The following is a 55,995-nucleotide window of genomic DNA, read 5'->3' as shown; positions in this document are numbered from 1 at the left end:
GCAGGCCACGCTGGGCACGCTCCCCGCCCGGCCGTCGGTCACTCCGACGATCGCCCTGACGGTCACCGCGACGGTCACTCCGTGAAACCGATGTCCTGGTAGCGCAGGTCGTAGAAGCCGCGGGCGCCGATGTTGGCGAGGGTGGTGCGGGCGGCCACGCTTTGTGGGCGCTGGTAGAGCGGCAGCACGTTGACGGCCTGCCAGATCAGTCGGTCGGCGGCGTTGGCGTGGGCGCGGGCGTCGGCGGGGTCGAGGGCGCTCGTCGCCTTGCGCATGGCGGCGTCGATCTCCTCGCTGCCGATGCGGCCGAGGTTGGCGTTCCACTGCTTGTCGCCGCCGGCGGCGTTGGCGTACTGGCCGAAACCGCTGGTCACCGGGAACGGGCTGCCGACATAGGAGAACGGCGCCAGGTCGAATTTGCCGGGGATGATGTAGTCGGTGAAGAACTCGTCGCTCGGCACCGTCTGGATCGTCACCTTGACACCGATCTGCTGGAGCATTCGCTGGGTCAGCTGGCCTTCGGACTTGGCGAGTTGCAGTCCCGCGGGGATCACGAAGCGGAGCTTGAGCTCCTTGCCGTCCTTGACGCGGACGTCGCCCTTCTTGACCCAGCCCGCCTGGTCCAGCAGCCTCTCGGCCTTGGCCGGGTCGTAGCCGCCGAGATCGCCCGCGCCGTCGCGGTAGCCGATCTGGGTGTTCATGAAGAAGTGGTTGTTGAGCACCGTCGTCGGATAGTCCAGGCCCTGCAGGTCGAACTGGGCGAGCGCCTGGCGGTTGATGCCCACCGCGAGGGCCCGGCGCACCCGCGCGTCGGACAGCGCCGGGCTCTCGCCGTTCAGGGTGAGCTGACGGTAGTCGGGGCCGGCCGCCTGGCGCACGACCACGCCCGTGGCGGTCTTCACGCGCTGGTGGTCGGCGACCGCCGGGCCGATGTCGGCCACGTCGAGTTCGCCGGCGACGAAGGCGCTGACCAGCCGGCGGCCATCGAGCCCCCGGTAGACGATCTGGTCGAGCCGGGCCTCATCGCCCCACCAGGCGTTGTCGCGCACGATCGTGACCGACTTGGCGGCGCGGTCGAACCTGGCGAACTTGAACGGCCCGGCCGTCACCGGGATCGCGTTCAGCCAGCCGTTGTTGAAGGCGTCGGGGCTGGTGTTGGTCGAGCTGGGGTACAGCGGGGTGAACAGCGAACGCCAGTCGCCGAACGGCGCGGCGAAGGTGATGACCACCTCATGGTCGTCCTTCCCGCGCTCGATTTTCGCGATGTCGGCGTAGCCGGCGGTCGATGCGGCGCGGTAGTTGGTGTTCCTGCCGTTCATCGCCTGCCACTGGGCCTGGTAGTCGTGCCAGGTGATGGGCCTGCCGTCGGACCACCTGGCCTTGGGGTTGAGGGTCAGCGTGACGACCTGCCGCGGGTTGGTCTCGGTGACCTCGGCGTCGGTCACGTAGTCGGGGTTGTGGGTGACCTCGCCGCGCTGGTCGGACACGAACGGCCGCGGCATCAGCGCGCTGATCACCTTCTCCACCATGGAGAGGTGCCCGTCCACATGGTTCTGGTTCCACTGGGTCGGGAACTCGCTCAGCCCCCACCGCAGGGTGCCGCCCTCCCGGACCTTGTCGCGGGAGGTGGGGTTGATGTCGTAGGCCGTCAGACCGTCCGTCGAGCCGGACTCCGCGGTCTCCTCGCCGCCGCTCCCGGCTCCACAGCCCGTCAGGGCCGTCGCGGCGAGGGTGAGGGCCACCAGGAACGCCCGGGACGCCGGGCGGGCCCCCGAGCGCCGACCGGCCCGGCCCGGTCGGGCGAATATCTGCGCGTGCATAGGACTGTGAGCCTTTCTCGACAGGTGGACAGACTCCAATCCTGCTACACACTGTCATTGACTGACCACCAAGAGTCCGGATCCGGGGGATGTGTCGCTTCGTTCCCGCGTGTCCTTCGGGGGCACGGCCTGATGTGTCGTTACTTGGGGCCGCCTGGTTGACTCCGGGTCACGATGGGGATCATCTCAGTGCGCCGCCTTCGCCGAGGCAGGCGGCCGGGGCGAGGGCGATCGGCTCCATCCACATCCACCATCGCATGACCTTTATCACCCTGTATTACCTTGTATCACCCTGTAACGCCGTATATCACTCGCATAGCCCTGCCGAGATGAACCGCCCGCGGGAAGTGGAGGACGCGCGGTGAACGTGCCGGAACTGCGCTCCTGGGTGAGCGGCCATCGCGCCGAGATGCTCGACGATCTGGCCACCTTCGTCGGCATCGAGACGCCCTCCACCGACCGCGGCCTGCTCGAGGCGGGCCTCGACTGGCTCGACGGCTTCCTCCGTGCGCGCCTCGGCGCCCCTTCGGCCAGCCGTACGGTGGCGGGCGGCGACCACGGCGACGTCCGCCTCAACGACTACGCGGAGCGCGGTCCGGGCGCAGGTCCGGGCGGTGGTTCAGGCGATGGTCCGGGCGATGACCCGGGTACGGCCCGGCCGGTGCTGCTGATGTGCCACTACGACACGGTCTGGCCGGCCGGGACGCTGGCGGGCTGGCCCTTCCGCGTGGACGGGGACCTCGCCACCGGGCCGGGCGTGTTCGACATGAAGGCGGGGCTGGTGCAGGCGGTGTGGGCGCTGCGGGCCCTGGACGCCACCGGGCTCGCCCGGCCCCCGGTACGGCTGCTGCTCAACGGCGACGAGGAGCTGGGCAGCCCGTTCTCCCGGCCGGTGATCGAACGTGAGGCGCGGTCGGCCTCGTGCGCGCTGGTCTTCGAGGCGAGCGCGAACGGCGCGCTGAAGACCGAGCGCAAGGGCGTCGGCGTGTTCGGCCTGGAGTTCACGGGCGTGGAGGCGCACTCCGGCCTCGATCCGGAGAAGGGCGCGAGCGCCGTGGACGAATTGGCCCGAGCGGTCCTCGCCCTGCACCGGCTCACCGACCTGCCCGCCGGGACCAGCGTCAACGTCGGGACCGTGACGGGCGGCACCCGCGCGAACGTGGTCGCCGGCTCGGCGCGGGCGGTGGTGGACATCCGGGTGAGCACCTCGCAGGAGGCCGCCCGCGTCGACGCCGCCCTGGCCGCGCTGCGCCCGCACAACTCCCGTGTGGCCCTGCGCGTCACCGGCGGCTGGAACCGCCCGGTCATGGAGCGCGGCCCGGCGACGGCCCGCCTGTTCGCCCTCGCCCGCGACCTCGCCGCCCAGATGGGCGTCGATCTGCGCGAGTGCTCAGTGGGCGGCGCGAGCGACGGCAACTTCGCCGCCGCCACGGGCACCCCCGTCCTGGACGGGTTCGGCGCGGTCGGCGACGGCGCGCACTCCCGTCGTGAGCACATCAGCGTCGAGGGCATGATCGAGCGCACCGCCCTCGCCGCCGCCCTCATCCACTCCCTGACGGACCCGCCTCCGCTCCCCGGCCCGTCCCGCCGCCCTCCGGCGGTGGGGCACCGAGCCCCGCCACCGCCGCCTTTCCCGCGCCCGTCCCGATGACCCAACCCAATGAGCCGACCCGGTGACCCAACCCGATAAGGCTCAGCGTCCGGCCAGCTCCTCCACGGCCGCCCGTACGTCCTCGCTGGTGATCGTGGTGAGCTCGGCCGGGGTGGCGGTGCCCTCGCCTGCGGCGAGGCGGACGTCGCGGCGGAGGGCGGCGCGTTCGAACAGGGAACGGGCGAAGCGGCCGTTGCCGAGGCCGTCGATGAGGCCCTCGGCGCAGACCCAGGCGAAGACCTCGGCGAGGTCCTGGCGGGCCTGCTCGTCGAAGCGGTCGCCGGAGCGTTCGGCGAGGAGCTCGGCGATGCGGGCGAGTTCGGCCGGGGAGTAGGAGGGGAACGCGATGCGCTGGTTGAAGCGGGAGGCGAGGCCGGGGTTGGTGGCGAGGAAGCGGTCCATCTCGCGCTCGTAGCCGGCCAGGATGATGACCAGGCGGTCGCGGTCGTCCTCAGCGCGCTTGAGCAGCGTCTGGACGGCCTCGGCGCCGAACGCGTCGCCCCCGGTGTACCCGCTGTTGATCAGGCTGTAGGCCTCGTCGATGAACAGCACGCCGCCGAGCGCACGGTCCACCAGCTCGTTGGTCTTGATCGCGGTGGCGCCGAGGTGCTGCCCGACCAGGTCGGCGCGCTGGGCCTCGACCACGTCGGGCCGGGCCAGCAGGCCGAGCGCGGCGAAGATGCGGCCGACGATGCGGGCGACGGTGGTCTTGCCGGTGCCCGGCGGGCCGGCGAACACGAAATGCCGCATCTGGGTCTGCACGGGCAGGCCCTGCTCCTCGCGCATGCGGGCCACGCGGAGCTGGGCGGTGATCGCGCGCACCTGCCGTTTGACCGGCTCCAGGCCCGCCATGCGGTCCAGGTCGGCGAGCGCCTCCTCCAGCGAGGGGGTCTCCTGGTAGCCGCGGAACCGCGCGGTGATCTCCTCGAATGCCTTGGCGACGTCGGCGGCCGTGGTCGTCACCAGGTCCTCGCGGGTGGGGGTGCCGCCCGCGCTGACCACCCGCACGTCGCGGGCCTGGGCCGCGGCCTCGACCAGGGAGCGGACGAAGCGGGCGTTGCCGAGCTCGTCCACGATGCCGCGCCGGTGCACGTCCTCGTAGCGGGCCAGCAGCAGCGGGCGGGCGTCGGGGGCCAGCGTGTCGCCGCGCCTGGCCTGCACGACCTCGGTGATGCTCAGCAGTTCCTCGGGCGAGTACGTGGGGAAGCGCACCCGGGTGGAGAAGCGGGACGACAGGCCGGGGTTGGAGGCGAGGAAGGACGACATCTCCTTCTCGTAGCCGGCCAGGATGATGATCAGCCGCTCACGGTCGTCCTCGGCGCGCTTGAGCAGCGTCTGCACCGCCTCCGCGCCGAACCGGTCGGGCTGCCCGTCCCCGGAGTTGATCAGCGCGTACGCCTCGTCGATGAACAGCACGCCGCCGAGCGCCCGGTTGATCAGCTCGTTGGTCTTGATCGCGGTGGCGCCGAGGAACTCGCCGACCAGGTCGGCGCGCTGGGCCTCGACCACGTACGGGGTCTCCAGCAGCCCGAACGCGTAGAAGATCTTGGCGAGGGTGCGCGCCACCGACGTCTTGCCGGTGCCGGGCGGGCCGACGAAGACGAAGTGCCGCATCGGCGGCTCGGTGGTGTAGCCGGCCTCGGCGCGCAGCCGGGACGCCTCGATCGAGGCGGCGATCGAGCGGACCTGCTCCTTGACCGGCGCCAGGCCGATCATGCCCTCCAACTCGGCGAGTGCCTCCTCGACGGAGATCGGCGGCGGCGCGGCGGGCTCGTGCGGGCCGCTGGGGCCCGGGGGGCGCTGCGGGGCCTGGTCCCGGCCGCGCGCCCGGATCGGCTGGTGCTGCTGGGCCGCCATCACCGCGCGCACCTCGCGCGCCTTGGTGAACCTGTACGCTAAGGCGATGGCGGCCATGCCGTACGAGCCCCACAGGGCCACCACGGCGGGCAGCAGCTCGAACCCCGCGGCGGCCGTGAGGATCGCGCCGGGGAGCAGGGCGAGCAGCGTGGTCGCCCACGGCGGCACCCAGCGGATCAGATGGGCCAGCCCGCCCGCCGCCGCGCCGAGGAACAGCAACGTCAGCAGCGTCGGGGGCTGGTTCAGCGGCCCCACCAGCGCGAGCACCAGCAGCATCCAGCCGAACACCACCAGCACGGTCGCCGCGCCGCGCGGGAACCGCATCGCCAGCGCGGCGAACGACAGCAGCAGCACGGTGTACAGGAGGGTGCTGAGCAACGACCAGCCGAGGACGATGCCCAGGCCGAGCGCCACGACCAGCACCCCCACGTGGATCGCCCGCCTGGCGAAAGGCGAAATCCTAAAATAATGGAACCGAACCTGCTCGAACAGGTTCCGTGCCATGGCTCGCCCCGCCGGCCGGGTCCTGTCGGAGTCCCGCATCACGCCTCCCCGGTCGTTCCCCGGTTATACCGCAACCGCCCGGTTCCTAGGCGTCCCGCGCCGAACGTGTTGGGGATATCGGCGGGCGCGAGGGGAACGCGATACCGGCCGGATGCCGGTCATACGCGAGGTCGTATCGGAAACGGCCCTGGTAAACGCGCATGAATGGCGGGGGACGTCGTCTCCTCGCGGCGGGGATATCGGCGACGACATATGCCGGTCACCGTGTGCCGACGATGGGCGGCGATAGGCGCGGATGAGGGCGGAACGACGCGACGGCGTAGGCGGAGGGCCCGGCGAATGCGCGACGGACGCGCCCGCACCGGATCGCCGGGGATTCACCCGAGCTCGCCGAGGTCCACCGGGGGTTCGCCGGGGTTCGCCCGGTCCACTAGGGTTCGCCGAGTCCGCTGAGGTGCGCCGGGTTCGTCAGGGCTCACCGGGGTGCGCAAAGGGTCGCCGGGGTCAGCGGCGGGTGGCGGCGCGGGCCTGGTGGCGGCCGGGGTACTCGCCGACGATCACCTGTTTTGGGGTGACGCGGAGGACGTCGTCGTCGAAGTCGCCGAGGGCGACGCCGCGTACCTCGGCCCAGAAGCGGCGGTTCACCGGGTCGGCGACGAAGACGGCGACCCTCGGATCGCGGTCGGCGGCCTCCCAGGCCTCGTCGGCGACGATCAGGCTCAGTTCGCCGGAGGCGGCCACCGAGGTGATCGCGCCGACGGCGAGGGCGCGCGGGCCGCCCTCGTCGGCGTACGCCAGGACCACCCCCCGGGAGAAGGTGAACGCGCGCCGTACCCGCTCGTCCAGTTCGGGTGAGGGCCCGGCGTCCTCGGGGACGTGCCGGCCGCCCGGCTCGTAGAGGGTCAGCGACGCCCGGGTGGCGCCCGGGGCGCCGCGCCACCAGGCCGCGGCGACGCGCGCGGTGAAGGCCAGCGCGGCGACCGCCAGCGCTCCGGCCGCCGGCCAGGACGCCGCCCGCGCCACATCGGCGGCGAGACCGGAGGCGTCCGGGCCGGGCGCGCCGAACAGGGCCACGACGCCCGCGAGGGCCGAGAAGGCGGCGGCGAGGAGGATCGCGGCCAGGGCGATCATCAGGGCGCGGTCGGCCGCGGCGACCGCCCGGCCGTACGGGCCGCAGCGGGCGCGGACGTAGGCGAGGGCGGCGAGGACGAGGAGGGCGGCGAGTCCGGCGCGGGGGTCGCCGGTCACGGCCGTGGCCGCCACGGGCAGGAGCGCGAGGGACCACAGGCGGCCGGTGACGGCCCAGAGGGTGACGCCGGCGCCGCGGCGGGCGGCCCGTACCCCGGACGCGGCGGCGAACTCGGACAGCGCGGCCACCGGGCGGCCGCGCCACGTCTCCACCAGGACGCGCAGGACGGCCATGGCGACGCCGTTGAACAGCGCCAGGCCGAGCAGCGCCGCCCACAGCACGCCGTCGAACTCGCCGCCGACGGCGATCGCGGCCGGGTAGGCGAGGACGAGCATGACGGTGACCGACACCGACATGCTCAGCCACAGGTCCCGTCCCAGCATCGCGGGCAGGTACGGCCACGCGGTCACGCGCCGGGCCTGGCGGACGGTCAGCGCCACCACCGGCAGCAGCAGCGCCGCGCCCGCCAGCCGGGCCTCCTGGCGCAGGCCGGTCGCGACGGCCAGCAGCGTGACGCCGCCGACCGCGATCGCCAGCAGCAGCCGGACCTGCCGCGACCAGGACGCCAGGGCCTGGCGGGTCCGGCCGGTCTCGCGGGGGTCGATCGGCCAGGCCGGATCGTGGTGGTTGCGCGGCCGCTCCCAGCGCAGCAGGGTGAGGCCGAGGTTGACGTGGGCGGCGGCGTGGCCGGGGTCGCGGCGCAGCGCCGTACGGTAGGCCCGTGCCGCCTGCTCGTGGTCGCCCCTGAGCAGGCTCAGGTCTCCGATGAGCACGTGCGGACCCGGCCGCTCGGGGGCGAAGCGGGCCGCGTGCCCGGCCTGGATCCACGCGTCCCGCCAGCCCTGGGGGGTACGGCGCAGCGAGGCGGCGAGCCGCAGTCGCGCGGCCCAGGAGCCGGGTGCGAGCCGGACGGCGTCCTGGGCCGCGGCGACCGCCTCGGAATCGCGGCCGAGGCGTTCGAGGGCGAGGCTGGCCAGGCGGTGGCTCCAGTCGCCGCCGGGATCGAGGCCCATCGCCTGGCGGGCGGCGTCGAGGGCCGCCTCGGGCTGGTCCCGCGCGAGGCGTGCGGCGGCCACCGCGCACCAGGCCCGCGGATCGGTGCGGTCGCGCGGGGGCGGTACGAAAGAGTGTTCTCCCGGCGGATCCGACCCCTCGTCATCGCTCCCCACGACCGCCATGCTCGGTTAGAGATCACCTTTTGCCTAGGCGGGGGTACACACCTCTATCTCTCTAGGGACCTTTCCCGATGCGAATTCCGAGGTCAGTGCGTGGATTGTCGCCTTTGCGGCTTCCCGGCAGGGCCGCCGTGCCGAGGGCCCGCGCCGCCGCGCGTCTCCGCGCGACCCGTTGGGCCGCCCGTGGCCGCCCGCGTACGGATACGGACGAATAACCAGGGACAACATAAAACCATCCACGCTCGCCGCCTTCGGCCCAGCACAATGGCCTTCATCACCGGGCCTCATCCCCTGCGTGGACGGCCCGGTGCCAGGTGACCGGAATCGACGGCCGCCGCGCGACGGGCGCACGGTGAGCGGCCCGCCGGTGACGGCCGGGTGACGATGACGCGGGCACGCCCGCTTACAGGTATTCGCGGCCCTGCCCGGGGCAGATGACTGGGCAATCCAGGCCGACGGAATCAGAATGGGGAAACGTGCGACGAATACTCACCGATGTCGCCACCCTCGGGGCGCGAATCGGGGTCGGCGGGATCTTCTTCGCCAACGGCTGGGACAAGCTGGAGGCGGGGCTCAACGCCACCACCGAGCAGTTCGCCCAGCAGGGAGCGCCGCTGCCCAACGTGTGGGCCGCCCTGTCGATGCTGATCGAACTGCTCGGAGGGGCGATGCTGATCGCCGGCTTCGCCGTGCCGGTCTGCGGGATCCTGCTGTTCGTCGAGGCGCTGGCGGTCTTCGTCGTGGCGAGCGGCGAGCAGGGGCGGCCGCTCACAGGCGGTGACACCAATCTGATCGTCGCGCTGGGCGCGGCGACGATCCTGCTCGCCGTCGTCGGGGCGGGCCGCGTGTCGGTCGACCACATGGTGGTCATCAAGCGCAGGGAGACCTACGACGCCCCCGAACTGGACCCCGACGCGGAGGCGGACGCGATGCTCGCCGCCCTTCGCGAGCCGCGCCGGTCGCAGGGCGCACCGGGAGCCCACTCGCCCGGGTCCGCCGCCGCGTCCGGTACCGACCCGGCGACCGCTCCCGGCAGCGCCTCGGGGTCTGCTGCGGGGCTCAAGGCCACGGCGCGGCGGCGTGATGCCGAGGAGAAGAGCGCCCCCGCCGAGCCCGCCGCAGCATCCGCCCCCGCCGACGGCGGTGGCGGCGCGGCCTCCTCCGCCGCCGCCGAGAGCGCGCCGAAGGCCCGCAAGCCCCGGCAACGCCGTACCGACACCGGCTCCGACACCACCACCGCGAGCCCGAGCGAGGCCCCCGCAGCAACGGAGAAAGGCGACAAACTGGTGGCCGGGCGGCGGGAAGGCACCACCGGCTGAGGCCGCGTGGCCTGTCCCCTTCCGCCTCGGACGGTCAGGCGTGTTGGAGGACGAGACCGCGGGCGCGCTCGGCGGCGGCCGCGTGGGCCTGCTCGATGGAGCGGCGCCGGTGGTCGCGGAAGTCGGCCAGGGCCGGGACCGTCTCGGCGAGGGTCATCTCGACGATGATGACGTGCAGGTCGAGGCCGAGGCAGTCGGCGAGGACGGTGCGCAGGTACGGCTCGGCGAAGTCCCAGCCCTCGCGCGGGGTGCCGGGCGCGTAGGAGCCGCCGCGCACGGCGATCAGGGTGGCCGGGCGGCCGTGCAGAGGGCTTTCCTCGGGGGTGCCGCCCTGCGTGCGGCCGGGGATGAGGATCTGGTCGATCCACGCCTTGAAGGCGGACGGGATCGAGTAGTTGTACATCGGGACCGCGAACAGGTAGGCGTCGGCCGACAGCAGTTCGCCGATCAGTTCCTCCTGCAGGAACGCGGCCACGGCCTGCTCCGCGCTGTGCTCCGCGGGATCGACGCCACGCGCGCTGACGCCGTCTCGGGTCAGGTGCGGAACGGGGCGCGCGGCGAGATCCCGGTGGACGACCTCGCCCGTCCACGCCTCGCGGAAGGAGGCGGCGACGGCACGGGAGACCGACTCCTCGGGGCGGACGGACGCGTCGATGTGCAGCAGGCGAGGCATGAGAGTCCTCCATGGTACGAATTGCTCAAGACGAACAAATCGTCTGCTAGCAAGACTGTCTGCTATCGAAGTCGTTTGTCAACCCGATCATCCGTACGACGGGGTACGATTAGGGGGTGAGCAATGCAACGGCTAATGGGCTGCCACCGGGGCTGGAGTCCGACTTCGGCTGGCTGCTCGGCCAGCTGTTCCATGCGCACGTCTCGGCGGTGAAGGACATCGTCGCCGACGTCCCGGGGGGTCACCGCGGCTACCTGGCGCTTTCCGCCGCCGCGCACCAGACCGCGCGCAACCAGATCGAGATGTCACGTCAGCTCGGGTGCGACCGGACCGTGATGGTCTACCTCATCGACGACCTGGTGAAACAGGGCCTCGTCGAACGCCGTCCCGACCCGCTCGACCGGCGCAACCGGCTCATCGTCGCCACCGACAAGGGGCTCGAACGGCTCGCCGAGGTGAACCAGGCGATCGCGGGCATGGAGCGGCGCCTGCTCAGCGCCTTGGAGCCGGCCGAGCAGGAGGCGCTGCGCGACATGATGAAGCGCGTCGTGGCCCACTGCCTGGGCCACGACGCCGGGTCCGGCGCGGAGGCGTGCGTCACCGTCGCCTCGGCGCTCGACGAGGCGCCGACGTGCTGACGGCCTTCGGGCCGTTCCGGGCGGAGGACCGCACGCGAAACGGCCGCGTCCGTGCGGACGGGCGGCCCGCTCCCGCCGTGAACCGGATTGGACCGGACCGGCGACGGCGGGGCGGACGCCGGGGAGCCGCTACAGCCCGTTCGCCGCGATCAGGTCGCGGTACCAGTGGGCGCTGTCCTTGAGGATGCGGCGCTGGGTGTCGTAGTCGACGCGGACCAGGCCGAAGCGCTTGTGGTAGCCGTGGGCCCACTCGAAGTTGTCCAACAGGGACCAGACGAAGTAGCCGCGCAGGTCCGCACCCTGGCCGATCGCGGCGTGCGCGGCGCGGACGTGGCCGTCGAGGAAGGCGACGCGGTCGGCGTCGCGCACCCGGCCGTCCTCGTCCACCTTGTCGTCGTAGGCCGCGCCGTTCTCGGTGATCATCAGCGGGGTGCCGGGGTATTCGCGCGAGAGCCGTACCAGGAGGGACTCCAGGCATTCGGGGTGCACGCCCCAGCCCATCTCGGTCACCGGGCCCTCGGGCGGCACGATCGCGATGCCCTCGGTGCCGGGGTGCTCGGCGTCGCCGGGCGCGCCGGGCTCGGCCCGGACGTGTTTGGGCGAGTAGTAGTTCACGCCCAGCACGTCGATCGGCTGGTTGATCGTCGGGAGGTCGTCGAGGTTCACGTCGGTGAAGCGGCGCAGGTGGGCGAGCACGTCGTCGGGGTACGCGCCGCGCAGCAGCGGATCCAGGAAGATCCGGTTGGCGAGGCCGTCCATGAGGCGGGCGGGCTCCGGGTCGCCGAGCATCGGCGCGAGGTTGAGCGTGATCGAGATCGACCCGGCCCCGGCGGCGCGCAGCGCGGAGACGGCCAGGCCGTGGGCGAGCATGAGGTGGTGGGCGGCGGTGAAGGCGGCGGCGTGGTCGCGTACGCCGGGCGCGTGCCGTCCCGAACCGTAGCCGACGAACGCCGACACCCACGGCTCGTTCAGCGTGGTCCAGGTGGCGATCCGGTCGCCCAGCCGGGCGTGCGCCCCGGCGGCGTACTCGGCGAACCGGTACGCGGTGTCCCGGTTGGTCCAGCCGCCCGCGTCCTGCAGCGATTGCGGCAGGTCCCAGTGGTAGAGGGTGGCCACGGGGGCGATGCCGGCCTCGAGCAGGGCGTCCACCAACCGGTCGTAGAAGTCGAAGCCGGGGGTGCCGAAGCGCGGCCAGGCGATGGAGAACCGGTAGGCCTTGAGCCCCAGGTCGGCCATGATCTGCACGTCCTCGGCGTACCGGTGGTAGTGGTCGCAGGCCACGTCGCCGGTGTGCCCGTCACGCACCTTTCCTGGAGTGTGGGAGAAGGTGTCCCAGATGGACGGCACCCGGCCGTCCTCGCTGGCGGCGCCCTCGATCTGGTACGACGCGGTGGCGGCCCCCCACAGGAAGCCTTCGGGGAAAGTGATCACTCAGCGCTCCTCGCGACGGTGTTCATGGGGTCGTGGGATGGGGAGGGCGGGTTCGGGCGGGCCACGGGAGGGGGTTCCCGCGCACCGGCGTGTGGCGCCGCGGATCACCGAATCGGCGGCAGTCGTCACGCCGCCGCCCGCGCGGTGCGGCCCGTACGGCGAGCCGATGCCCACACGGCCGACGCCATAGGCGCGGAGTTCGTCCGTTGTCCGCCGGGAAAATGGGAGCGCTCCCAAAGGGACGCGGAGGAATCACCCACGAGCGGACCGTCCTTCGTGCCGAACGCGCAGACCGGGAAAAGCGAACGCGAGGGATACGGGGGTACAGGGCACGGTGGACCGGTCCGGCGGGTGACCTGACCTCACCCGTCGGACCGGCACTATCAACAATGTCGGTAACACCCCGGAAATGGCAAGCCAACGATGCATGCTCGTGGCCCCGGGTGTGCCGAAGCCCCGGCTCAGACGCGGGTCTCGACCCGGTCGACGATCGCGGTGGCGCCCTCCTCGCGGGCGCAGTGGGCGCAGCAGTACCAGTGGCCGTCGGCCTCGACGCCGTGGCCGACGATGCGGCAGCCGCAGTGCTCGCAGTTCGGGGCCATCCGGTGCATCGCGCATTCGAAGCTGTCAAAGACGTGCACCTGGCCTTGGGCGTGCACCTCGAAGCTCATGTCGTAGTCGTTGCCGCAGACTTCGCAGCGTGCCATCCGTTCCCCCGGTTCATCGAGTCGGTCGCGGACACCGGGCCGGTGTCCCCCAGGCGGCACGTACCCAGGGGACGGGCATGCACACCGCGGCGTGCGGGCACCGGGGTCGGATCATCGCCGATCGCGGCCCGGTGCCCGGGTTGTGACGGGGTTCGCCGCTCGGGGCTCAGCGAGCGTCCGGCTCGGCGAGGAGGACGACCGTCACGCCGCCCGGCGGCACGTTCGCCTCGCCTCGGCAGGGCGTGCCGGTGAGGACGTCGACGCCGGTGACGCCGGGCACGGTGACCGGGGCGTCGGCGTGGTTGATCAGGAAGAGGTGGTCGCCGCGCCGTACCCGCTCCAGGGTGTCGGGGAGATCGCGGGGACGGGCGACGCCCGCGGCGTCGAGGGCGGCGGTGAGGGGGGCGCGCAGGTCGCCGGGGGCGGTGGCGAGGTACCAGGCGACGCCGGAGCCGAGGTCGTGGCGGGTGAGGGCCGGGTGGCCGGCGTCGGGGCCGTCCGCGAAGCGGCCGATCGCGCGGGCGCCCGCGAGCCGTACGCGCTCGGACCAGACCCGGCCGCGGTCGCCGTCGGCGAAGGAGCCGCCCGTGGGGAAGTCGCCGGTGAGGGACCCGACGGTGAGGGACCCGCCCGTGAGAGACACGGTCTCGTCCTTGCGCAGGGGGTGGAACTCCTCGATGGTGAGGCCGAGGACCTCGCGCAGCGCCCCCGGGTACGGCCCGGCGTGCACGCTGTCGTTCTGGTCCACGATGCCGGAGAAGTACGAGACGAACAGGTGGCCGCCGGACTCGACGTACCGGTGCAGGTTCTTGGCCCCCGCCTCGGTGAGCAGGTACAGCATCGGCGCCACCACCAGCCGATATCCCGAAATATCGGAAGTGGGGTGGACGAAATCGACGGTGACGTGCTCGCGCCACAACGCCTCGTAAAAGGCGTCCATGCGCTCCCGGAACACCAGGTCCACCGACGGACGCCACTCCAAATCGAGCGCCCAGGCCGACTCCCAGTCCCACACCAGCGCCACCTGCGCCTCGACCGCGCTCCCCCGCACCCCGGCGAGCCGGGCCAGGTCGGCCCCGAGGGCGACCACGTCGCGCCAGCTCTGCGCGTCGGTGCCGCCGTGCGGGACCATCGCCGAGTGGAACTTCTCCGCGCCGAAGCGGGAGGCGCGCCACTGGAAGAACAGCACCGAGTCCGAGCCGCGGGCGACGTGCGCGAGGCTGTTGCGGCGCATCTCGCCGGGGCGTTTGGCGATGTTGCGCGGCTGCCAGTTGACCGCGCCGACCGAGTGCTCCATCAGCATCCAGGGGCGTCCGCCGCCGAGCGAGCGGCTCAAATCGGCGGACATGGCCAGGTCGATGTGGTTGTCGGGGCGCTCGGCCTCCAGGTAGTGATCGTTGGCGATCACGTCCACCTCGGCCGCCCACGTCCAGTAGTCCATGGACGCGCAGTTGGTGACCATGAAGTTGGTGGTGATCGGCAGCTCCGGCGTGGCCGCGCGCAGCGCGTCGCGCTGCAGGCGGAAGCAGGCCAGGTGCTCGTCGGAGGTGAAGCGGGCGAAGTCGAGGCGCTGGGCCGGGTTGACGGTGGTGTGGCTGGCGCGGGGGGCGTCGATCTCCGCCCAGTCTCCGTAGCGCTGGCCCCAGAACGTGGTGCCCCACGCCTCGTTCAACGCCGACAGATCCCGATATTTCCGGATCAGCCACTCGCGGAAGGCGGCCACGCTGTTGTCGCAGTAGCACTCGCCGAGCGGCGCGCCGTACTCGTTGTGCACGTGCCACATCACCACCGCGGGATGGTCGCGGTAGTGCTCGCCGAGCGCGCGGGCGAGCGCGACGGTGGCGTCCCGGTACTCCGGCGAGCTGGGGCACGCGGTCTGCCGCGACCCGGTGCCGACGCGCATGCCGGTGCGGGTGACCGGCACCGAGGAGGGGTGGCGGCGGGCGAACCACGCGGGCGGGGTCGCCGTCGGCGTGCCCATGTCCACCGCGATGCCGGCCGCGTGCAGCCGGTCGACGATCTCGTCCAGCCAGCCGAAGTCGTACGCGCCCGGCGTGGGCTCCATCAGCACCCAGGAGAAGATCCCGACGCTGACCAGGTTGACCCCGGCCTCGCGCATCAGGCGCACGTCCTCCTCGTGCACCTCGCGCGGCCACTGCTCGGGGTTGTAGTCGCCGCCGTACGCGAGGCCTCCGGGAAGCGCGGGAAAGCGCGGACGCATGCATGCCCCCTGTCGATGGTCTGTGAACGTGCACAGTAATCGACGGACCGATGCCTGAAAAGATTGCACGGCCAGAAGCAGGAAGTTAACGACAGTGCAACAAACACTTGACGCCCATCTCCGGCCGCCCCACTCTGTGAACGTTCACAGACATTACCCTCTCCCCGTTCGGACTCCCACCCGTGGAGGCAAGAATGCGCACCAGGCGCTTCTCCGCCGTGGCGGCGGCGTTGCTCACCGCCGTCCTCGCCGCAGGCTGCGGCGGATCGGGCTCCGAGGCCCCCCAACAGGCCCCCCAATCCGCCGCAAGCTCGGCCCCGGCCGCGAGCGGGCCGGTCAAGCTGACGTACTGGACCTGGGTCCCCAACATGGACAAGATCGTCGCGGTGTGGAACAAGGCCCACCCCGACATCCAGGTCACCGTCAGCAAACAGGCGGGCGGGGACGACGCCTCCGCCAAGTTCCTCACCGCGGCCAAGGCCGGGAACCCGCCCGACCTCGTTCAGGCCGAGTACCAGCACCTGCCGTCCTTCGTCGCGGCCGACGCGGTCGCCGACCTGTCGCAGTACGCGGGACAGGCGAAGGCGGAGTTCAGCGAGGGCCTGTGGAATCTGGTCACCCTCGGCACCGACGCCGTGTACGGCATCCCGCAGGACAGCGGCCCGATGATGCTCTACTACCGGGCCGACCTGTTCGACAAGTACGGCATCGCGGTGCCCAAGACCTGGGACGAATACGCCCAGGCGGCGCGGACCGTACGCAAGAAGGACCCCAAGGTCTACCTCGGCACGTTCTCCAGCAAGGACCCCGGATCGTTCGCCGGGCTCGCCCAGCAGGCGGGCGCGCAGTGGTGGTCGATCAGCGGGGAGTCGTGGAAGGTCGCCATCAACGACCCCGCCACCGTCAAGGTCGCCGACTACTGGGGCGGGCTGGTCAAGGAGGGCGTCATCGACGACATGCCCTACTTCACCCCCGAATGGAACAAGGCCCTCAACGACGGCACGCTGCTGACCTGGCCGTCGGCCGTCTGGGGCCCCGGCGTACTTGAGGCGAACGCGCCCAAGGGCAAGGGCAAGTGGGCGATCGCCCCGCTGCCGCAGTGGAGCGCGGGGGAGAACGTCAGCGGCTTCTGGGGCGGCTCGTCCACCGCCGTCGCCGCCGCCTCCACACACCAGGCGCAGGCCGCGCAGTTCGCCACCTGGCTCAACACCGACCCCGAGGCGCTGGCGCTGCTGGTCAAGGAGGGCGCCATCTACCCGGCGTCCACCAAGGGCCAGGGCGTGCTCACCGAGGCGCCGGCCTACTTCTCCGGCCAGCAGGACTTCTGGCAGCAGGCCAACCGGATCGCCGCCACCGCCCGCGGCTTCACCTTCGGGCCGAACGTCCTGGTGACCTACGACGCGTTCAAGAACGCCTTCGACAAGGCCCTGCAGAACAAGTCCACCTTCGCCGACGCGGTCAAGGCCATGCAGGACGCGACGGTCGCCGACATGCAGAAGTCCGGCTTCCAACTGGCCCAGTGACGCCGCCGTGACGACGAAGAAGGGCGCCCGCGCCGCCCGCGCGGGCGCCGCCCCCTACCTGTTCCTCGCCCCGGCGATGGTGCTGTTCGCGCTGTTTCTGGCGCTGCCCATCGGCTACACGGTCTACCTCAGCCTGCGCCGCACCCGGGTCAGCGGCCTCGGCCTCGGCCGGGGCTCCCGGCGCGAGGTCTTCGCCGGGCTCGACAACTACGCCGCGGCGGTCGGCGACGCCGAGCTGTGGGCGGGCTGGCTGCGCGTGCTCGGCTACGGCGCGATGGTGCTGGCGGTGATGCTGGGCCTCGCCCTGCTGTTCGCGCTCATGCTCGACACCGCCCACGTGCGGCTCGCGCGCTTCTCCCGCATCGCCATCTTCCTGCCGTACGCGGTCCCCGGCGTGGCCGCCACCCTGCTGTGGGGCTTCCTCTACCTGCCGAGCCTGAGCCCGTTCCAGGGGGTGCTGTCGGCGTTCGGCGGCGAGGCGAACCTGCTCGGCGCGGGGACCGTCGTCTACTCGATGGCGAACGTGGCCGTGTGGGGTGGCGTCGGCTTCAACATGCTCGTGCTCTACACGACCCTGCGGGCCGTGCCGCGCGAGTACTACGAGGCGGCCCGCATCGACGGCGCGAGCGAGCTGCAGATCGCGCTCTGGGTGAAGATCCCGATCCTCACCCCGGCGATCATCCTGACCACGGTGTTCTCGATCATCGCGACGATCCAGGTGTTCACCGAGCCGACCGCGTTGCGCCCGCTGACCAACACGATCAGCTCGACGTGGAGCCCGCTGATGAAGGTGTACCGGGACGCGTTCGTCGTCGGCGACATCTACGCGGCGGCGGCGACCTCGATCGTGATCGCGGCGATCGCCCTGGTGGTGTCGTTCGGATTCCTGCGGGTCGTGAAGAACCGCGCGTTCGGGGAGGGCTAGATGTCCACCGGTGTGCTTCCGGCCCGGACGGCCGGTCCCGCCGCCCGGCACGTGCGGCGGGGCCCCGGCGTCGCGTTGCGCGGGGCCGTACCGACCGGGATCCTGCTGCTCGGGGCGCTCTACTGCCTGTTCCCGGTGAGCTGGGTGCTGATCGCGGCCACCAAGACGCCGGGCGAGCTGTTCTCCACCGCCACCCTGCGGCTCGGAACAGGGTTGTGGTCGAACATCGCCGACCTGTTCGCCTACCGCGAGGGCGTGTTCCTGCTGTGGCTGCTCAACACGTTCCTGTACGCCGGGGCCGGGGCGGCGCTGTCGGCCGCGGTGTCGGCGATGGCCGGGTACGCGCTGGCCAAGTACCGCTTCCGCGGCCGGAACCTCGCCTTCAACCTGCTGATCGGCGGCATCCTGGTGCCGGCCGTGGTGCTGGCCGTCCCGCAGTACCTGCTGATGTCGCGGGCGGGCCTGGCCGACACGTACTGGTCGGTGCTGCTGCCGCAGATCCTCAGCCCGTACGGCATCTACCTGGCCCGCATCTACACCGGCGCGGCCGTGCCGGACTCGCTGCTGGAGGCGGCGCGCATCGACGGCGCCGGGCACTGGATGATCTTCTCCCGGGTGGCGCTGCCGCTCATGGTGCCGGGCCTGGTGACGATCTTCCTGTTCCAGTTCGTAGCGATCTGGAACAACTTCCTGCTACCGTTCATCATGCTCGGCGACGACCGCGCGTTCCCGCTCACCGTCGGCCTGTACACGCTGCTGGCGGCGGGCGCGAACCAGCCGTCGCTGTTCAACCTGATCCTCACCGGGGCGATGCTGTCGATCATCCCGCTGGTCGCGTTGTTCCTCACCATGCAGCGGTACTGGCGCACCGACCTGTCCAGCGGCGCGGTCAAGACCTGACCGTGTCAAGCCAGCGCCCGCGTCAAGCCAGCGCCCCGGTCAACCTAGGGCCCGTGTCAAGCTAGTGTCCGTGCAGAGACGACGCCCCACCATCCACGACGTGGCCGCCGCCGCCGGGGTGTCCCGCGGCACCGTGTCCCGCCTGCTCAACGGGGACCGGTACGTGAGCACCTCGGCGCGGGTGGCGATCGAGCGGGCGATCGCGGAGACCGGGTACGTGGTCAACCGCAACGCCCGCAGCCTCGTCACCCGGCGTACCGGGTCGGTCGTCATGGTGCTGTCGGAGCCGCAGGAGAAGCTCTTCGAGGACCCGAACTTCTCGGTGCTGCTGCGCACCGCGATCCACCGCCTCGCCGAGCGCGACGTCTCGCTCGTGATGATGATCGCCGCCGACGACAGCGACCGCGACCGCGTGGTCCGCTACGTGCGCGGCGGCCACGCCGACGGCGTGCTGCTCGTCTCCACGCACGCCGGGGACCCGCTCCCCGACCGGCTGCGGGAGATCAACGTCCCCGCCGCCGCGCAGGGGGCGGTCCTCGGCCGCGAGTCCGTCATCCCGTACGCCGCCGCCGACGACCGCGAAGGCGCCCGCCAGATGACCCGCTACCTCGTCGAGTCCGGCCGCAGGCGCATCGCCACGATCACCGGCCCGCTCGACACCCCTGGCGGCGTGCTGCGCCTGGAGGGCTTCTGCGACGTCCTCGGCCGCAAGGCCACCAAGAAGCTCATCGAGCACGGCGACTACACCCAGCTCGGCGGCGAGAGCGCCATGGCCCGCCTGCTGCAGCGCGCCCCGGACATCGACGCCGTCTTCGTCGGCTCCGACCTGATGGCCGCCGGCGCCCTCTCCGCGCTGCGCGCCGCGGGCCGCCGCGTCCCCGACGACGTCGCGGTGGGCGGCTTCGACGACTCCGCCGTCGCCCTGACCACCCATCCCCCGCTCACCACGATCCGCCAGCCCCTCGCCCAGGTGGCCGAGCAGACCGTCCGCCTGCTGCTCGAACTCATCGACGGCGCCCGCCCCGCCCACCCGGTCATCCTGCCCACCGAGCTCGTCATCCGGGACTCCGCCTGACCGTTCCCTGGACCCGGCCCGCCGCCCGGCCGCATGACCAACCGCACGGGCGGCCGAGTACGGCTAGCCGCCGAACAGCTCGGCGGCCAGGGCGCGGTAGCCGGGGAGCGGGTCCGCGCCGGGCTGGGTGAGCACCTGGACGGCCACGTGGTCGGCCCCGGCGGACAGGTGCTCGCCGACGCGGGCGCGTACGGCGGCCGGGGAGCCGTGCGCGATCAGCGCGTCCACGAGGCGGTCGCTGCCCTCGCCGGCGAGGTCGTCCTCGCCGAAGCCCATGCGCCGGAAGTTCGCCACGTAGTTCGCCACGCCCTTGTAGAAGTTCAGCGACCGGCGGGCGAGGGCGCGGGCTTGGGCGGGGTTCTCGTCCAGGATGACCTTCTGCTCGGGGGCGAGCAGCGGGCCCGGGCCGATGAGCTCGCGGGCCGTGCGGGTGTGCTCGGGGGTGGTGAAGTAGGGGTGGGCCCCGGCGGAGCGGGCGGCGGACAGTTGCAGGACCCGGGGGCCGAGGGCCGCCAGCGCCCGCTGGTCCGGGGGCACGCCCTCGGAGTCGAGGGCGTCCAGGTAGCTCTCGAGCGCGCTGTACGGCCGCACGTACTGCTCGCCGATCTGCTCGCGGTGCCCGGCGCCGATGCCGAGGATGAAACGGCCCGGATGGGCGGCGTCGATCCGCCGGAAGGAGGCGCCGACGGTGGCCGGGTCGTCCTTCCAGATGTTGACGATGCCGGTGGCGACGGTCACCTTCGACGTGGCGTTCAGCAGCCTGTCAACGATCTTCAAATCGCCGTCCGGCGAGCCGCCGACCCACAGCGTGCCGTACCCCAGCTCCTCCAGGGACGCCGCCAGCTCCGGCGTGTAGTCGCCGAAGCGCAGCCACACCCCGACCTCGCCCACACTCGGCCTCGTCATCGTCCGGCACCTCCGGGTCGTCCTCGTCGATCAAGCCGTTCCTCAACCGTAGCGCTCTTGTTCCCAAGAGCGCCGAGCGCCCCATTCCTTCCCGCGCCGACGAAGGGAAAACGGCGACCCTGCTCCCTACCCAGCTCCCGACCCTGCTGTCGAACCGGCTCCCGAACCGGCTCACTGACCAGGGCAAACCTCCTCGTACGGCACGCCGGGCAGATCGCGTTCCCACTCGGCCTCGGTGAGCGATCGGCCCGCCCGGGCACACAGGTCGCCGACGAGGCGGTCGGGACTCACCGGGATCGAGTGCAGGACGCCGCCCTCCTGCGTGAGCCGCAGGGCCGACCCGTCGGAGGTGAAGGCGGCCGAGGTGTAGTTATCGCCACCGACGATCGTCCGGCCGAGCTGGCGGGGAATGTCGCCGGACATATCCCACAGTTGCACTGTTTGGTCGTAGATCGTGACGGCCCGGTCCCCCTTCGGGGAGAACGCCGCCGAGTCGAACCCGCCGATGCCGTGGACGCGGTGCATCGGGCCGAGCCGGCGACCCTCGACGACGTCCCAGAACGCCACCCGTCCCACCGCGTCGCCGATGACGGCGACCCGGCCGTTCGGGCTGAAGGCGATTTGGGCGATCGGGTTGCGCAGCCCGCCGGAGCCGAGGGCCGGGCCGGTCTCCTTGCCGTCGTCGAGCCTGCGCAGCCGGTTGGACACGGTGTCGAGAAGCGCGAGCGTACGCGTCGCCGGATTGATGACGGCGTCCACCTGCCGGCCGACCGGGATCGTCGTCAGCCACCGGCGCGTGCGCATGTCCCACACGCGCATGTCCTCGCCGGTCGCCCCCAGCGGCCCGTCCGGGGCCGCGGTGCCGACCGCGAGCGTCGTATCGTCCGGGCTCAGGGCGACCGAGACGACGACCCGCCCTTCCGGCATCGGGATGTCCTTGACCCGCTTCAGGGTGGTGACGTCCCACACCCGCACCGACGTCGCCACCCCGGCGAGGCCGTCCGCGATCGCGAGCAGCCGCCGTCCGAAGGACGCCATCGGCACGCCGGCCTCCTTGCTCAGCCGCAGCGGCCCGCCGACCGGACGCCGGGTGGCGAAGTCCCACAGCCGCACGTCGTCCTTGTCCTGCGTGCCGGTCTCCCGGTTGATCAGCAACAGCCGTCCGTCGGGGCTGATCCGCGCCGGATCGTCGGCCGGCAGCGAGGTGGGGGCGAGCAGGTCGGTGAGGTCGAGGTCGATGACGTTGCCGTCGGAGAGCACCCGCAGCGTCCGCCCGTCGAAGGCGGCCTCCTCGGCGGCCACCTCGTAGTCGAGCAGCGTTTTCCCGTCGGAGACGCGGATCACCGACAGGTGGCTCACGTGTCCCGCCGCGAGGAGACGACCGTCGGGGCTGAGCCACATCTGACCGCCCTGCACGTCGTCCCCCTTCGCGAAGTACGGTCCCGAGACGGTCCGGCCGGTGCGTACGTCGACAATGCTGACCTGCGAGGCGTTCAGGCAGACGAGGCCCGCGTCCGCGTTGAAGGCCGCGGACCTGGCGTCCTGTTCGCAGGCGCTCGGGAGGTGCGATCGCTCGACCTCGGCCCCGCCCGGCAGCCGATACAGGGCGAAGCGCCCGCTCGTGTCGACGGTGGCGAGCAGGTCGCCGTCGGGGGATGCGGCGGCGTCCAGCGTCGCGGGCAGCGAGGCGACCTGTTGGCCGGTACGGGTGTCCCACACGATGCCGGACTGGCCCTCGGACGACAGCACGTACCACTCCCCCGCGTACCGCAGGCCGTGGAACAGCTCCTCCGCGGGCAGCGGCCGCTCCCTGCCCGTGAAGTGGCCCGTGCGCAGGTCCCACAGGCGCAGCCGCCCCCCGCCCGCGACGGCGAGGTACCGGCCGCTCGGGCTGATCACGGCGTCGAGCAGGCGCGCCCCGTCGAGGCTCAGGCCGTCCCAGCCGCCGACGCGGCGGCCGGTGCGCGCGTCGTACACGCGCACGCCGGTGGTGGACACGCTGATGAATCTGCGGCCGTCCTTGCTGAGCAGCCGCCGGGTCTCGCCGCTGGTCTGCGGATCGGCGAACACCCGGCTCTCGCGCGCCGCCCACGCGTCGATCAGGCCGCCGAAGGCGGCGCCCTCCGGGTCCAGCCGCCAGGCCGCCACGTTGAGCAGCGCCGCCCGCACGGGATCGGCCGGGCGCAGCGTGTCCGCCTCGGCCACGAGGTTCTCCGCCAGGGCCACGTCCCGCTGCCGGGCGAGCTGGCCGCTCTGGTAGACGGTGACGCCGCCGGCGGCGAGGGCGATCACGAGCAGGACCGCCAGCACGATCGTGATCGTGCGGCGGCGCCGTACGCGGTGGCGGGTGGCCGCGTTGCAGGCGTCCAGGAAGTCGCGTTCGAGCGGGTTGAGGGTGAGGTGGCGGCGACCGGTGGCGGCCCAGCGCAGCGCGTTCTCCAGCCGCGTGCCTTGGAAGACGTCGCTCTCCCGGCGGCCCTGGGCGTCCCAGTGCCGGGCGGCGGAGCGGATCCCGGTGTGGACGGGCAGCCCCTCCTGCTCGTCGAGCACCCAGGCGCGCAGCCGCGGCCAGGCGTGCAGCAGCGCCGGACGGCCGAGCACGAGCTCGCGCCCGCGCTCGCCGTCGCGCCAGTGCACCATGTAGCGGAAGACCTCCAGGATGCGGCGCAGCGCCTCCTGCTCCCGCTCGGTGCGGCCCGCGAACAGCTCGTCGGCGGGCAGCGACCGCAGCGCGACCTCGCCCTCGTCGCCGACGGTCATCATGCGCAGGAACACGTCCGGCACCATGGCGCGCTGCTGCTGGTCGAGCAGGCCGTAGGCGTCCTCGGCGAGGGTGCCGAGCGCCGGGTCGGCGGGCGAGGTGCGCAGCCGCCCCGCCTCGGCGCTGCCCGCCGCGAGCAGCTCGACCGCGGGCCCGTCGAAGCCGGTGATCAGGCCGGTGAGCAGGTCGCGGGCGGACGGGCGGGTGAGCGGGTCCTTGCTCAGCGCCATGCCGACCAGCGGGCGCAGCGACGCGGGCAGCGCGCTCAGGTCGGGGTCGGCCGACAGCACCCGGTGCATCACCGCGCCGAGGTTCTCGGCCCGGAACGGGTCGTCGCCGACGGCCGCGTACAGCACGATCGCGCCCCAGGAGAACACGTCGGCGGGCGCGCCCGCCCGCTGGCCGCTGAACACCTCCGGGGCCATGTACGTGGGCGTGCCGACGACCTGCCCGGTCGCGGTGAGCGACATCTCCAGCGTGCGGGCGATGCCGAAGTCGATGACGCGCGGGCCGTCGGGGCCGAGCAGCACGTTGTCGGGCTTGAGGTCGCGGTGGATGACGCCCGCGTCGTGGATGGCGGCGAGCGCGGTGGCCACGCCGACGGCGAGGCGGTGCAGCTCGTCCCCGGCGAACCGGCGGCCGTCGCGCACCGCCTTGCGCAGGCTCGGCCCCTCGACGTACTCGCTGGCGATGTACGGCTTGGGCCCGTCGAGGTCGACGTCGAGCACCCGGGCGGTGCAGAACGAGGCCACCCGGCGCGCGGCCGTGGCCTCCTTGCCGAACCTCACGCGCAGGTCGGGGTCGGCGGCGGCGTCGCCGTGCAGCACCTTGAGGGCGACGCGGCGCCCCTGTTCGTCGTACGCCTCGTAGACGACCCCCTGGCCGCCCGCGCCGATCCGGCCGGCCAGCCAGTAGGCACCCAGTCGCGGCGGGTCTCCCGGCAGCAGTGGGGAGGCCGAAGCCATGCGATCACCCCGTTGCGCAAATCCTGACGTGTGTTTTGATGCCGCTCTTCAGAGCTAAGTTGTCATGATTTGGTACATAGGGAGGCTATTTGGAGGAGCTGTCGGCGCGGCGTGCAACCGTAAAACAAGAGGACATCAAGCGGGCGGGCGCATAGTGTGCTCACCGAACGGGACGTGCTCACCGAATCGGGCCCGAAGGGAGGACCAGATCATGAGGCGCATCAGGATCCGCAAGCCTCGGACGCGGCGAACCACCTCCAGCAGGCTGAGCCTGGACCTTCGCTCTCCCTCCGGGCGTCCCCTGCCCTACTGAGCCTCACGTCGGAGGCTTCACTGCGGAGGCTTCGCGTCGGAGTACGTCAGAGGCTTTGCGGGAGAGGCTATACGGGAGAGGCTTTACAGCGGTCTTACCTCCGGCCGCCGAGCATGGAATGAGGAGTTCATCACCTATGGGGGGAGGACGATGGACAGGAGGTTGACGGTCGTGCCGCCGAGTGTGGCGCGACACAAGATCCGCTACATCGGGTCGGCGCTCCGCGGCGGGCGTGGCCGCGACCTCGGCCGCGCCGGCAAGGTCATCGACTTGCGCGCCTACAGCGGACGCAACGTCATCCGCTTCCCGCGCCGCGGCGAGCCGCACCCGGCCGCCTGACGGCCGGCCTCACCAGGACCTCATTAGGACCTCGCCAGGACCTCATTAGGACTCAGCGGTCCACCCGGTCATTCCGTCGGCCGTACGGGGTTGCGCAATCCCCGCGCCGCACCCACCATTGGAACCTCATCGGCGTAACGGACCGCCCACGTCCACGGCCCGGCGATCGGGCGCGTGAACCTCCTGGTCGGCCCCGCCACAACGACGTGGCGGGGTTTTCGTCGCTCATGCGTCGGGGTCATCCGCCCAGCGGTTATCAAGCGGTTACCCGCCGAGCACGCTCCTCGCGGCCTCGGCGAGGCGCTCGACGTCCTCCGGCGTGGTGTCGAACGACGTCATCCAGCGCGCCTCGCGGACGGGCTCGTTCCAGTCGTAGAAGTGCACCAGCTTGTGCAACTCGGCCAGGGCATCCGCCGGAAGCGTGGCGAACACGGCGTTGGACTGGACCGGGTGGTTCACCCGCAGACCGGGCAGATCCCGCACCTTCTCCTCCAGCAGGGCCGCCATCGCGTTGGCGTGCGCGGCGTTGCGCAGCCACAGGTCGCCGTCGAGGAGCGCGATGAACTGGGCGGAGATGAAGCGCATCTTGGAGGCCAACTGCAGGGACGCCTTACGCAGGTAATCCATGCCGCGATCGAGCTCCGGATTGAGGACCACCACCGCCTCGCCCAGGAGCATCCCGTTCTTGGTGCCCCCGAACGACAGGATGTCCACGCCGACGTCGGTCGTGAAGGCGCGCAGCGGCTCGCCCAGGTGGGCCGCGGCGTTCGCGAGGCGGGCGCCGTCCAGATGCACCCGCATGTTGCGCGCGTGGGCGAACTCCACGATCGTCCGGATCTCCTCGGGGGTGTAGACCGTGCCGAGCTCGGTGGACTGGGCGAGGGACACCACCTGGGGCTGGGCCCGGTGCTCGTCGTCGAAGCCGCGGGCCTCGCGCAGGAGGTTCTCCACGGTCAGCTTGCCGTGCTCCGACGGGACCGTGAGCACCTTGATCCCCGCCACCTTCTCGGGCGCGCCGCACTCGTCGACGTGGACGTGGGAGGTGTCCGCGCAGATGACGGACGCCCAGCGGTCGCAGGCCGCCTGGAGGGCGACCACGTTGGCCCCGGTGCCGTTGAGGACCGGGTAGACCCTGGCCTCGGGCCCGAAATGGGATCGGAACACCTCGCGCAGGCGCTCGGTGTAGACGTCATCGCCGTAGCCGGCCTGATGGCCCCCGTTGGCTGCGGCGATGGCGGCGAGGATCTCCGGGTGCACGCCCGAGCTGTTGTCGCTGGCGAAACCACGGAAGTCCACATCATGCATGCTCACGCGGCGTTGTCCTTCGTACGGCTGATTGCGGATGAAAGGGTGATTCAAGCCGACTTCAGGTGAAGATGGAACCATGGACCTGATCCCCATCGGTGAGGCGGCCCGCATGCTCGGCGTCAACGCCTCGGCGCTGCGCTACTACGAGGAGCGCGGCCTGGTCGGTCCGGCGGGCCGCGTCGGCGGCAGGCGCGTGTACGGCAGGGCCGAGCTGCGCCGGCTCGCCTTCGTGCACATGGCCCAGACGATGGGCTTCAGCCTCGACACCATCGCCGAGGTGCTGGACCGGCCGGGCGACCGGTGGCGCGAGGTCCTCGTCGAGCGCATCGCCGCCCTCGACGAGCTGATCGCCCAGGCCCGCGAGACGCAGCGCTTTCTCGCCCACGCCCTGGAGTGCCGGGCCGAACATCCGGTGCAGGAGTGCCCGACGCTCACCGCCGTGCTCGACCGGCGGCTCGCCGGCGCGAGCCTCGCCGAAATCGCCGCCGACCACCACTCCGGCTCGTCCCACCACGCCGTGACGCCCTCGGGCTGACCCGGCGGCGGGTGCGCCGTGGCCGGGCGCGCGGCGTGCGGCCCGCGGCGGCCCGCATGTCAGGGCATCGGGTCCAGCATTCGATGGGGCTCGCGCAGGGCGCGGCTCACCGGGTCCTGGCGCTGGCAGCTGGCGCCGGGGCCGGGCCGTATCTCCACCTCCTCCAAGGGGACCGGCGTACGGCAGGTGTCGCAGATCGTGGTGCCGACCAGGCGGGTGCCGCAGGCGACGTGGAAGTACAGGCGGCGCGGGCCGTTCGCGGTCAGGTGGCGTTCGCCCCAGCTCGCCAACGTGAACATCGGGGCCCACAGGTCGCGGCCCATCTCCGTCAGGACGTACTCGTCGCGGGGCGGCGTGTCCTGGTAGCGCCGCCGTTCCATGATCCCGGCGTCGACGAGGGTCTGCAGCCGCTGCGCGAGCACGGCCCTGGGCAGGTCCAGGTGGGCGAGGAAGTCGCCGAAGCGGCGGACGCCGTAGAGGGCGTCGCGGATCACCAGGAACGTCCAGCGCTCGCCGATCAGTTCCAGCGCGCGGGCGAGGGAGCAGTCCTGGCCCGCGTAGTTCTTGCCCAGCCCCATACCGGGATCCTAGTTCATTCACCGAACTTACGTGTGTTACGGTTTGGGCCATAGTTCAATGAATGAACCAACCCGGAAGGCCCGGCATGACCGTCACCTCCGTGCAATCCCCTGCTCCTCCCGTCCCGGCGACCGCGCGTTCGACCCTGGTGGTGTCGTGCGCCGCCCTCCTCCTCGTTCTGATCAACTACACGGTCCCCGCGGTGACGCTCCCCCTGACGGCGGCCGGGCTGGGCGCGGGGGTCACCGGGCCGGTGTGGATCCTCAACGGCGTCACCCTCGGCATGGCCGCCCTGCTGCTGATCGCCGGTGTGATCGCCGACGATCGCGGGCGCCGCCGCACCTACCTGGGCGGCATGGCGCTGTTCGCCGTCGCGAGCGTCGCGGCCGCCGCCGCCCCCGGCACCGCCGTGTTCGTCACCGCCCGGGTGCTGCAGGGCGCGGCGAGCGCCGCCCTGCTCGCCGCCGGACTGGGCGCGGTCGGCCACGCGTACCCGGCCGGGCCCGAACGGCTCAAGGCCACCGGCCGCTACGGCGCGATGCTCGGCCTCGGCATCCTCATCGGCCCCTTCGTCGCCTCGGGCGTCACCGCCGTCGCCGGCTGGCGCGGCACCTACTGGCTGATCGCCGTCGCCGCCGTGCTGCTGCTCGTCCTCGGCGCCCGCCTGCTGCCCGAGTCGCGCGCGGACCGGCCACGCAGCCTCGACCTGCCGGGCGTCGTCACGCTCGGCCTCGGCCTGGCCGCGCTGCTCACCGGCATCACCGAGGGCCGGCTGGGCTGGACGCGTCCCATCGTCCCGATCGCCCTGGGCCTGGCGGCGGTCCTGTTCCTGGCGTTCACGCTCATCGAACGGCGTCGCGCGGAGCCGATGCTCGACCTGAGCCTGCTGCGCCGGCCGCTGTTCGCCGTCGCCTCCGCCGGGGCGTTCGTCGTCGGCCTCGCCGTCGTCGGCCCCATGACGTTCCTGCCGACCGTGCTGCAGCTCGCCCACGGCGTCACCCCGTTCGGCACCGCCGTGCTGTCCAGCGTCTGGTCCGGCGCCTCGTTCCTGGTCGCCCTCCAGGCACGCCGCGTACGGCTCGGCGGCCGGGCCCTGCTCGCCCTCGGCATGCTGCTGTCCGCCGCCGGCTACCTGCCCCTGCTCGGCATCGGCGGCCACTGGTCCCCGCCCCTGACCGTCCTCGGCCTGCTCATCGCGGGCGTCGGCAGCGGCTTCATCAACGCCGCCCTCACCCACCTGTCCATCGAGAGCGTCCCGCCCAGCCAGGGCAGCATGGGCGCGGGCGCCAACAGCACCGCCCGCTACGTCGGCTCGGCCCTCGGCATCGCCGCGATCGCCTCCGTGGCAGGCCTGCGCGGCTTCGCCGACGGCGTCGGCATCACCCTGCTCGCCGGCGCCGCCCTCGTCGCCCTGACCGCCCTCGCCACGTTCCTCGTCCGCAGGGCCTGACCGCCCCAGCGCCGGCCCCGGATCCTGCAACCGCGCCGAGCGCCTGGCCTCCTCCGAGGCCAGGCGCTCGCCGTATCAGCCATCATGTCGATGGCCGAGACGGAACCGGTTGTTGCTCAAACCGGTTGTTGTTCAAACCAGTTGTTGCTCAGCTGCAGCCGCTGGTGCTGCCGCAGCCCTCGCAGACGTAGCAACTGCCCGCCGGGCGCATCTTCGTGCCGCAGGTCATGCACAGCGGGGCGTCGGCGGTGCGGCCCATGTGGCTTTCCAGGGCCTCCATGGTGCTGTGCGGCTCCGGCTCGACGGGGCGCTTCGGCTCGACGGGCTTGGGCGTCTCCTCGATCGGGGCGGACTGGGCCAGGGCCTCCGGGTCGACCTCCTGCAGGGCGCCCGGGTCCTCGCCGCGGGCCTGGGCGGCGCGCTCGCTCGCGGAGAAGATCCCGAGGGCGGCGCGCTCCTCGTAGGGGAGGTGGTCCAGGGCGAGCCTGCGGAAGATGTAGTCCATCACCGAGGCGGCCATGCGGATGTCCGGGTCGTCGGTCATGCCGGCCGGCTCGAAGCGCATGTTCACGAACTTGCTGACGAACGTCTCCAGCGGCACGCCGTACTGCAGGCCCACCGAGATCGCGACGGAGAAGGCGTCCATCACGCCCGCGAGCGTGGAGCCCTGCTTGGACATCTTGAGGAAGACCTCGCCGAGCCCGTCGTCGGGGTAGGACGAGGCGGTCATGTAGCCCTTGGCGCCGCCCACGGTGAACCGGGTCGTGGTGCTCGGCCGCTTGTGCGGCAGGCGACGCCGCGTGGGCCGCGGCACCTCGATCACCTTGACGGCCGGCTCCTCGGCCTTCTTGTCCTTGTCGCCGTTCTTGGCCGCCGACAGCGGCTGGCCCACCTTGCAGTTGTCCCGGTAGACGGCCAGGGCCTTCAGACCGAGCTTCCAGCCCTCCATGTAGACCTGCTCGATGTCTTCCACCGTGGCCGATTCGGGAAGATTGACCGTTTTGCTGATCGCGCCGGACAGGAACGGCTGGGTGGCGGCCATCATGCGGACGTGGCCCATCGGCGCGATGGCCCGCTCGCCCATCGCGCAGTCGAAGACCTCGTAGTGCTCGGGCCGCAGGCCGGGAGCGTCGATGACGTGACCGTGCTCGGCGATGTGCTCGACGATGGCCTCAACCTGCTCAGGCTGGTAGCCGAGCTGCTTGAGGGCGCGCGGGATCGTCTGGTTCACGATCTGCATGGAGCCGCCGCCGACGAGCTTCTTGAACTTGACCAGGGCCAGATCGGGCTCGATACCCGTGGTGTCACAGTCCATCATCAAGCCGATGGTTCCGGTCGGAGCCAACAGGCTGGCCTGCGCGTTGCGGTAGCCGTGGCGCTCGCCGAGGCGCAGGCACTCCTGCCACTGGCGGGTCGCCTCGGCGTGGATGGACTTGGCCATCGGCTCGATGGTGCGCAGGTCGTCGTTGGCGCCCGCGTGCTTGCGCATGACGCGCTTGTGGGCCTCGGCGTTGCGCTCGTAGCCGTCGTACGTGCCGACGACGCCGGCGAGTTCGGCGCTGCGGCGGTAGGAGGTGCCGGTCATCAGCGAGGTGATGGCGGCGGCGAGGGCGCGGCCGCCATCGGAGTCGTAGGCGTGGCCGGTGGCCATCAGCAGCGCGCCCAGGTTGGCGTAGCCGATGCCGAGCTGGCGGTAGGCGCGGGTGGTCTCGCGGATCTTCTCGGTGGGGAAGTCGGCGAAGGTGATGGAAATGTCCATCGCGGTGATGATCAATTCGACGATCTTCACGAAACGCTCGACGTCGAAGGTGTCATCGTCGGTCAGGAATTTCAGGAGATTGATGGAGGCGAGATTGCAGGACGAATTGTCCAGGTGCATATATTCGCTGCACGGGTTGCTCGCCGTGATTCGACCGGTTTCCGGGGAAGTGTGCCAGTCGTTGATGGTGTCGTCGTACTGAATGCCCGGGTCCGCGCACTCCCAGGCGGCCTGGGCCATCTTGCGGAACAGCGCCTTGGCGTCCACCTTTTCAATGACCTCGCCGCTCAGCCGGGCCCGGAGGCCGAACTGCTCGCCCCGCTCGACGGCGCGCATGAACTCGTCGGTGACCCGCACCGAGTTGTTGGCGTTCTGGTACTGGACCGACACGATGTCCTTGCCGCCGAGGTCCATGTCGAATCCGGCGTCGCGGAGGGCGCGGATCTTGTCCTCTTCGCGGGCCTTGGTCTCGATGAACTCCTCGATGTCGGGGTGGTCCACGTCGAGCACGACCATCTTCGCGGCCCGCCGGGTGGCGCCGCCCGACTTGATCGTGCCGGCCGAGGCGTCGGCGCCGCGCATGAAGGACACCGGGCCGCTCGCCGTACCGCCGCTGGACAGCAGCTCCTTGCTGGAGCGGATGCGGGAGAGGTTCACCCCGGAGCCGGAGCCGCCCTTGAAGATGACCCCCTCCTCCTTGTACCAGTCGAGGATCGACTCCATCGTGTCGTCCACGGACAGGATGAAACAGGCGGAGACCTGCTGCGGGGAGGCGGTGCCGACGTTGAACCAGACCGGCGAGTTGAACGCGAAGAGCTGGTGGACCAGGGCGTACTTCAGCTCGTGCTCGAAGATCTCGGCGTCCTCGTCGGAGGCGAAGTAGCCGTGCTCGCGGCCGGTGCGCACGTAGACCCCGACCACGCGGTCCACGAGCTGCTTGAGGCTCCACTCGCGCTGGGGGGTGCCGACGGCGCCGCGGAAGTACTTGGTGGTGACGATGTTGGCGGCGTTCACCGACCAGAAGGTGGGGAACTCCACGCCGCGCTGCTCGAAATTGACCGAGCCGTCGCGCCAGTTGGTCATGACGACGTCACGACGCTCCCAGTCGATCTCGTCATAGGGGTGCACGCCGGGAGTGGTGAAGATCCGCTTCATCTTCAGGCCGGTCCTGCGCCCCCGCTTGCCTCCGCGCGGGGCCGCCCCGCCGGTGGCCTCGCTTGCGGTGTCGGTCATGACTCCCCCTTCCGGGCTCCGCGGAGCCCTTGGTCGAACCGCCGGGCCCCCGCCGAGCCCGGTGCCGGATTGTCCGGGCCCGCCGCCGGGCCCGGTGTTGGACACACGTCGTCCGCGCGCCGCGGCTCCATGACTCTCATGGGGCAAGGAGCCGTTCGCCCGACCCCTGAAGGCCCCCTGAGACCCCTGGTGCCCCTGTGAGGCCCTGTGAGGCACTGCCCCGGCGCGCCTGTTCCTCGCCTTGTCGATCGCTTGTTGATCCGCCGGATTCACGCCCGCTGTTCGTCGCGGACAGCGCGTAGTTGCTTGATCTCGGCCTCGAAGTCGGCAAGTGTCTCGAAGCCGCGGTAGACCGACGCGAACCTGAGGTAGGCCACCTCGTCCAGGTCGCGCAACGGGCCGAGGATGGCGAGCCCCACCTCGTTGGAGGGGATCTCGGCGACGCCGGTCGCCCGGATGGCCTCCTCCACCCGCTGGCCGAGCTTGGCCAGCGAGTCCTCACTGACCGGCCTTCCCTGGCAGGCCCGCCGTACGCCGGCGATGACCTTGTCGCGGGAGAAGGGCTCGGTCACCCCGCTGCGCTTGCTCACCATGAGCAGCACGGTCTCCTGTGTGGTGAACCTGCGCCCGCACTCGGGGCAGGTGCGCCTGCGGCGGATCGCCGCGCCGTCCTCGGTGGAACGGCTGTCGATGACCCTGGTGTCCGGGTGTCGGCAGAATGGGCAGTGCATCGCGCCGTTTCCCCCTTTCCCCAGGACCCCCGGACTTCACGGAACGCTCGCGCACGCCCTGCGGCGTACCACAGTGCGGTAATGGAAACACAAGCTATGGTGAAGTACAGCGGTGTAACTACTACATCTTGTGGTCCCCACCCTAGAAGTGCCCAACCGTGAGCGCAAGTCGAGAGCGGCACCCGGCCGCGAAAGCACTGCTCACCGGCCACAAGACGGCTGCGCCGTCGGCGTGTCGCAACGGGCGGCCGGGACGCGGGTGCGGCTGTGTGACCACGGCAAACGATGCGCCAGAGGGGACATCCGGAACAGACGGGAACTTCCCCGTCACGCGTCAAACGGCGAGCGAACGGCGAGGTTCGGTCAATGGCCGGCCAAGGCGGCCAAGGCGGCAGGGGCGGCGAGGCGGTCCGCGGACGCGATGCTCATGCCGACCCGCGTGCCCAGCAGCAGCGCCCCCGCAACGGCCACCAGGACCGCCACCGCCACCAGGACCCGGCCCCGTCTGGTCAGCCGGACCGGCCGCCGCCCCACCGGCGGCCGCCTCATCGGCCGCCGTCGCTCCGGCCGCCGTCGGGCCGGCTGCCGTCGGGCCACGGTCTCGCGCCCGTAGGCCGCCGTAGCGCCCCGCCGCGCCCTCCCGACCGGCCGCGACCCCGCACCGCCCCCGGCCGCCCCGGCAGGCGCCGTATCGGGGCCCCGGCGCTTCTTCGCGGCGACCCGCGAGTCGGGCGCCGGGGGCGGAGGCCTGTGGCCGGAGGCGCGGCGCGGCGGAGGCGGGGTGGTCCTCGCCGCAAGCTCCGAATCGCGTGACGGCACGGATTCGGTGCGCGGGCCGGAGCTTTTCCGGATCTTTCCCGCTTTGGCCGATCGCATTGCGCACGTAATCGGGATGACCGGGGCAAGGTGTTCGGCGGGCGCTCGGCCGGGAGACGATGTGGCGCTCGCGCGAGCGGGCTCGCCAGGGGGTCTGATCCGGGATGTTGACGCGTCGGGCCGCATTGCCGCCTCCCTAACCGCGAGAATCGGATTCAGAAGTAAGATCGAAATCGAACACCATATCGATCGAACTCCCGTACGATGTTGTACACCACGGCACCGTCATTTTCGAGGACTCTCGAACAATTGTTTGATGATGATCTTGAATAGAGGTACGGTCGCTGTGTGCGACACAAAGAATACGGATCGGAAGGTCGGCACGTGACCGGGTTCGACGGGTCACGCCGCGAGGAGGATTCATGACCGAAAACAACGAGGCGGGCACACCCGTCGACTTGGCGGTACGCCGACGCGACTCCCTGGGGCTCACCCCCCGGCAGCGCAAGATTCTCGAGGTGATCCGCGACTCGGTGCAGCGGCGCGGCTATCCGCCCTCGATGCGCGAGATCGGCGAGGCCGTCCAGCTCACCAGCACCTCGAGCGTGTCGCACCAGCTCACCGCGCTGCAGCGCAAGGGCTACCTGCGCCGCGACCCGCACCGCCCGCGCGCGCTGGAGGTGCGGCTGCCCGGTGAGCCGGTGCTGTGGGTGGACCCCGACGCGGGCACGGAGGAGCCCGGCATCAACCGCCCCACGGCCGCCTACGTGCCGCTGGTGGGCCGCATCGCCGCCGGTGGGCCGATCCTCGCCGAGGAGCGGGTCGAGGACGTCTTCGCGCTGCCCAAGCAGCTCGTCGGCGAGGGCACGCTGTTCCTCCTCCAAGTGGCCGGAGACTCGATGATCGAGGCCGCGATCGCCGACGGCGACTGGGTGGTGGTGCGCCAGCAGCCCGTCGCCGACAACGGCGACATCGTCGCGGCCATGATCGACGGCGAGGCGACGGTCAAGACCTTCAAGCGCAAGGACGGCCACGTCTGGCTCGTCCCGCAGAACTCCTCCTACGATCCGATCCCCGGCGACGAGGCCACGGTTCTGGGTCGCGTGGTGGCCGTCCTCCGCCGCCTCTGACCTCTTCGCGCGCTCCTCGGGCCACCCCAGGCCGCCTCCGGGCGGCCTGGGAGCCGCGGCATCTGCCGATCATCCCGCCATCGGCGCATGGACGTGCTTCGAGGGGCCTGCGGACGCCGCGCACGGGGGCGGCGGCGCACGGCCGGGCGTCGTGTCGGCCACGTGAGGTGGGCACCGGCCTGCCTGCCGCCGGATGAGCGGCGACCGCCCCCGACGAGCCGAGAGTGACGGGTGCGGGGTAAGCGATCAGATCGCCGGGCCGCGAAGCGCCGGGAGAGCTTGACGCTCCGGCACCGGCCCAGCAGCGCTCGGCGGGTCCAGCAGCGCCCGGCGGGGCCGACAGAGACCCCGCCGGGGGACGTTCACCCGACGGACGCCGTCAGGGGACGATGTTGACCAGCTTCGGCGCGCGGACGATCACCTTGCGGGGGGCGCCGGACAGGTAGCCCTGGACCTTCTCCGAGGCGAGCGCCAGGGCCTCCAGGTCGGCGTCGGAGATGTCCGGGGAGACCTCCAGGCGGTCCCTGACCTTGCCGGCGACCTGGACGACGCAGGTGACCGACTCGACGACCAGCAGGGCGGGGTCGGCCTCGGGCCAGGGGGCGCGGGCGATCGTCGGGCCGTGGCCCAGCCGCTCCCAGCCCTCCTCGGCCGCGTACGGCGCGACCAGGGAGAGCATGATGGCCAGCGTCTCGGCGGCCTCGCGGACGGCGGGGTCGGCCGCGCCGGGGCCGGAGTCGATCGCCTTGCGGATGGCCGAGGTCAGCTCCATCATGCGGGCCACGGCGACGTTGAACCGCTGCGCCTCGATCAGCCGGGTGACCTCGTCGATCGTGCGGTGGGTGACCCGGCGCAGTTCCTCGTGGCCGCCCGCGAAGGAGATGCCGGGGGCGGTGGCGGCCCCGGCCTCGACCATCACGCGGAAGGCGCGGGACAGGAACTTCTGCGACGCGCCCGGCGAGACGTCGGCCCAGTCGATGTCGTCCTCCGGCGGCCCGGCGAAGACCATGGTCAGCCGGATCGCGTCGACGCCGAACTCCTCGATCTGCTGGCCCAGATCGACGCCGTTGCCCAGCGACTTCGACATGGCCTTGCCGCCGTTGATCACCTGGCCCTGGTTGAGCAGCCGGGTGAACGGCTCGGTGAAGTCGACCATGCCCATGTCGTACAGGACCTTGGTGAAGAACCGCGCGTACAGCAGGTGCAGCACGGCGTGCTCCACGCCGCCCACGTACTGGTCGATCGGGCCCCACCTGCGCACCGGCTCCTGGTCGAACGGCGCGTCCTCCAGCTGGGGCGAGCAGTACCGCAGGAAGTACCAGGAGGAGTCGACGAAGGTGTCCATCGTGTCGGTGTCCCGCTTGGCGGGGCCGCCGCACTTGGGGCAGTCGACGTTGACCCACTCGGTGGCCGAGGCCAGCGGGGAGACGCCCTTGGGCGCCAGGGCCTCGCCGCGCAGGTCGGGCAGGGTGACCGGCAGCTGGTCGTCCGGTACGGGGACCTCGCCGCAGTCGGGGCAGTGGATGATCGGGATCGGCGTGCCCCAGAACCGCTGGCGGGACAGCAGCCAGTCGCGCAGCCGGTAGTTGACCGCGGCGGTGCCGGTGCCGTCGGCCTCCAGGATCTCGATGATCTTCGCGATCGCCTCGGCCTTGCTCAGCCCGTCCAGCGGCCCGGAGTTGACCAGCGTGCCCTCGCCCGGCGTGGCGACGCCGGTCTCGCCCGGGTCGGCCAGGCCGGTGTGCACCACGACCTTCACCGGCAGGCCGAACTTCAGCGCGAAGTCCAGGTCGCGCTGGTCGTGCGCGGGCACCGCCATGATCGCGCCGTGGCCGTAGTCGGCCAGCACGTAGTCGGCGGCCCACACCGGCAGGCGCTCGCCGTTCACCGGGTTGATCGCGTACGTGCCCAGGAAGACGCCGGTCTTCTCCTTCTCGGTGGACAGCCGCTCGATGTCGGACAGCTTGGCCACCTCGGCCCGGTACGCCTCCAGGGCCTCCCGGCGGTCGGGCGCGACGATCTCCTCGGCCAGCGGCGCGTCGGCGGCGACCACGAAGAACGTGGCGCCGAACAGCGTGTCCGGCCGCGTGGTGTAGACGGTGACGGGCTCGTCGCGGCCCTCGATGCGGAACTTGACGTCCGCGCCGGTGGACCGGCCGATCCAGTTGCGCTGCATGGTCAGCACGCGCTCGGGCCAGCCGCCCTCCAACTGGGCCATGTCGTCGAGCAGCCGCTGCGCGTAGTCAGTGATCTTGAAGTACCACTGGGTCAGCTCACGGCGGATCACCTCGGCGCCGCAGCGCTCGCAGTGGCCGCCCACCACCTGCTCGTTGGCGAGCACCGTCTGGTCCTGCGGACACCAGTTGACCAGCCCGCCCTTGCGGTAGGCCAGGCCGCGCTCGAAGAACCGGTTGAACAGCCACTGGTTCCACCGGTAGTACTCGGGGTCGCTGGTGTGCAGGCGGCGCGACCAGTCGAAGGAGATCGCGTAGCGGCGGAACGACGCCGCCTGCGTCTCGATGTTGGCGTAGGTCCACTCGGCGGGGTGCGCGTTGCGGCGGATCGCGGCGTTCTCGGCCGGCAGGCCGAAGGAGTCCCACCCGATCGGGTGCAGCACGTTGTAGCCCTTGTGGAACCAGTAGCGGGCCACCACGTCGGCGATGGCGAACACCTCTCCGTGACCCATGTGGAGGTCGCCGGAGGGGTAGGGGAACATGTCGAGCAGGTACTTGCGAGGGCGGTCGTCGTCCGGGTCCTCGCCGGCGCGGAACGGGTCCAGTTCCTCCCAGCGTCGCTGCCACTTCTCCTGCAGCGCCTTCGGCTCGTACTGCTCGCTCATGGGTGATTGTCCCTTTGGTTATGTCTGCGCCGGTGAACGACCGATCCGACCCACAAAGAAGCCCCCCGCTCACACGAGGGGCAGCCGCATCGACCGGTCACGTGCTCAACGTGGTCGATGCGGCCTGCTAAGGGTCGCGGAACGCATACTGAAAGACTAGCGCAGGTTGCAAGGGGTATTCATCGTCTTTGCGTCGTCCCGGCGACCGCCTCGCGCGGATCCGATCGGCGATACCCGATGGTGATAGATCCGTTGTGACCTCTTCTGTCCCATTGGTTTAGGGTCGCCGCGTGGCCAACTCAGTCCCGACGGGACCGGAAGACGTTTCAGCGGAGTGGAGCCTGCCGATGCAGGATCCTCCGACGGACCCCTCTGGGCACCAGTTCAGGGACGCGTTCTCCGGTTTCGCTGCGGAACCCCCTGGCGCGCATGAGATCATGCCGACCACCCCCAAACCGGGCATGACCGCGGGAGGTACGCCAGCCATGGCCCCGGAGCACAGCAGCCAGCCCCCGATGCCGGCATGGCCGCAAGCGCCCCAAGGGCGCGAACCGGTCCCTCCACCCTTCGGCATGCCCGGCGGCGGACACCCGGAGCCGCACCGCCGGCCGGGCCCGTACGGCCCCTCCGGCGCCGAACCCGGCGCCCACGGCCCCGCGCACGGTGCCGCCGGTTCGCCCGGCCCGGATCCGTTCGGACGCGAGGCGCAGGGCCGTCCGCCCGGCCCGCCGGACTCCCGCTCCTATGAGCAGACCGCACGGCTCGGCGGTCAGTCGAACCCCTTCCCCGCCCCGGTGCCGGGCGAGACCGCGACAAGGTACGGCGACGCCCCCGCCGACGGCGCCCGTATGACGCATCCCCCGGGCCACGCGGCCCCTCCCGGTGCCCCGGGATCCGGCGGCCCGAACCACGCCGGTCCGAATCATGGCGGTCCAAACCACGGCGGCCCGAACCACGGCGGACACCCCCAGAACGGCCCGAACCCCCCGGCCCCGAACCAGGGAGGCCAGTACCAGGGAGGTCCTTCCGCGGGCGGCGCTCAGCCCGGCCCGCACCCCCCGGGCGGCCCCGGACACCCTCACGGACACCAACCGCATCCGCAAAACGGCCCTCAGCCCCCACAGGGCCATCCGCAGCCGGGCGGCCCCCAGCCGGGCCACCCGGGCCAGACACAGCCCGGAGGCCCGCAACCGGGGGCACAGCCCGGAGGTCCGCAGGGGGGCGACGACCCCTACCGGCCGTTCGTGACCGCCGGCCAGATCAGCGGCCCGAAGACCCCGCCGCCCGAGCGTCAGCAGGAGCTGTGGAACACCGTCTTCGGCGAGAACTACCAGGCCATCGGCGAGGAGGAGGAGCTGAACACGGGCGGCCGCCCGATCTGGCTGTTCGCCCTGGTCGGCTCGGTGGTCATCGCGATGGCGGGCGTGGTGGCGTGGGCGTTCCTCGCCGGCCCGCTCGCGTCCGCGGCCGATGACGGCGACGCGACGGCCCAGGCCAAGCCGACCGCGAGCCAAGGGGGCACGACCACCAAGCCCACGTCGACCCGCAGGCGGCTGCCCAAGTACACCGGCCAGGCATCCCCGGTGAACGGCACGATCACCGACCAGGCGGCGGCCCTCGTCGTGCCCAGGCTGGGCGGCGCCTGGCGGCAGGACACGCGCACCGACAAGATCCGCACGGCCTACGGCTACACGACCCGCCAGTACGTCGCGGCGGGCACCGACCCCACCGGCAAGCCGCAGTTCGCCCAGGTGATGACCGGTCCGCTGGCTCAGTCGCTCAGCTCCAAGTACACCTCGCCGGACAAGCTCGCCACGGTGGTGAGCGCGGTCGCGTACCAGGCCCGGATCAAGTTCTTCCCGTCGGGCAACACGATCGTGAAGACCGTTCAGCAGAAGATGACGGTCAACGGCAATAAGGCGGAACTCATGGCCTACCAGGTGACCGCGGGCGACGCCAAGACCACGATGGTGGTGGCGGCGATCGACACCGGCGCCAGGCTGCCATCGATCGTGTACATGTCGGTGCCCGACTCCAAGCGCGAGCTGCGCCCGGACATCAACACCGTCTTCAGCCAGGTCCGCGTCAACGGCGCGTGACCTCCGGACGCCCCGGCGCCGGCCTTCCTCCGGGGCGTCCGCCGTACGAACGCTCATGGGCATGAGCGCCCATGAGCGCCACGGCCGGCCGGGTGACCTCAGAATTCGCAGGTCAGGTGCTTGATGCCGTTGATGAAGCTGGAGCGCAGCCGGGACGGCTCGCCGACCGAGCGGATCCGCGGCAGGCGGGTGAACAGCTCACGGAACATGACGGTGATCTCCCGCCGGGCCAGGTGCGCCCCCAGGCAGAAGTGCGGCCCCGGCCCGCCGAATCCCACGTGCGGGTTGGGGTCGCGGAGGATGTCGAATCGGTACGGGTCGGTGAAGACGTCCTCGTCCCGGTTGGCCGCCCAGTAGTAGAGCAGAACCTTGTCGCCCTCCTTGTACGGGGTGCCGTTCAGCTCGTAGTCGCGGGTGAGGGTGCGGCGCATCCACGCGACCGGCGACGCGACGCGCACGATCTCCTCGACGGCGCCGCCGATGCGCCCGTCGAAGTCGGCGAGCAGCAGCTCGCGCTGCTCGGGGTTCTCGGTGAACAGGTGCAGGCCGTGGGCGATGGCGTTGCGGGTGGTCTCGTTCCCTGCCACCACGAGCAGGATGAAAAACGAGCCGAGTTCCTGCATCGTCAGCTTCTCGCCGTCGATGTTCGCGCTGGTCAGCGCCTTGATCAGTCCTTCTCCCGGCTCCTGCGCGAGAGAGGTGACCAGATCCTGCAGCCGCTGCGCGTGGGTGAGCAGCAGCGTGGCGAGCTCGTTGAGGTCCTCGACGAACTCGGGGTCGCCGCCGGACAGGATGACGTTGGTGGACTCGAACACCATCTGGTGGTGCTCGGGGCCGATGCCCATCATGTCGCAGATGATCCTCAGGGGCAGCTTGGCGGCCACCTCGGTCACGAAGTCGCGGCCGGGGCCGAGCTCGATCAGCTCGTCCACCACCCGGGAGGCGACGGCCCGCACGTCGTCCTCGAACTTCTGGATCATTTTCGGGGTGAAGGACCGGGAGACGATCCGGCGCAGCCGCGCGTGCCGGGGATCGTCCATGTTGATCATCGAGCCGAAGTACTCGTTGAACTCCGTGGGCAGATCGGCGATGGTGGTGGCGCCCTTGCCGGAGCTGAACACCTCCGGTCTGCGGCTGGCCGCCACGATGTCGGCGTGCCGCACCATCGCGTAGTACCCCCGGCCGTCGCTCGGCAGGCCGCCGAACGCGGTCTCCGGGAAGTGGACCGGGCCGGGCTGCGCCCGCAGCAGGGCGAAGGCCTCCTCCCGTTCGGTCATCGGGCGCGACCAGAAGTCCAGATCCGACAGGTTGATGTCCGCGAGCCGCAGGGTCACGGGAAGCCTCCCAAGCAGAACGGCGTTCGGTTCATCTTGACCACATCAGGAGGCCGCGCGCAACGTCCTCCGCACGCCCCCTACGTTCGATCCTGTCGCAAGCGCCGGATTCCCGCGGCGAATCCGGCGCGAGAACCGTGTTCAGGTGGCGTACGGCAGGTGTTTCACGCCGTTGATGAAGTTCGACAGCAGGCGGTCGGGCTCCCCCGCCGCCCGCAGCCGAGGCCACCGGTCGAACAACTCGCGGAACATCACCGTGATCTCCCGCCGGGCCAGGTGCGCCCCGAGGCAGTAGTGCGGACCGGGCCCGCCGAACCCCACGTGCGGGTTGGGGTTACGCGTGATGTCGAAGACGTCCGGGTCGGTGAAGACCGACTCGTCCCGGTTGGCGGAGCCGTAGTACAGCAGCACCTTGTCGCCCTTGCGATAGGTGTGCCCGTTCATCTCGTGGTCCCGGGTGAGCGTGCGGCGGAACTGGACCACCGGGCTGGCGTAGCGCACGACCTCCTCCACCGCGCCCGGCATGTACCGGTCGAAGTCGCTCAGCAGCAGCTCGCGCTGCTCGGGATGGTCGGTGAACAGCGTCAGCGCGTGCGCGATCGCGTTGCGCGTGGTCTCGCTGCCCGCCACCACCAGCAGGATGAAGAACGACCCCAGCTCCTGCGGCGTCAGCCGCTCCTCGCCGTTCACCAGCAGGCTCGTCAGGTCCCCGGTGGGGTCGCGGCGCCGCTCCCGGCCGAGCCGCTTGGCCATGCGGCTGAGCGCGTGCCCGGCGCCGAGGAGCTTGGCCAGGCCGCGGGCGATGTTCACCCGCCCGAACCGTGGCTCCAGGCCGGTGTACTCCGGGTCCATGTTGCCCAGGATCAGGTTCGTACGGCGAAGCACCTCGTCCTGCCACGCCTGCGGAATCCCCATCATGTCGCAGGTGACCCGCACCGGCAGCTTGGCGGCGATCTGCGTGACGAAGTCGCCCTCCTCCTCGGCCTCGGCCACGATCCGGTGCGCGGCCCGCTGCAGATCCTCCTCCATCTTGGTGAGGATGCGCGGCGTGAACGCCCGCGACACGATGCGCCGCAGCCGGGCGTGCCGGGGATCGTCCATGTTGATCATCGAGCCGAAGTAGACGGCCATCCAGCGCGGCAGGTCGGGCACGCTGTTGGCGGCGGGCTCGCTGCTGAACACCCCCGCGTTGCGGCCGGCCTCGGTGACGTCGGCGTACCGCACCAGGGCGTGGTAGCCGCGTCCCTGCGGCAGGAAGGGGATCTTGACCTCCGGCATGAACACCGGCCGGTCGAGCGCCCGGAGCCGCGCGAAGGCCGCCAGCCGCTCCTCCATCGGACGCCGCCAGAACGCGACGTCGGACAGGTTGATCTCGGGTACCACCGTCATCGCCGCACCTCCCGGACCGCCTCGGCCCGTAAGACGCCCGCGGACTCGCGGATCACCACCGCCAATCTACCAACCCATCCATCTTCAATAAATTCGTTACATGAAGTTACGTACCAGTAGGTATGCCTCGAATGCGAGGATGGTCCCTGCCGTACGCGAGGCGGACTAAGGAGAGTTCGATGCTGAACCTGTCGATCGTGCTGGAGGACAGCGCCCGGGTCACCCCCGACCGGACCGCGATCGTCTTCGGCGAGATGCGCCTGCCCTACTCCTTGATCAACACCGTGGCCAACCAGGTGGCCAACCTGCTGGCCGCACGCGGCATCGGCAGGGGCGACAAGGTCGCGATCGCCTGCCCGAACCTGCCGTACTTCCCGTTCGTCTACTACGGCATCCTCAAGGCCGGGGCGACCGTCGTCCCGCTGAACGTCCTGCTCCAGCCCAGGGAGATCGCCTACCACCTCGACGACTCCGACGCCAAGGCGTTCTTCTGCTTCGAGGGCACCCCGGAGCTGCCCCTCGGGCAGCGCGGCAAGGCGGGCTTCGACGAGTACGCCGCGGGCCGGGACGACGTGAAGCCGCGCAACTTCATCGTGCTGCCCGCGACCCCGCTCGCCACGACGTCCTCGATCGAGGGCGCCGAGGTCTTCTGGGGGGCGCTGGACGGCATGTCCGGCGAGTTCTCGACGGCGCCGACCGCGCCCGAGGACACCGCCGTCATCCTCTACACCAGCGGCACCACCGGCCGCCCCAAGGGCGCCGAGCTCTCCCACATGAACATGCTCATGAACGCCATGGTGTCGGACGCGATGTTCGAGAGCGCCGGCGACGACGTCTACCTGGCCACGCTGCCGCTGTTCCACTCCTTCGGCCAGACCGTGGTCATGAACACCGGCTTCCTGCGCCGCGCCACCGTGGTGCTGCTGCCGCGCTTCGAGGCCAAGCCCGCGCTCGAGCTGATGCGCAACGAGAAGGTGACCTTCTTCGCCGGCGTGCCGACCATGTACTGGAGCCTGGTGACGACGGTCAAGGCCGAGGGCGAGCAGATCCCCGACGGCCTGCAGACATGCGTCTCGGGCGGCGCGTCGCTGCCGGTGGAGGTGCTCAAGGACTTCGAGCAGACCTTCGGCGTCCCGGTCCTGGAGGGGTACGGCCTGTCGGAGACCTCGCCGGTGGCGAGCTTCAACCAGCCCGGCCGCCCGGCCAAGGCCGGCACGATCGGCACCCCGGTCTGGGGCGTGGAGATGAAGCTCGTCGACCAGAACTGGAACACCATCGAGGGCGAGGGCCCCGGCGAGATCGCCATCCGCGGCCACAACGTGATGAAGGGCTACTACAAGCGGCCCGAGGCGACCGCCGAGGTGATCCGCGACGGCTGGTTCCGCACCGGCGACATCGCCACCCGCGACGCCGACGGCTACTACGCCATCATCGACCGCGCCAAGGACATGATCATCCGTGGTGGCTTCAACGTCTACCCGCGGGAGGTCGAGGAGGTCCTCATGAGCCACGAGGCGGTCTCGCTCGCCGCCGTCGTGGGGGTGCCGCACGAGCAGCACGGCGAGGAGGTCAAGGCGTACGTCATCCGCACCCCGGACGCCACGATCACCGAGGACGAGCTGATCGCCTGGGCCAAGGAGAACATGGCGGCCTACAAGTACCCGCGCATCGTGGAGTTCCGCGACTCGCTGCCGATGACCGCCACCGGCAAGATCCTCAAGCGCGAGCTGCGCTAGGCCCCGCAGACGGCCGTACGGCCCGCCCCGGTGCCGCCGGGCGGGCCGTACTCTTTGCGGGCCTTGCGGGCCTTAAGGACGATCAGGGCCAGTCGACGGAGGGCCGCAGCGGCATCCGCGCGTTGCCGTCCTCCTCCAGCCGTACGGCCAGCACCTGGTGGAGCTGCACCTTGTTGCGCTCGAAGCCGACCACGCACCCGGCCATATAGAGGCGCCAGATCCGGGCGATCGCCCGGCCGACCTCCTGCACCGCCTCGTCCCAGTGCTCGTCGAGGTTCGCGCACCAGAACCGCAGCGTCTTGGCGTAGTGCTCGCGCAGGTTCTCCTCGTGCCGGATCTCGAAGCCGTTGTCCTCCATCTGGCGGATGAGGTAGCCCACCGACTCCAGCTCGCCGTCCGGGAAGATGTAGCGGTTGATGAAACCGCCCTGGTTGATCGTCTTCTCCTTGCCGGTGGGCCGGGTGATGCAGTGGTTGAGCAGCCGCCCGCCCGGCTTGAGCTTGTCGTGCAGGGACCGGAAGTAGGACGGCAGGTTGTCCTTGCCGATGTGCTCGGTGAGGCCGATCGAGCTGATCGCGTCGAAGCCGGACTCGGCCACGTCGCGGTAGTCCATGTGCCGCACCTCGGCGAGGTCGCCCAAGCCGCGTTCCTCGATGGCCCGCTGCGCCCACTCGGCCTGCTGCTTCGACAGCGTCACGCCCAGGGCCTTGACGCCGTACTCCTTGGCCGCGTGCATGACCATGCCGCCCCAGCCGCAGCCCACGTCGAGCAGCCGCATGCCGGGCTTGAGGCCGAGCTTCTTGGCGACCAGGTCGTGCTTGGTGAACTGCGCCTCCTCCAGGGAGGAGTCCTCCTTGGGGAAGGTCGCGCAGGTGTAGGCCATGGACGGGCCGAGCACCCACTCGTAGAACCTGTTGGAGACGTCGTAGTGGTGGCTGATCGCCTCGGCGTCGCGCCGCTTGGCGTGCCTGCTGCCCAGGCGGGCCATGGCGCTGCGGCGTACCTCCTGCGGCGGCAGCGGCACGCGCATCAGCAGCGGTTTGAGCCCGAGGGAGCGCATCGCGTCGATCTTCGCATTCAGCGGCAGATCGTTGAGGGTGAGCGACCACATGCGCGACAGCAGCGTGTACATGTCGCCGTGCACGTCCAGATGGCCGCTCACGTAGGCACGGGCCAGGCCCAGCTCGCCGGGAGATTGGGCGAGGTACGCCACCGCGATCGGCGACCTCACCTCGATCCTGAGGTCGGCGTCGCTCGGCCCGGCCTTGCTGCCGTCGTACGCCGAGAACGCGACGCCCACGTCGTCCCCGATGATCTTCTCGAAGATCTGCGCGAGTGTCGTCATCAGATCAACCTCCTAACGCCCCCGGACACACTTGTCGTAGAGGTCGAGCAGCCTGCCGCCCGGGTCGTAGGCTCGCTTGACCGGCCAGTAGGCGTCCCCGTTGTAGAGGCGCCAGAACTCGTCGCGGGGGTAGAACGACGTGGAGTAGAGCGACTTGTGGCCTTCGAGCTCATGCACGGCGTTCTCGATGAGGCGGTTGTGGTAGCCGTCGTACTGCCCCCGCGGCAACGGCACCATGCCCCAGAACCCGAAGTTGACGTAGAGCCGGTTCGGCTCCAGCGGGTACAGGGGCCAGCGGCTCGCGGCCTTCAGCGGGCACATCCACACCGGGGTCATGCCCACCTTCTCGTGGAAGAAGGCGAGGAAGTCCGCGCCGCGCTCGACCGGGATCTCCACGTCCTGGATCACCGACTCCTGGACCGGGCGGTCCAGCCAGCGGTCCACCCGGGCGGTGATGCCGAAGCGCTGGTCGAGGCCGACGAGCCTGCGGTAGACGTCCGAGCGCATCCACTTGCGCGGCATCACCGAGCGCACCAGCGGCTGCTGCACGCCGAACGCGCGCGAGCACCAGAACCAGTCGGTGTCCCACCGCCACAGGTAGTCGCGGACGGTCAGCCAGTCCCGGCTGCGGGTGCGCATCGACTGGTAGTAGATGCGCATGCCGGTGTAGTCGGAGGTGTACGGCGCGCGGTCGGCGAAGCGGCCCACGGTGATGTAGAGCTCGTCCGGGGCGAAGAAGGTGCCGTCGACGAAGTCGACGCTCTCGCCGTCCAGGTCGCCGGACTCGCAGATCTCCTGCATGGCCAGCATGCACTTGTGGGCGTCGGTGAAGCGCAGGTGGGTGAGCCGTACGTAGGGCTTGACCGGGGCGAGTTTGATGCGCAGCCGCAGCGCGTAGCCGAGCGTGCCGTAGGAGTTGGGGAAAGCGTGGAACAGGTCGGCGTGCTCCCCCTCGGGCCGTGCCGTGATCACGCGGCCGTCGCCGGTGAGGATCTCCATCTCCTCGACCGACTCGTGCGGCAGGCCGTCCTTGAAGCTCGTGGACTCGATGCCGAGGCCGGTGACGGCGCCGCCCAGGGTGATCGTCTTGAGCTGGGGCACGACGTACGGCATGAGCCCGTGCGGCAGCGTGGCGTCCACCAGGTCCTCGTACGTGGTCATGCCCTGGACCTCGGCCGTCCTGGTCTCCGGGTCCACCGAGATGACCTGGTCCAGGTCCCGCGCCGACAGTTTCGCCTGCTTGGCGGGCGCGCGGAAGCGGAACAGATTGGTCGTGGCCTTCGCGAGCCTGGGCGCGGCGTTTTCCGGCAGCGTTGCGTAGGACTCCCTGATCTGCTCGACGGCTCGTCGATGCGCCTCCATCCGGGGCTCGGAGGGGCGGGTTGTCCCTGTGGTACCGGTCCCGCGTCCGGGCATGCCATCACCCCCACGAAATGTAAACGGAGATCCCCTCCAAGTGACGGTATCTCCTCAAATGACCCCGAACCAGACTAGACACGTTAAACGTGCGGAAACTCAGCGGGTCCCCGAAAACCGGTGAAGGGCAATCCGAAATCCTACGAGACGGCACGGCGGCGATCTCCCGCAACACGCCGAAGCTCAGGTCAACGTCTGGCCTGCATCGCGCCCGCCACGCCCGCCGCGCCGGCCGCCCCGGCAGGCCCGCTCCGCCCGGGCCGCGCTTGCGCCAGCCCCCCGAATATTGTTCTACTGGGCTCTGGACCGAATCACCGTACGAAAGGCGCCGAATCATGGGGAAGGGGCCGCTGGCCGGAGTGCGCGTGCTGGAGCTGGCCGGGCTCGCGCCGGGACCGTTCGCCGGGATGATGCTGGCCGACCACGGCGCCGAGGTGCTGCGCGTGGACCGGGTGTCGGCGGTGACCCGCGCCGGCGATCAGCCGTCCGCGACCGTGCTGGACCGGGGCAAGCGCACGATCGGGCTCGACCTGAAGTCGCCGCGCGGCGTGGAGACGTTCAAGCGGCTCGCCGCCGAGGCCGACGTGGTCATCGAGGTCTTCCGGCCGGGGGTCGCCGAACGGCTCGGCATCGGGCCGGAGGATCTGCGGGCGATCAACCCGCGGCTGATCTACGGGCGGATGACCGGGTGGGGCCAGGAGGGGCCGCTCGCGCCGACCGCCGGGCACGACATCGACTACATCGCGATCTCGGGCGTGCTGTCGATGCTGGGCCGGGCCGGGGAGAAGCCCACCCCGCCGATCAACATCCTCGGCGACTTCGCCGGAGGCGGGCTCATGCTCGCCTACGGCGTCCTGCTGGCGCTGTTCGAGCGCGAGCGCACCGGGCGCGGCCAGGTCATCGACGCGGCCATGGTGGACGGCGCGGCGCTGCTGTTCTCGATGTTCCCCGCGATGATCGCCAACGGCCTCTGGGGGGAACGGGGCACGAACCTGCTCGACACCGGGTCGCCGATGTACGACACCTACGAGACCGCCGACGGCGACTTCATGGCCGTGGGCTCCCTGGAGCCCCAATTCTGGGCCGAACTCGTCGCCAAGATGGGCCTGGAGGACCTGCCGGACCGGGACGACCGGGCCAACTGGCCCGCGATCCGCGCCCGGCTGGCGGACGCGTTCAAGTCGAAGACCCGGGCCGAGTGGGAAAAGGTCTTCGAGGGGTCGGACGCCTGCGTCTCCCCCGTCCTGTCGATGAGCGAGGCCCCGGAGCACCCCCACAACCGCGCCCGCGGCACCTTCGTGGAGGTCGCCGGGCTCACCCAGGCGGCCCCCGCGCCGCGCCTGCTCGACAGCGGCCACGCCGACCTCGCCCCCGCGACCCGCCTGCACGATCTGTCCTCGTGGGGCATCGACGAGCAGGCCGCCAAGGACCTGCGCGCCGAGGGCGTCCTCGCCTGACCCACGCGGCCCCCGATCCCCTCCGGATCGGGGGCCGGGCCGTAGGGACCGGCCGTACGGCCCGGTGGCGGGCTCAGGAGGGCGGAGGCGTGAGGACGGCGATGTAGAGGTCGGCGCCGGAGGGGTGGTGGACCTCGACGTCGGTGGTGAAGGCGCGGGCGGGGACGGCGCCGGACTCGGTGTGCTTCCAGACCTCCTGCCAGCATTCGACGAGCGCCTGCGGCATGGGGCCGCGCGCCTCCAGCTTCATCACCGGGACGCCGGGGACCCGCACCGCGACCATGCCCTCGGGCAGGCGCGCCGCGGACCGCACGGCGATGCCCACGATCTGCGTGTAGGCGCCGTGGTGGTCGCTCTCGTAGTCGGTGAGCACCGCGTACAGGTTCTCATCGACCCTGCCGGGGACGTGCGCGAACGCGCCGGGCGCGCCCGCCCGCTGCCAGAGGGCGGGAAGCTGCGCGCGAGACGGGTCCGCCTCGGCGGCGGGGGACGTCCGGGCGGCGTAGCCCACGACGAGGATCTCGGGGCGGTCGACGATGTTCACCGGACCTCCTCCGTCCCCGCGCCGCGACATCCCGTCATCGGTCCTCCCGTACAGGTCGCCGGTCCTCCTGTACAGGTCGTCGGCCCGCTCTCGCGGGCAGGGAGAACAAGATGCCGCGTTCCACGCTTCCCCTGCCGCATACGCTCCCGACACCTCCTTCGCCCATCATCCGAAGCCGATCCGCGCGGAGCCGACGGCCGGACGACCCGGCCTCGCCGTCTCCGCGAATCGGCTGCAACCCGTACACGAAAGGACGCCCTCGCCCCGCGCGTCACCCGAGCCTCCCCGTCAGCGCACCGTGACCAGCGTGTTCGCACACCTGACCAGCGCCGCCAATGTATCCGTCCCGGCCGACAAGAAGCGCCCGGCATTGCCTCTCGGCATCGCCGCGGCGGGCCATACGGACAATTGTGACGTCTCCCAGACCCCTGGACCGCTGCGCGGTGACGAATCGGGGAAGACTTCTAGAGAAGAAGTACCACATAGGCTGGATGAACGTGCGTTTCCTCAACGACCAGACGCCCTCCTTCGACCTCACCTACAGCGACGTGTTCATGGTTCCGTCACGATCCGCGATCGATTCCCGGCTCTCGGTGGATCTGTCCACCCGTGACGGCACCGGAACCACCCTGCCGATCATCGTCGCCAACATGACGGCGGTGGCCGGCCGCCGCATGGCCGAGACCGTGGCCCGGCGCGGCGGGATCGCGATCATCCCCCAGGACATCCCCCTCGACGTCGTGTCCGACGTGATCGACTGGGTCAAGCGCCGCGATCTGGTGCATGACACCGCGATCACCCTCACCCCCCACGACACCGTGGGCGAGGCGCTCAACCTGCTGCCCAAGCGCGCCCACGGCGCGGTGATCGTGGTCGACTGGGACAACCGGCCGGTGGGCGTGGTCACCGAGGCCGACTGCCACGGCATCGACATGTACACCCAGCTCTCGGAGGTGATGTCGGCCTCGCTGCTCACCCTGCCCGCGGGCGTGGAGCCGCGCCGCGCGTTCGACATCCTGTCCGAGGGACGGCACCGGCTCGCGCCGGTGGTGGACGCCGACGGGCGGCTGGTGGGCGTCCTCACCCGGACCCAGGCGCTGCGGTCCACCCTCTACCAGCCCGCCGTGGACGAGCGCGGCCGGCTGCGCGTCGGCGCGGCGGTGGGCGTCAACGGCAACGTCGCCGCCAAGGCCAAGGGGCTGCTCGACGCCGGGGTCGACGTGCTGGTCGTGGACACCGCCCACGGCCACCAGCAGAAGATGATCGACGCCCTGCGGGCCGTACGGGGGCTGGATCCGTCCGTCCCGGTCGCCGCCGGGAACGTGGTCACCGCCGAGGGGGTGCGGGACCTGGTGGACGCCGGGGCCGACATCGTCAAGGTGGGCGTGGGGCCGGGCGCGATGTGCACCACGCGCATGATGACGGGGGTGGGCCGACCGCAGTTCTCGGCGGTGCTGGAGTGCGCGACGCAGGCGCGGCGGCTCGGCCGGCACGTGTGGGCCGACGGCGGGGTGCGGCATCCCCGCGACGTCGCCCTGGCGCTGGCGGCGGGCGCGTCCAACGTGATGATCGGCTCGTGGTTCGCCGGGACGTACGAGTCGCCGGGCGACGTGCGCGTGGACGCCGACGGCAGGCGCTACAAGGAGAGCTTCGGCATGGCGTCCGCCCGGGCCGTACGGCTACGCACGGCGGACGACTCCCCGTTCGAGCGCGCCCGCAAGGCGCTCTTCGAGGAGGGGGTGTCCACCTCGCGCATGTACCTCGACCCGCAGCGCCCCTCGGTGGAGGACCAACTGGACGCGATCGTGGCGGGGCTGCGCTCGTCGTTCACCTACGCCGGGGCGAGCAACCTGGAGGAGTTCCACGAACGCGCCGTCGTGGGCGTGCAGAGCACCAACGGCTACGCCGAGGGCATGCCCCTCCACCAGAGCTGGCGCCAGCCGTAGCCGTCCACTCCGGGCCACCCACACCGGGCCACCCACACCGGGCCGTCCGCACCGGGCCGTCCGCACCGGGCCGTCTGCATTGGGCCGCAGGCGGCCACGACGCTCCGCGCACCCACACCTCGCGTGCCGGCGTCCGGCTCGTAGCCCCGCCCTGCTCTCGGATTCGTCGGTTCCAATCCCGCTCCTACAGGGCCCGGCCGGTGACGACCTATCCGATTCCGCCGGTAATGTCTCCGATGACGTCGCGGGGGCGAACCGGAGGCGAGACGCGGAGCGGACGCGGCCGTGACGCCGTAGAGTCATCCGGTCGGCCCGAACGCGGCCGGCCCGTACGCGAGTTAGACAGGAGTACCCACGTGGCACTGGAGAAGCCGGAGATCGATTTCCCCGGGGGGCAGCCGCCCGCGGACCTGGAGATCGTGGACATCGTCGAAGGGGACGGGCCGGAGGCCAAGCCGGGGCACACGGTCAGTGTCCACTATGTGGGCGTGGCGTTCTCCACCGGCGAGGAGTTCGACGCGTCGTGGAACCGCGGTCAGCCCTTCCAGTTCGGGCTCGGCGGCGGGCAGGTCATCGCGGGCTGGGACCAGGGGGTGGCCGGCATGCGGGTCGGCGGGCGGCGCAAGCTCACCATCCCGCCGCACCTGGGCTACGGCAACCGTGGCGCGGGGAACGTGATCAAGCCGGGTGAGACCCTCATCTTCGTCGTGGACCTCCTCGGCGTGAACTGAGACGGCGTGAACTGACCCGAACTGACGTGAACTGAAGCGGTGTGAACTGAGACGGCGTGAACCGAGGCGCCGTGAACTGAGACGGGACGTGATGGCCGGGTGACGCGGGTCGACCGGCCATCGTCTCCCAAATGTCGGCCTCCTAGGGCAGGATTGCCTTGTGCTGCTGATCGACCTGGCGCGGACATCCACGGCGGTCGCCGCCGACTCCGCCAGGCTGGCCAAGATCCGACATCTGGCGGAGTTGCTCGGCCGGGTGGGGCCGGACGAGGCGGAGATCGCGATCGCGTACCTGTCGGGGGTGCTGCCGCAGCGGCAGGTGGGGCTCGGGTGGAGCGGCTTGCGTGATCTGCCGTCGCCCCGTCAGGTCGCCACCGCCACGCTGTCCCGGGTGAACGGGCTGCTCGACGAGATCAAGGCCTGTTCCGGGCCGGGGTCGCAGGCGGCCCGCAGGGCGCTGACCGCCGAGTTGTTCGGGGCGCTGACGGAGCAGGAGCAGTCGTTCCTGGTGCGGCTGCTCCAAGGCGAGCTGCGGCAGGGGGCGCTCGACGGGGTCATGATCGAGGCGATCGCCATGGCCGCGGAGGTCCCGGCCGCGGAGGTACGGCGTGCGCTCACGCTGCGCGGCTCGCTGCCCGCGGTGGGGGCCGCCGCGCTGAGCGGCGGGGTGGCGGCGTTGCGCGCGTTCCGGCTGGAGGTGGGCCGGCCCGTCGCGCCGATGCTCGCGCAGAGCGCGCCGAACGTGGCGGCGGCCCTGGAGAAGATCGGCGGGCCCGCCGCGTTGGAGTGGAAGCTCGACGGGGTGCGGATCCAGGCCCATCGCTCCGGCGACCAGGTGATGGTCTTCACCCGGACCCTCGACGACATCACCGCGCAGGTGCCTGAACTGGTCGAGGCCGTGCTGGCGCTGCCCTCGACCGACCTGGTGCTCGACGGCGAGGTGATCGCACTGCGGTCCGACGGACGGCCGCACCCCTTCCAGGTCACCTCGGGCCGGGTGGCCGGCAAGCTCGACGTGGCGAAGCTGCGGGCCTCGACGCCGCTGAGCGTCTTCTTCTTCGACGCGCTGCGCGTCGACGGGCGGGACCTGCTGGAGTCCAGCGCCGCCGAACGGCACGCGGAGCTGGCCCGCGTGGTGCCCGACAAACTGCTCATTCCCCGGCTGGTCACCGCGGACCCGGCCGAGGGGGAGGCGTTCTTCGCCGAGGTGGTCCGCCAAGGGCACGAGGGCCTGGTGGTCAAGTCGCCGCGCGCGACGTACGCGGCGGGCCGTCGCGGCGCGGCGTGGATCAAGGTGAAGCCCCGGCACACGCTGGATCTGGTGGTGCTCGCCGCCGAGTGGGGGCACGGCCGCCGCAAGGGCACGTTGTCGAACCTGCACCTGGGCGCCCGTGATCCCGAGACGGGCGGCTTCGTCATGCTGGGCAAGACCTTCAAGGGGCTGACCGACAAGCTCCTGGCCTGGCAGACCGAGCAGTTCCTGCGCATCGCCGACGGCCCGACCGACGGCTGGGTGGTCACCCTCCGCCCCGAGCTGGTCGTGGAGATCGCCTTCGACAGCGTCCAGCGCTCCCCCCGCTACCCGGGCGGCATGGCCCTGCGCTTCGCGCGCGTTCTCCGCTACCGCCCCGACAAACGCCCCGAGGACGCCGACACCGTCGAAACCGTGCGCTCCCTGATGTTCTGAGGCGGTCCAGGCCCGGACCGCCGGAACGCCCCCCTGATTACGTGATCACTTGAACGGACGCAGGGTCAGCGGGTAGCGGAAGCCGCCGTCGCCGAGGGCGGAGAGGCCGCCGACGATGGAGAGGACCACCGCGGCCACCCAGATCACGGGGATCAGCGCCACGCCGATGATCGTGAGGGGCAGCACGATCGAGGCGCCGACCAGGGTGATGTGGAAGTTGAGGGCCTCGACCGCGTGGCGCCGCACGTACGGGGAGGTCCTGCCCATGGTCAGCAGCATCAGCAGAGGCCCGATGATGACCAGGCCGAACAGCGGCAGCAGGTGGGCCGCCGCCGCGCCGAGGCGTTCGCTCCCGTCGGGCGCTCCGACGTACGGCGGGGCGTAGGACGAGGCGGACCGCGGGGCGGGGGCCGGACCCGGCGCGTACGCGGCCGGATGGAGGTCCCACGTGATCGGCGCCAGCTCGCCGTAGGTGCGGGCGTTCATCGCGCGGTCGAGCCGCTCGTCCATCTCGTCCTTGTCGAGCCGGCCCTCGGCGAAGGCCGCCTTGAGCTGCTCGATGACCTGGTCCCGGTCCTGGTTGCTGACGCGAAGCCGCGGGTGGGGCGCCGGAGGTCCGCCGACTCCCCGCGACGGTGTCGCTTGCATCTGGTTACTCACCTTCCCCGGCCGCCGTTTCGCGGGCAGGTTTATCAAGGTCTTCGCTCGTGACATTTCCATCCTGCGCCACCCGCCCGGGGTGGTCCATCGGGAACAACCCCGAGGTCCCCCTTATACGTCCCGGATGTTGCCGCCCAAGACGACCCCAAGAACGGTATACAAGGGGTATGAGATGGCGGGATCGCTACGGAATCAGGCGTTGGCGTGGGCCGAAGATCGCCAGATTCGACCGGGAGGCCACGGACGCCGATATCGAGGCGCTCATCGCCTTCGCGAAGTCGCGCCGGGGCGTGGAGTTCTACGTCGAACCGGAGACGTTCGCCACCGACACGACCGCGGTCGCGGTCGCGGACGACGGCGAGTGGACCCGGCGTCGGGTGGGCTCCCCCGCGGTCATTCACAAGGTGGCCCGCGACCTCGCCCTCCCGGTCTACGACGTGCAGCTGACGGGCTACCCCCCTCGCATGCGCGCCTACAACGAACGCCGCAAGTCCGAGGGACTCTGACGACACGTCCGCCGACGGCGGCCCCATCCTTTCTCCGGCCCAGGGCCACGCTCGGCCCTCCGGCCCAGGGCCACGCTCGGCCCTCCGGCCCAGGGCCACGCTCGGCCCTCCGGCCCAGGGCCACGCTCGGCCCTCCGGCCCAGGGCCACGTTCGGGCTTCGGCCTGCGCCTGCTCCCGGCCGTACACGCCCTGTCGCCTCACTTCGGCCTGATCTCCCCTGGTTAGGCCCCACCCGGTACGACCACGCCCAAACACCGGCCATACCCCCGACCCGGTCATGCCTTCGACCTGGACATGCCCCCGACCTGGACATGCCCCCGACCTGGTCACGCCCACTCCAACGCGCTTCGGGCTTGCCGTGCCGACACCTTCACCGGGCTCTGATCGGTCCGGCGATCCTGTTGGCGACGCCAGGGTGGGTCCTTCGAGTCATCCTGCCCTGGGGTCGCGTGAGGGGGGTGCCATAAGGCTGTCCACCGCTTTCGGTCCGGGACTTCGGTCGGCGTCGTCGTCGAGGAGGGCGACCAGCGGGGTCAGCCACGCCGCCGTTGGTCTGCCCATCTGCTCGTCCAAGTCCTGCGGACTCGGCATGCCCGAGCGGAGGATGTTGGGCGAGATCAAATGGCGCAGGCCCTCCTGGAGCAGGCGGGCCAGCGAATAGGCGGGGTCGGCGGCGAGGGCGCGTTCGACCGCGATGCCCGCGAGGGCGCAGTCTCCGTTACGCCAGGCGGCGACGCCCAGAAGGGACGCGGCCGGAGGGGTGAAGCGCGGCTCCAGCCGCCGGGTGAGATCCCGCCACAGGTCCAGATGCACGCCGATCGTGGCGTCGTCGAGCAGGGTCCACGCCTCGTCCCTGATCCGGATCACGGCGAGGTCCAGGCCCAGGCGGGCGGCCTCGTCGTCGCACAGCCGGTCGCCGCGACCATAGGCCCGCAGGGCGGCGCGCACCCGCCCGAGCCCGGCCGTGACATACGCCGCCGCGAACGCGTCCGGGCACGCCGCAGCGGCCAGGTCGCGGCCGACCTCCGCCACCGCCCGCGCCGTGGCCTGGCGCATCGCCTGACGCATCGGCCCGTCGAGCGGCGCCACGGACCGTTCCAGGCTGGTTCGATCCGGCAGGGCCACCATGCCGTGCATGGTCGCCTGGGCGGCGATGGGGCTGGCGACCGCGTCGTACGGCACGCCTTCGGCCGGGCAGCAGCGGACGTTGCGGCACAGATATGACCAGTAGCGCCCGCCTTCAGCGCGGAGCGCCTCGGCGACCTCGATGCCCGCCTCGCGCAGCAGCCTGGCGGCCTCGTCCACGGCCGGCGTCACCAGCGCGCCCGCCCCGAACCCCACCAGCATCACCTGGGCGACGCCCTCGCGGCCGAGCAGCAGCGGCAGCCGCCGCAGCGACCCGGCCGCGACGGGCAGATCCCACCGGGTGGTCAGCCGCAGCCGCCCGTCCGGCGGCCACCCGGTGAATCCGGCCACCACCAGGCTGTCAACCGGGTGGAAGCCCAGGAGGTAGGGCACCGCGCACAGCAGATCGGCGGGTGTGGCCAGCAGCATCCTCGGTGTCTCGTCGATGTTCATGGCACCTCAGCCTGCCCGCGAAACCCGACCGCCGTGCCGCCTCGCTCACCTTCTGTGGATAACCCGTCCCTGTGGGTAACTCGGCACCACTCTCGGTTCGAACTGGCGTACCGGCGTAGGAGGCCGCCCGAAGGCGGATCGGCGGACCCGGCGGGCCGCCTTCCCCACCCCAGGAGATCCAGGCGGGGCGTGGCCGCCCCCGCACAAGGCAAGCGGCCGGAGCCGGCTCAGCCCCGCTCGCGGCTCGGTGGGAACGGCCCAGACGCCGGATGGCCATCGCCGGAAGGTCGAACG

At 71.3% G+C, this 55,995-nt stretch carries 40 protein-coding genes; 18 read left to right on the top strand and 22 right to left on the bottom strand.

Annotated features, from left to right (window positions below; translation table 11 throughout):
- Positions 1–74: 74 nt before the first annotated feature.
- A complete protein-coding gene (locus AB0K60_RS00850) occupies positions 75–1,820 on the bottom strand; it encodes an ABC transporter family substrate-binding protein (protein ID WP_364047011.1) in 1,746 nt (581 codons plus the stop codon).
- 361 nt (positions 1,821–2,181) lie between these two features.
- On the opposite strand from AB0K60_RS00850, the gene AB0K60_RS00845 reads away from it, so the two are divergent.
- Positions 2,182–3,471 carry a M20 family metallopeptidase gene (locus AB0K60_RS00845; RefSeq protein WP_364047008.1) on the top strand — a complete coding sequence of 430 codons (1,290 nt, stop codon included), beginning with the start codon at positions 2,182–2,184 and terminating at the stop codon, positions 3,469–3,471.
- 42 nt (positions 3,472–3,513) lie between these two features.
- On the opposite strand, the gene AB0K60_RS00840 is transcribed toward AB0K60_RS00845, so the two are convergent.
- The gene (locus AB0K60_RS00840) at positions 3,514–5,871 is read right to left on the bottom strand and encodes an AAA family ATPase (RefSeq protein ID WP_364047005.1); all 2,358 of its coding nucleotides are present in this window, start codon (positions 5,869–5,871) and stop codon (positions 3,514–3,516) included.
- A 465-nt stretch (positions 5,872–6,336) separates the two neighbouring features.
- The gene (locus AB0K60_RS00835) at positions 6,337–8,199 is read right to left on the bottom strand and encodes a hypothetical protein (RefSeq protein WP_364047002.1); all 1,863 of its coding nucleotides are present in this window, start codon (positions 8,197–8,199) and stop codon (positions 6,337–6,339) included.
- A 473-nt stretch (positions 8,200–8,672) separates the two neighbouring features.
- Between AB0K60_RS00835 and AB0K60_RS00830 the strand changes: the two genes are divergently transcribed.
- Positions 8,673–9,515, top strand: coding sequence for a DoxX family membrane protein (locus AB0K60_RS00830; protein WP_364046999.1), 843 nt, complete (start codon positions 8,673–8,675; stop codon positions 9,513–9,515).
- A 34-nt stretch (positions 9,516–9,549) separates the two neighbouring features.
- Here AB0K60_RS00830 and AB0K60_RS00825 read toward each other — a convergent pair whose 3' ends face one another.
- Positions 9,550–10,188, bottom strand: coding sequence for an NAD(P)H-dependent oxidoreductase (locus tag AB0K60_RS00825; protein WP_364046996.1), 639 nt, complete (start codon positions 10,186–10,188; stop codon positions 9,550–9,552).
- 116 nt (positions 10,189–10,304) lie between these two features.
- Here AB0K60_RS00825 and AB0K60_RS00820 point away from each other — a divergent pair, with 116 nt between their 5' ends.
- Positions 10,305–10,826, top strand: a complete 522-nt coding sequence (locus AB0K60_RS00820) for a MarR family winged helix-turn-helix transcriptional regulator (RefSeq protein WP_364046993.1) — start codon at positions 10,305–10,307, stop codon at positions 10,824–10,826.
- 129 nt (positions 10,827–10,955) lie between these two features.
- Here the strand turns inward: AB0K60_RS00820 and AB0K60_RS00815 are convergent, their stop codons facing one another.
- The 3 genes from AB0K60_RS00815 to AB0K60_RS00805 all read right to left on the bottom strand — a co-directional run bounded on the left by AB0K60_RS00815 (position 10,956) and on the right by AB0K60_RS00805 (position 15,185).
- Positions 10,956–12,257, bottom strand: coding sequence for a GH1 family beta-glucosidase (locus AB0K60_RS00815; protein ID WP_364046991.1), 1,302 nt, complete (start codon positions 12,255–12,257; stop codon positions 10,956–10,958).
- A 461-nt stretch (positions 12,258–12,718) separates the two neighbouring features.
- Positions 12,719–12,964, bottom strand: coding sequence for a hypothetical protein (locus tag AB0K60_RS00810; RefSeq protein ID WP_364046988.1), 246 nt, complete (start codon positions 12,962–12,964; stop codon positions 12,719–12,721).
- A 166-nt stretch (positions 12,965–13,130) separates the two neighbouring features.
- Positions 13,131–15,185 (bottom strand): beta-galactosidase, encoded by a 2,055-nt coding sequence (locus AB0K60_RS00805; RefSeq protein WP_364046985.1) that lies wholly within the window; start codon positions 15,183–15,185, stop codon positions 13,131–13,133.
- Positions 15,186–15,379: 194 nt separating this feature from the next.
- Between AB0K60_RS00805 and AB0K60_RS00800 the strand changes: the two genes are divergently transcribed.
- The 4 genes from AB0K60_RS00800 to AB0K60_RS00785 all read left to right on the top strand — a co-directional run bounded on the left by AB0K60_RS00800 (position 15,380) and on the right by AB0K60_RS00785 (position 19,608).
- A complete protein-coding gene (locus AB0K60_RS00800) occupies positions 15,380–16,708 on the top strand; it encodes a sugar ABC transporter substrate-binding protein (protein WP_364046982.1) in 1,329 nt (442 codons plus the stop codon).
- Positions 16,709–16,715: 7 nt separating this feature from the next.
- Complete coding sequence (locus AB0K60_RS00795) at positions 16,716–17,633, top strand: sugar ABC transporter permease (RefSeq protein WP_364046979.1); 918 nt, start codon at positions 16,716–16,718, stop codon at positions 17,631–17,633.
- A complete protein-coding gene (locus tag AB0K60_RS00790) occupies positions 17,634–18,533 on the top strand; it encodes a carbohydrate ABC transporter permease (protein ID WP_364046976.1) in 900 nt (299 codons plus the stop codon).
- 70 nt (positions 18,534–18,603) lie between these two features.
- Positions 18,604–19,608 carry a LacI family DNA-binding transcriptional regulator gene (locus tag AB0K60_RS00785; protein WP_364046973.1) on the top strand — a complete coding sequence of 335 codons (1,005 nt, stop codon included), beginning with the start codon at positions 18,604–18,606 and terminating at the stop codon, positions 19,606–19,608.
- 63 nt (positions 19,609–19,671) lie between these two features.
- Here the strand turns inward: AB0K60_RS00785 and AB0K60_RS00780 are convergent, their stop codons facing one another.
- Both AB0K60_RS00780 and AB0K60_RS00775 read right to left on the bottom strand, forming a co-directional pair.
- The gene (locus AB0K60_RS00780; RefSeq protein WP_364046970.1) at positions 19,672–20,514 is read right to left on the bottom strand and encodes an LLM class F420-dependent oxidoreductase; all 843 of its coding nucleotides are present in this window, start codon (positions 20,512–20,514) and stop codon (positions 19,672–19,674) included.
- 171 nt (positions 20,515–20,685) lie between these two features.
- A complete protein-coding gene (locus AB0K60_RS00775) occupies positions 20,686–24,240 on the bottom strand; it encodes a WD40 repeat domain-containing serine/threonine protein kinase (protein ID WP_364046968.1) in 3,555 nt (1,184 codons plus the stop codon).
- Between the two features lie 463 nt (positions 24,241–24,703).
- Between AB0K60_RS00775 and AB0K60_RS00770 the strand changes: the two genes are divergently transcribed.
- Positions 24,704–24,892 carry a hypothetical protein gene (locus AB0K60_RS00770; protein ID WP_364046964.1) on the top strand — a complete coding sequence of 63 codons (189 nt, stop codon included), beginning with the start codon at positions 24,704–24,706 and terminating at the stop codon, positions 24,890–24,892.
- 264 nt (positions 24,893–25,156) lie between these two features.
- Here AB0K60_RS00770 and AB0K60_RS00765 read toward each other — a convergent pair whose 3' ends face one another.
- On the bottom strand, positions 25,157–26,197 hold the full coding sequence (locus AB0K60_RS00765) for a low specificity L-threonine aldolase (RefSeq protein WP_364048121.1): 1,041 nt from the start codon (positions 26,195–26,197) through the stop codon (positions 25,157–25,159).
- A 79-nt stretch (positions 26,198–26,276) separates the two neighbouring features.
- Between AB0K60_RS00765 and AB0K60_RS00760 the strand changes: the two genes are divergently transcribed.
- On the top strand, positions 26,277–26,735 hold the full coding sequence (locus AB0K60_RS00760; protein ID WP_364046962.1) for a MerR family transcriptional regulator: 459 nt from the start codon (positions 26,277–26,279) through the stop codon (positions 26,733–26,735).
- A gap of 59 nt (positions 26,736–26,794) precedes the next feature.
- Here the strand turns inward: AB0K60_RS00760 and AB0K60_RS00755 are convergent, their stop codons facing one another.
- Positions 26,795–27,313, bottom strand: a complete 519-nt coding sequence (locus tag AB0K60_RS00755; RefSeq protein ID WP_364046959.1) for a helix-turn-helix domain-containing protein — start codon at positions 27,311–27,313, stop codon at positions 26,795–26,797.
- Positions 27,314–27,375: 62 nt separating this feature from the next.
- Between AB0K60_RS00755 and AB0K60_RS00750 the strand changes: the two genes are divergently transcribed.
- A complete protein-coding gene (locus AB0K60_RS00750; RefSeq protein WP_364046956.1) occupies positions 27,376–28,764 on the top strand; it encodes an MFS transporter in 1,389 nt (462 codons plus the stop codon).
- A 148-nt stretch (positions 28,765–28,912) separates the two neighbouring features.
- Here the strand turns inward: AB0K60_RS00750 and AB0K60_RS00745 are convergent, their stop codons facing one another.
- From AB0K60_RS00745 to AB0K60_RS00735, 3 genes are all read right to left on the bottom strand, one after another.
- Positions 28,913–31,756: a vitamin B12-dependent ribonucleotide reductase gene (locus AB0K60_RS00745; protein ID WP_364046953.1), complete on the bottom strand. Its 2,844-nt coding sequence runs from the start codon at positions 31,754–31,756 to the stop codon at positions 28,913–28,915.
- A 269-nt stretch (positions 31,757–32,025) separates the two neighbouring features.
- Positions 32,026–32,487: a transcriptional regulator NrdR gene (gene nrdR, locus AB0K60_RS00740; RefSeq protein WP_364046950.1), complete on the bottom strand. Its 462-nt coding sequence runs from the start codon at positions 32,485–32,487 to the stop codon at positions 32,026–32,028.
- A 363-nt stretch (positions 32,488–32,850) separates the two neighbouring features.
- The gene (locus AB0K60_RS00735) at positions 32,851–33,036 is read right to left on the bottom strand and encodes a hypothetical protein (RefSeq protein ID WP_364046947.1); all 186 of its coding nucleotides are present in this window, start codon (positions 33,034–33,036) and stop codon (positions 32,851–32,853) included.
- A 689-nt stretch (positions 33,037–33,725) separates the two neighbouring features.
- Between AB0K60_RS00735 and lexA the strand changes: the two genes are divergently transcribed.
- Positions 33,726–34,433: a transcriptional repressor LexA gene (gene lexA, locus AB0K60_RS00730; protein WP_364046944.1), complete on the top strand. Its 708-nt coding sequence runs from the start codon at positions 33,726–33,728 to the stop codon at positions 34,431–34,433.
- A 379-nt stretch (positions 34,434–34,812) separates the two neighbouring features.
- Here the strand turns inward: lexA and leuS are convergent, their stop codons facing one another.
- Entirely contained in the window at positions 34,813–37,272 is a 2,460-nt protein-coding gene (leuS, locus tag AB0K60_RS00725) for a leucine--tRNA ligase (protein WP_364046941.1), read from the bottom strand.
- 1,244 nt (positions 37,273–38,516) lie between these two features.
- On the opposite strand from leuS, the gene AB0K60_RS00720 reads away from it, so the two are divergent.
- A complete protein-coding gene (locus AB0K60_RS00720; protein WP_364046938.1) occupies positions 38,517–39,371 on the top strand; it encodes a hypothetical protein in 855 nt (284 codons plus the stop codon).
- A 98-nt stretch (positions 39,372–39,469) separates the two neighbouring features.
- Here the strand turns inward: AB0K60_RS00720 and AB0K60_RS00715 are convergent, their stop codons facing one another.
- Together AB0K60_RS00715 and AB0K60_RS00710 are read right to left on the bottom strand one after the other, a co-directional pair.
- Positions 39,470–40,705 (bottom strand): cytochrome P450, encoded by a 1,236-nt coding sequence (locus AB0K60_RS00715; protein WP_364046935.1) that lies wholly within the window; start codon positions 40,703–40,705, stop codon positions 39,470–39,472.
- Positions 40,706–40,846: 141 nt separating this feature from the next.
- Entirely contained in the window at positions 40,847–42,094 is a 1,248-nt protein-coding gene (locus AB0K60_RS00710) for a cytochrome P450 (protein WP_364046932.1), read from the bottom strand.
- Between the two features lie 179 nt (positions 42,095–42,273).
- On the opposite strand from AB0K60_RS00710, the gene AB0K60_RS00705 reads away from it, so the two are divergent.
- Positions 42,274–43,830 carry a long-chain fatty acid--CoA ligase gene (locus AB0K60_RS00705; protein ID WP_364046929.1) on the top strand — a complete coding sequence of 519 codons (1,557 nt, stop codon included), beginning with the start codon at positions 42,274–42,276 and terminating at the stop codon, positions 43,828–43,830.
- Positions 43,831–43,912: 82 nt separating this feature from the next.
- Here AB0K60_RS00705 and AB0K60_RS00700 read toward each other — a convergent pair whose 3' ends face one another.
- Both AB0K60_RS00700 and AB0K60_RS00695 read right to left on the bottom strand, forming a co-directional pair.
- Positions 43,913–45,175, bottom strand: coding sequence for a cyclopropane-fatty-acyl-phospholipid synthase family protein (locus AB0K60_RS00700; protein ID WP_364046926.1), 1,263 nt, complete (start codon positions 45,173–45,175; stop codon positions 43,913–43,915).
- A gap of 12 nt (positions 45,176–45,187) precedes the next feature.
- The gene (locus AB0K60_RS00695) at positions 45,188–46,537 is read right to left on the bottom strand and encodes an FAD-binding oxidoreductase (RefSeq protein WP_364046923.1); all 1,350 of its coding nucleotides are present in this window, start codon (positions 46,535–46,537) and stop codon (positions 45,188–45,190) included.
- Between the two features lie 389 nt (positions 46,538–46,926).
- Here AB0K60_RS00695 and AB0K60_RS00690 point away from each other — a divergent pair, with 389 nt between their 5' ends.
- On the top strand, positions 46,927–48,048 hold the full coding sequence (locus AB0K60_RS00690; protein WP_364046920.1) for a CaiB/BaiF CoA-transferase family protein: 1,122 nt from the start codon (positions 46,927–46,929) through the stop codon (positions 48,046–48,048).
- Positions 48,049–48,121: 73 nt separating this feature from the next.
- On the opposite strand, the gene AB0K60_RS00685 is transcribed toward AB0K60_RS00690, so the two are convergent.
- The gene (locus AB0K60_RS00685) at positions 48,122–48,592 is read right to left on the bottom strand and encodes an effector binding domain-containing protein (RefSeq protein WP_364046917.1); all 471 of its coding nucleotides are present in this window, start codon (positions 48,590–48,592) and stop codon (positions 48,122–48,124) included.
- Between the two features lie 497 nt (positions 48,593–49,089).
- Between AB0K60_RS00685 and AB0K60_RS00680 the strand changes: the two genes are divergently transcribed.
- The 3 genes from AB0K60_RS00680 to AB0K60_RS00670 all read left to right on the top strand — a co-directional run bounded on the left by AB0K60_RS00680 (position 49,090) and on the right by AB0K60_RS00670 (position 52,956).
- On the top strand, positions 49,090–50,538 hold the full coding sequence (locus AB0K60_RS00680; RefSeq protein WP_364048119.1) for a GuaB1 family IMP dehydrogenase-related protein: 1,449 nt from the start codon (positions 49,090–49,092) through the stop codon (positions 50,536–50,538).
- Between the two features lie 356 nt (positions 50,539–50,894).
- Positions 50,895–51,269, top strand: coding sequence for an FKBP-type peptidyl-prolyl cis-trans isomerase (locus AB0K60_RS00675; protein WP_364046914.1), 375 nt, complete (start codon positions 50,895–50,897; stop codon positions 51,267–51,269).
- A gap of 160 nt (positions 51,270–51,429) precedes the next feature.
- Complete coding sequence (locus tag AB0K60_RS00670; protein ID WP_364046911.1) at positions 51,430–52,956, top strand: ATP-dependent DNA ligase; 1,527 nt, start codon at positions 51,430–51,432, stop codon at positions 52,954–52,956.
- A 45-nt stretch (positions 52,957–53,001) separates the two neighbouring features.
- On the opposite strand, the gene AB0K60_RS00665 is transcribed toward AB0K60_RS00670, so the two are convergent.
- Complete coding sequence (locus AB0K60_RS00665; protein ID WP_364046908.1) at positions 53,002–53,604, bottom strand: DUF1707 and DUF4870 domain-containing protein; 603 nt, start codon at positions 53,602–53,604, stop codon at positions 53,002–53,004.
- A gap of 179 nt (positions 53,605–53,783) precedes the next feature.
- Between AB0K60_RS00665 and AB0K60_RS00660 the strand changes: the two genes are divergently transcribed.
- A complete protein-coding gene (locus AB0K60_RS00660; protein WP_364046905.1) occupies positions 53,784–54,122 on the top strand; it encodes a hypothetical protein in 339 nt (112 codons plus the stop codon).
- A gap of 430 nt (positions 54,123–54,552) precedes the next feature.
- On the opposite strand, the gene AB0K60_RS00655 is transcribed toward AB0K60_RS00660, so the two are convergent.
- The gene (locus AB0K60_RS00655) at positions 54,553–55,701 is read right to left on the bottom strand and encodes a DUF4192 domain-containing protein (protein WP_364046902.1); all 1,149 of its coding nucleotides are present in this window, start codon (positions 55,699–55,701) and stop codon (positions 54,553–54,555) included.
- Positions 55,702–55,995 lie beyond the last annotated feature (294 nt).

The organism is Thermopolyspora sp. NPDC052614 (assembly GCF_040678635.1).
In the GTDB taxonomy this organism is placed as follows: Bacteria; Actinomycetota; Actinomycetes; order Streptosporangiales; family Streptosporangiaceae; genus Thermopolyspora.
This window is presented reverse-complemented; position numbering and strand designations above follow the sequence as displayed.

Coding starts and splice junctions, on each gene's coding strand:
- AB0K60_RS00850 (WP_364047011.1), bottom strand. CDS start 1,820: ATGCACGCGCAGATATTCGCCCGACCGGGCCGGGCCGGTCGGCGCTCG.
- AB0K60_RS00840 (WP_364047005.1), bottom strand. CDS start 5,871: ATGCGGGACTCCGACAGGACCCGGCCGGCGGGGCGAGCCATGGCACGG.
- AB0K60_RS00835 (WP_364047002.1), bottom strand. CDS start 8,199: ATGGCGGTCGTGGGGAGCGATGACGAGGGGTCGGATCCGCCGGGAGAA.
- AB0K60_RS00825 (WP_364046996.1), bottom strand. CDS start 10,188: ATGCCTCGCCTGCTGCACATCGACGCGTCCGTCCGCCCCGAGGAGTCG.
- AB0K60_RS00810 (WP_364046988.1), bottom strand. CDS start 12,964: ATGGCACGCTGCGAAGTCTGCGGCAACGACTACGACATGAGCTTCGAG.
- AB0K60_RS00805 (WP_364046985.1), bottom strand. CDS start 15,185: ATGCGTCCGCGCTTTCCCGCGCTTCCCGGAGGCCTCGCGTACGGCGGC.
- AB0K60_RS00800 (WP_364046982.1), top strand. CDS start 15,380: ATGCGCACCAGGCGCTTCTCCGCCGTGGCGGCGGCGTTGCTCACCGCC.
- AB0K60_RS00790 (WP_364046976.1), top strand. CDS start 17,634: ATGTCCACCGGTGTGCTTCCGGCCCGGACGGCCGGTCCCGCCGCCCGG.
- AB0K60_RS00780 (WP_364046970.1), bottom strand. CDS start 20,514: ATGACGAGGCCGAGTGTGGGCGAGGTCGGGGTGTGGCTGCGCTTCGGC.
- AB0K60_RS00775 (WP_364046968.1), bottom strand. CDS start 24,240: ATGGCTTCGGCCTCCCCACTGCTGCCGGGAGACCCGCCGCGACTGGGT.
- AB0K60_RS00770 (WP_364046964.1), top strand. CDS start 24,704: ATGGACAGGAGGTTGACGGTCGTGCCGCCGAGTGTGGCGCGACACAAG.
- AB0K60_RS00765 (WP_364048121.1), bottom strand. CDS start 26,197: ATGCATGATGTGGACTTCCGTGGTTTCGCCAGCGACAACAGCTCGGGC.
- AB0K60_RS00760 (WP_364046962.1), top strand. CDS start 26,277: ATGGACCTGATCCCCATCGGTGAGGCGGCCCGCATGCTCGGCGTCAAC.
- AB0K60_RS00755 (WP_364046959.1), bottom strand. CDS start 27,313: ATGGGGCTGGGCAAGAACTACGCGGGCCAGGACTGCTCCCTCGCCCGC.
- AB0K60_RS00750 (WP_364046956.1), top strand. CDS start 27,376: ATGAACCAACCCGGAAGGCCCGGCATGACCGTCACCTCCGTGCAATCC.
- AB0K60_RS00745 (WP_364046953.1), bottom strand. CDS start 31,756: ATGACCGACACCGCAAGCGAGGCCACCGGCGGGGCGGCCCCGCGCGGA.
- nrdR (WP_364046950.1), bottom strand. CDS start 32,487: ATGCACTGCCCATTCTGCCGACACCCGGACACCAGGGTCATCGACAGC.
- AB0K60_RS00735 (WP_364046947.1), bottom strand. CDS start 33,036: ATGAGGCGGCCGCCGGTGGGGCGGCGGCCGGTCCGGCTGACCAGACGG.
- lexA (WP_364046944.1), top strand. CDS start 33,726: ATGACCGAAAACAACGAGGCGGGCACACCCGTCGACTTGGCGGTACGC.
- leuS (WP_364046941.1), bottom strand. CDS start 37,272: ATGAGCGAGCAGTACGAGCCGAAGGCGCTGCAGGAGAAGTGGCAGCGA.
- AB0K60_RS00710 (WP_364046932.1), bottom strand. CDS start 42,094: ATGACGGTGGTACCCGAGATCAACCTGTCCGACGTCGCGTTCTGGCGG.
- AB0K60_RS00705 (WP_364046929.1), top strand. CDS start 42,274: ATGCTGAACCTGTCGATCGTGCTGGAGGACAGCGCCCGGGTCACCCCC.
- AB0K60_RS00700 (WP_364046926.1), bottom strand. CDS start 45,175: ATGACGACACTCGCGCAGATCTTCGAGAAGATCATCGGGGACGACGTG.
- AB0K60_RS00695 (WP_364046923.1), bottom strand. CDS start 46,537: ATGGAGGCGCATCGACGAGCCGTCGAGCAGATCAGGGAGTCCTACGCA.
- AB0K60_RS00690 (WP_364046920.1), top strand. CDS start 46,927: ATGGGGAAGGGGCCGCTGGCCGGAGTGCGCGTGCTGGAGCTGGCCGGG.
- AB0K60_RS00665 (WP_364046908.1), bottom strand. CDS start 53,604: ATGCAAGCGACACCGTCGCGGGGAGTCGGCGGACCTCCGGCGCCCCAC.
- AB0K60_RS00660 (WP_364046905.1), top strand. CDS start 53,784: ATGAGATGGCGGGATCGCTACGGAATCAGGCGTTGGCGTGGGCCGAAG.
- AB0K60_RS00655 (WP_364046902.1), bottom strand. CDS start 55,701: ATGAACATCGACGAGACACCGAGGATGCTGCTGGCCACACCCGCCGAT.